The 56,571-nt window shown below is 43.1% G+C and carries 62 protein-coding genes, 1 tRNA gene and 2 pseudogenes (1 of these 65 only partly in view); 48 read left to right on the top strand and 17 right to left on the bottom strand.

Translation table 11 applies throughout. The features are described 5' to 3' along the window. Positions 1-246 (top strand): annotated as a pseudogene (locus V7K40_RS05045) (hypothetical protein); the annotation flags it as partial. Between the two features lie 57 nt (positions 247-303). Further along, positions 304-1,785, top strand: coding sequence for a GTP-binding protein (locus V7K40_RS05050; protein ID WP_334957315.1), 1,482 nt, complete (start codon positions 304-306; stop codon positions 1,783-1,785). Positions 1,786-1,929: 144 nt separating this feature from the next. On the opposite strand, the gene V7K40_RS05055 is transcribed toward V7K40_RS05050, so the two are convergent. The 4 genes from V7K40_RS05055 to V7K40_RS05070 all read right to left on the bottom strand — a co-directional run bounded on the left by V7K40_RS05055 (position 1,930) and on the right by V7K40_RS05070 (position 6,302). Further along, entirely contained in the window at positions 1,930-2,757 is an 828-nt protein-coding gene (locus V7K40_RS05055) for a DUF4351 domain-containing protein (RefSeq protein WP_334957317.1), read from the bottom strand. A 154-nt stretch (positions 2,758-2,911) separates the two neighbouring features. Continuing rightward, a complete protein-coding gene (locus tag V7K40_RS05060) occupies positions 2,912-3,943 on the bottom strand; it encodes an HNH endonuclease (RefSeq protein WP_334957319.1) in 1,032 nt (343 codons plus the stop codon). Between the two features lie 347 nt (positions 3,944-4,290). Beyond that, complete coding sequence (locus V7K40_RS05065; RefSeq protein ID WP_334957321.1) at positions 4,291-4,524, bottom strand: hypothetical protein; 234 nt, start codon at positions 4,522-4,524, stop codon at positions 4,291-4,293. A gap of 125 nt (positions 4,525-4,649) precedes the next feature. After that, complete coding sequence (locus V7K40_RS05070) at positions 4,650-6,302, bottom strand: mechanosensitive ion channel (RefSeq protein ID WP_334957323.1); 1,653 nt, start codon at positions 6,300-6,302, stop codon at positions 4,650-4,652. Positions 6,303-6,502: 200 nt separating this feature from the next. Here V7K40_RS05070 and V7K40_RS05075 point away from each other — a divergent pair, with 200 nt between their 5' ends. Beyond that, positions 6,503-6,946, top strand: coding sequence for an SRPBCC family protein (locus tag V7K40_RS05075; protein WP_334957326.1), 444 nt, complete (start codon positions 6,503-6,505; stop codon positions 6,944-6,946). Between the two features lie 684 nt (positions 6,947-7,630). On the opposite strand, the gene V7K40_RS05080 is transcribed toward V7K40_RS05075, so the two are convergent. Continuing rightward, positions 7,631-8,455 carry a SirB1 family protein gene (locus V7K40_RS05080; RefSeq protein WP_334957328.1) on the bottom strand — a complete coding sequence of 275 codons (825 nt, stop codon included), beginning with the start codon at positions 8,453-8,455 and terminating at the stop codon, positions 7,631-7,633. Positions 8,456-9,409: 954 nt separating this feature from the next. On the opposite strand from V7K40_RS05080, the pseudogene V7K40_RS05085 reads away from it, so the two are divergent. The 6 genes and pseudogenes from V7K40_RS05085 to V7K40_RS05110 all read left to right on the top strand — a co-directional run. Continuing rightward, positions 9,410-9,589: pseudogene (locus tag V7K40_RS05085) on the top strand (choice-of-anchor L domain-containing protein); the annotation flags it as partial. Further along, positions 9,578-9,715: a PEP-CTERM sorting domain-containing protein gene (locus tag V7K40_RS05090; protein ID WP_334957431.1), complete on the top strand. Its 138-nt coding sequence runs from the start codon at positions 9,578-9,580 to the stop codon at positions 9,713-9,715. The pseudogene V7K40_RS05085 and the gene V7K40_RS05090, both read left to right, overlap by 12 nt. A gap of 612 nt (positions 9,716-10,327) precedes the next feature. Continuing rightward, positions 10,328-11,776: a F0F1 ATP synthase subunit beta gene (gene atpD, locus V7K40_RS05095; RefSeq protein ID WP_334957330.1), complete on the top strand. Its 1,449-nt coding sequence runs from the start codon at positions 10,328-10,330 to the stop codon at positions 11,774-11,776. A 107-nt stretch (positions 11,777-11,883) separates the two neighbouring features. Beyond that, positions 11,884-12,297 carry an ATP synthase F1 subunit epsilon gene (gene atpC / locus V7K40_RS05100; RefSeq protein ID WP_334957332.1) on the top strand — a complete coding sequence of 138 codons (414 nt, stop codon included), beginning with the start codon at positions 11,884-11,886 and terminating at the stop codon, positions 12,295-12,297. A 152-nt stretch (positions 12,298-12,449) separates the two neighbouring features. Next, the gene (locus tag V7K40_RS05105; RefSeq protein WP_334957334.1) at positions 12,450-14,585 is read left to right on the top strand and encodes a flotillin family protein; all 2,136 of its coding nucleotides are present in this window, start codon (positions 12,450-12,452) and stop codon (positions 14,583-14,585) included. A gap of 310 nt (positions 14,586-14,895) precedes the next feature. Further along, on the top strand, positions 14,896-16,839 hold the full coding sequence (locus V7K40_RS05110) for a serine/threonine-protein kinase (RefSeq protein ID WP_334957433.1): 1,944 nt from the start codon (positions 14,896-14,898) through the stop codon (positions 16,837-16,839). A gap of 10 nt (positions 16,840-16,849) precedes the next feature. Here V7K40_RS05110 and V7K40_RS05115 read toward each other — a convergent pair whose 3' ends face one another. Further along, a complete protein-coding gene (locus V7K40_RS05115; RefSeq protein ID WP_334957336.1) occupies positions 16,850-17,149 on the bottom strand; it encodes a 30S ribosomal protein PSRP-3 in 300 nt (99 codons plus the stop codon). A gap of 438 nt (positions 17,150-17,587) precedes the next feature. On the opposite strand from V7K40_RS05115, the gene V7K40_RS05120 reads away from it, so the two are divergent. Together V7K40_RS05120 and V7K40_RS05125 are read left to right on the top strand one after the other, a co-directional pair. Then, positions 17,588-18,391 carry a TIGR01548 family HAD-type hydrolase gene (locus V7K40_RS05120; RefSeq protein WP_334957338.1) on the top strand — a complete coding sequence of 268 codons (804 nt, stop codon included), beginning with the start codon at positions 17,588-17,590 and terminating at the stop codon, positions 18,389-18,391. 86 nt (positions 18,392-18,477) lie between these two features. Then, entirely contained in the window at positions 18,478-19,872 is a 1,395-nt protein-coding gene (locus V7K40_RS05125; protein WP_334957340.1) for a cytochrome P450, read from the top strand. Positions 19,873-19,950: 78 nt separating this feature from the next. Here the strand turns inward: V7K40_RS05125 and V7K40_RS05130 are convergent, their stop codons facing one another. The 4 genes from V7K40_RS05130 to ruvB all read right to left on the bottom strand — a co-directional run bounded on the left by V7K40_RS05130 (position 19,951) and on the right by ruvB (position 24,358). Then, entirely contained in the window at positions 19,951-21,051 is a 1,101-nt protein-coding gene (locus tag V7K40_RS05130) for a glycosyltransferase family 4 protein (protein ID WP_334957342.1), read from the bottom strand. An 18-nt stretch (positions 21,052-21,069) separates the two neighbouring features. Continuing rightward, positions 21,070-22,353, bottom strand: coding sequence for a glycosyltransferase (locus V7K40_RS05135; protein WP_334957344.1), 1,284 nt, complete (start codon positions 22,351-22,353; stop codon positions 21,070-21,072). An 11-nt stretch (positions 22,354-22,364) separates the two neighbouring features. Then, positions 22,365-23,168, bottom strand: coding sequence for a tetratricopeptide repeat protein (locus V7K40_RS05140; RefSeq protein WP_334957346.1), 804 nt, complete (start codon positions 23,166-23,168; stop codon positions 22,365-22,367). Positions 23,169-23,257: 89 nt separating this feature from the next. Next, entirely contained in the window at positions 23,258-24,358 is a 1,101-nt protein-coding gene (gene ruvB / locus V7K40_RS05145) for a Holliday junction branch migration DNA helicase RuvB (protein WP_334957348.1), read from the bottom strand. A gap of 255 nt (positions 24,359-24,613) precedes the next feature. Between ruvB and hisF the strand changes: the two genes are divergently transcribed. The 3 genes from hisF to V7K40_RS05160 all read left to right on the top strand — a co-directional run bounded on the left by hisF (position 24,614) and on the right by V7K40_RS05160 (position 25,848). Next, positions 24,614-25,387: an imidazole glycerol phosphate synthase subunit HisF gene (hisF, locus tag V7K40_RS05150; protein ID WP_334957350.1), complete on the top strand. Its 774-nt coding sequence runs from the start codon at positions 24,614-24,616 to the stop codon at positions 25,385-25,387. 99 nt (positions 25,388-25,486) lie between these two features. Next, on the top strand, positions 25,487-25,681 hold the full coding sequence (locus V7K40_RS05155) for a hypothetical protein (protein WP_100901219.1): 195 nt from the start codon (positions 25,487-25,489) through the stop codon (positions 25,679-25,681). A 94-nt stretch (positions 25,682-25,775) separates the two neighbouring features. Beyond that, positions 25,776-25,848 (top strand) — tRNA-Ala (locus V7K40_RS05160). A gap of 50 nt (positions 25,849-25,898) precedes the next feature. Here V7K40_RS05160 and V7K40_RS05165 read toward each other — a convergent pair. Then, complete coding sequence (locus tag V7K40_RS05165) at positions 25,899-27,146, bottom strand: ATP-binding protein (protein WP_334957352.1); 1,248 nt, start codon at positions 27,144-27,146, stop codon at positions 25,899-25,901. Positions 27,147-27,191: 45 nt separating this feature from the next. On the opposite strand from V7K40_RS05165, the gene V7K40_RS05170 reads away from it, so the two are divergent. Next, on the top strand, positions 27,192-27,755 hold the full coding sequence (locus V7K40_RS05170; protein ID WP_334957354.1) for a Uma2 family endonuclease: 564 nt from the start codon (positions 27,192-27,194) through the stop codon (positions 27,753-27,755). Between the two features lie 2 nt (positions 27,756-27,757). Here the strand turns inward: V7K40_RS05170 and V7K40_RS05175 are convergent, their stop codons facing one another. Both V7K40_RS05175 and V7K40_RS05180 read right to left on the bottom strand, forming a co-directional pair. Next, a complete protein-coding gene (locus V7K40_RS05175; RefSeq protein WP_334957356.1) occupies positions 27,758-29,998 on the bottom strand; it encodes a WD40 repeat domain-containing protein in 2,241 nt (746 codons plus the stop codon). After that, a complete protein-coding gene (locus V7K40_RS05180) occupies positions 29,985-31,565 on the bottom strand; it encodes an AAA family ATPase (protein WP_334957358.1) in 1,581 nt (526 codons plus the stop codon). Before V7K40_RS05180 ends, V7K40_RS05175 begins: the two co-directional genes overlap by 14 nt. A 401-nt stretch (positions 31,566-31,966) precedes the next feature. Here V7K40_RS05180 and V7K40_RS05185 point away from each other — a divergent pair, with 401 nt between their 5' ends. From V7K40_RS05185 to V7K40_RS05225, 9 genes are all read left to right on the top strand, one after another. Next, on the top strand, positions 31,967-32,167 hold the full coding sequence (locus V7K40_RS05185) for a hypothetical protein (protein WP_334957360.1): 201 nt from the start codon (positions 31,967-31,969) through the stop codon (positions 32,165-32,167). Positions 32,168-32,289: 122 nt separating this feature from the next. Continuing rightward, positions 32,290-33,036, top strand: coding sequence for a GDSL-type esterase/lipase family protein (locus V7K40_RS05190; protein WP_334957362.1), 747 nt, complete (start codon positions 32,290-32,292; stop codon positions 33,034-33,036). 292 nt (positions 33,037-33,328) lie between these two features. Next, entirely contained in the window at positions 33,329-33,763 is a 435-nt protein-coding gene (locus tag V7K40_RS05195) for a hypothetical protein (RefSeq protein WP_273765861.1), read from the top strand. Between the two features lie 550 nt (positions 33,764-34,313). After that, complete coding sequence (locus tag V7K40_RS05200) at positions 34,314-35,603, top strand: cation:proton antiporter (RefSeq protein WP_334957364.1); 1,290 nt, start codon at positions 34,314-34,316, stop codon at positions 35,601-35,603. Positions 35,604-36,226: 623 nt separating this feature from the next. Next, positions 36,227-38,479 (top strand): cation:proton antiporter, encoded by a 2,253-nt coding sequence (locus V7K40_RS05205; RefSeq protein ID WP_334957366.1) that lies wholly within the window; start codon positions 36,227-36,229, stop codon positions 38,477-38,479. A 4-nt stretch (positions 38,480-38,483) separates the two neighbouring features. Next, entirely contained in the window at positions 38,484-38,984 is a 501-nt protein-coding gene (locus V7K40_RS05210) for a hypothetical protein (RefSeq protein WP_334957368.1), read from the top strand. Between the two features lie 80 nt (positions 38,985-39,064). Next, positions 39,065-39,904: an AMIN domain-containing protein gene (locus V7K40_RS05215; RefSeq protein WP_334957370.1), complete on the top strand. Its 840-nt coding sequence runs from the start codon at positions 39,065-39,067 to the stop codon at positions 39,902-39,904. 150 nt (positions 39,905-40,054) lie between these two features. After that, positions 40,055-40,243, top strand: a complete 189-nt coding sequence (locus V7K40_RS05220) for a transposase (protein WP_334957374.1) — start codon at positions 40,055-40,057, stop codon at positions 40,241-40,243. Continuing rightward, entirely contained in the window at positions 40,212-40,673 is a 462-nt protein-coding gene (locus V7K40_RS05225) for a transposase (RefSeq protein ID WP_334957376.1), read from the top strand. The genes V7K40_RS05220 and V7K40_RS05225 overlap by 32 nt, the downstream gene beginning before the upstream one ends. A 212-nt stretch (positions 40,674-40,885) precedes the next feature. Here V7K40_RS05225 and V7K40_RS05230 read toward each other — a convergent pair whose 3' ends face one another. Beyond that, positions 40,886-41,425, bottom strand: coding sequence for a DUF3172 domain-containing protein (locus V7K40_RS05230; RefSeq protein WP_334957378.1), 540 nt, complete (start codon positions 41,423-41,425; stop codon positions 40,886-40,888). Between the two features lie 363 nt (positions 41,426-41,788). After that, positions 41,789-42,319 carry a hypothetical protein gene (locus V7K40_RS05235; protein WP_334957380.1) on the bottom strand — a complete coding sequence of 177 codons (531 nt, stop codon included), beginning with the start codon at positions 42,317-42,319 and terminating at the stop codon, positions 41,789-41,791. 45 nt (positions 42,320-42,364) lie between these two features. Between V7K40_RS05235 and V7K40_RS05240 the strand changes: the two genes are divergently transcribed. Beyond that, positions 42,365-42,832, top strand: a complete 468-nt coding sequence (locus V7K40_RS05240; protein ID WP_334957382.1) for a GNAT family N-acetyltransferase — start codon at positions 42,365-42,367, stop codon at positions 42,830-42,832. A gap of 65 nt (positions 42,833-42,897) precedes the next feature. Here the strand turns inward: V7K40_RS05240 and V7K40_RS05245 are convergent, their stop codons facing one another. Together V7K40_RS05245 and V7K40_RS05250 are read right to left on the bottom strand one after the other, a co-directional pair. Next, the gene (locus tag V7K40_RS05245) at positions 42,898-43,374 is read right to left on the bottom strand and encodes an NAD(P)H-quinone oxidoreductase subunit N (protein WP_334957384.1); all 477 of its coding nucleotides are present in this window, start codon (positions 43,372-43,374) and stop codon (positions 42,898-42,900) included. Positions 43,375-43,963: 589 nt separating this feature from the next. Next, positions 43,964-44,119, bottom strand: a complete 156-nt coding sequence (locus V7K40_RS05250; RefSeq protein ID WP_273765849.1) for a hypothetical protein — start codon at positions 44,117-44,119, stop codon at positions 43,964-43,966. A 281-nt stretch (positions 44,120-44,400) separates the two neighbouring features. Between V7K40_RS05250 and rplC the strand changes: the two genes are divergently transcribed. The 23 genes from rplC to rpsM form a co-directional block, all read left to right on the top strand. Beyond that, positions 44,401-45,033, top strand: a complete 633-nt coding sequence (gene rplC, locus V7K40_RS05255) for a 50S ribosomal protein L3 (protein WP_334723664.1) — start codon at positions 44,401-44,403, stop codon at positions 45,031-45,033. Positions 45,034-45,122: 89 nt separating this feature from the next. Further along, positions 45,123-45,761 (top strand): 50S ribosomal protein L4, encoded by a 639-nt coding sequence (gene rplD / locus V7K40_RS05260; RefSeq protein ID WP_334957435.1) that lies wholly within the window; start codon positions 45,123-45,125, stop codon positions 45,759-45,761. Beyond that, complete coding sequence (locus V7K40_RS05265) at positions 45,754-46,068, top strand: 50S ribosomal protein L23 (protein ID WP_094349089.1); 315 nt, start codon at positions 45,754-45,756, stop codon at positions 46,066-46,068. The genes rplD and V7K40_RS05265 overlap by 8 nt, the downstream gene beginning before the upstream one ends. Positions 46,069-46,211: 143 nt before the next feature. Beyond that, a complete protein-coding gene (gene rplB, locus V7K40_RS05270; RefSeq protein ID WP_273765845.1) occupies positions 46,212-47,075 on the top strand; it encodes a 50S ribosomal protein L2 in 864 nt (287 codons plus the stop codon). Positions 47,076-47,218: 143 nt separating this feature from the next. Next, a complete protein-coding gene (gene rpsS, locus V7K40_RS05275; protein WP_012410721.1) occupies positions 47,219-47,497 on the top strand; it encodes a 30S ribosomal protein S19 in 279 nt (92 codons plus the stop codon). Between the two features lie 81 nt (positions 47,498-47,578). Then, entirely contained in the window at positions 47,579-47,935 is a 357-nt protein-coding gene (rplV, locus tag V7K40_RS05280) for a 50S ribosomal protein L22 (protein ID WP_069070777.1), read from the top strand. 53 nt (positions 47,936-47,988) lie between these two features. After that, positions 47,989-48,771 (top strand): 30S ribosomal protein S3, encoded by a 783-nt coding sequence (gene rpsC / locus V7K40_RS05285; RefSeq protein ID WP_334957386.1) that lies wholly within the window; start codon positions 47,989-47,991, stop codon positions 48,769-48,771. A gap of 89 nt (positions 48,772-48,860) precedes the next feature. After that, positions 48,861-49,286 (top strand): 50S ribosomal protein L16, encoded by a 426-nt coding sequence (gene rplP, locus V7K40_RS05290; RefSeq protein ID WP_273765839.1) that lies wholly within the window; start codon positions 48,861-48,863, stop codon positions 49,284-49,286. 3 nt (positions 49,287-49,289) lie between these two features. Beyond that, the gene (rpmC, locus tag V7K40_RS05295) at positions 49,290-49,517 is read left to right on the top strand and encodes a 50S ribosomal protein L29 (RefSeq protein WP_334957388.1); all 228 of its coding nucleotides are present in this window, start codon (positions 49,290-49,292) and stop codon (positions 49,515-49,517) included. A 6-nt stretch (positions 49,518-49,523) separates the two neighbouring features. Next, entirely contained in the window at positions 49,524-49,772 is a 249-nt protein-coding gene (rpsQ, locus tag V7K40_RS05300; protein WP_100901244.1) for a 30S ribosomal protein S17, read from the top strand. 46 nt (positions 49,773-49,818) lie between these two features. After that, complete coding sequence (gene rplN, locus V7K40_RS05305) at positions 49,819-50,187, top strand: 50S ribosomal protein L14 (protein ID WP_069070772.1); 369 nt, start codon at positions 49,819-49,821, stop codon at positions 50,185-50,187. Then, positions 50,187-50,540: a 50S ribosomal protein L24 gene (rplX, locus tag V7K40_RS05310; protein ID WP_334957390.1), complete on the top strand. Its 354-nt coding sequence runs from the start codon at positions 50,187-50,189 to the stop codon at positions 50,538-50,540. Before rplN ends, rplX begins: the two co-directional genes overlap by 1 nt. A 110-nt stretch (positions 50,541-50,650) precedes the next feature. Then, positions 50,651-51,199 carry a 50S ribosomal protein L5 gene (gene rplE / locus V7K40_RS05315; RefSeq protein WP_334957392.1) on the top strand — a complete coding sequence of 183 codons (549 nt, stop codon included), beginning with the start codon at positions 50,651-50,653 and terminating at the stop codon, positions 51,197-51,199. A gap of 20 nt (positions 51,200-51,219) precedes the next feature. Beyond that, a complete protein-coding gene (rpsH, locus tag V7K40_RS05320; protein ID WP_094349096.1) occupies positions 51,220-51,621 on the top strand; it encodes a 30S ribosomal protein S8 in 402 nt (133 codons plus the stop codon). Between the two features lie 85 nt (positions 51,622-51,706). Next, entirely contained in the window at positions 51,707-52,255 is a 549-nt protein-coding gene (rplF, locus tag V7K40_RS05325) for a 50S ribosomal protein L6 (RefSeq protein WP_334957394.1), read from the top strand. A 2-nt stretch (positions 52,256-52,257) separates the two neighbouring features. Further along, a complete protein-coding gene (gene rplR, locus V7K40_RS05330; protein ID WP_196518364.1) occupies positions 52,258-52,620 on the top strand; it encodes a 50S ribosomal protein L18 in 363 nt (120 codons plus the stop codon). Positions 52,621-52,783: 163 nt separating this feature from the next. Further along, positions 52,784-53,311: a 30S ribosomal protein S5 gene (rpsE, locus tag V7K40_RS05335; protein WP_323229563.1), complete on the top strand. Its 528-nt coding sequence runs from the start codon at positions 52,784-52,786 to the stop codon at positions 53,309-53,311. Between the two features lie 48 nt (positions 53,312-53,359). Continuing rightward, positions 53,360-53,803 (top strand): 50S ribosomal protein L15, encoded by a 444-nt coding sequence (gene rplO, locus V7K40_RS05340; RefSeq protein WP_298905668.1) that lies wholly within the window; start codon positions 53,360-53,362, stop codon positions 53,801-53,803. Between the two features lie 74 nt (positions 53,804-53,877). Beyond that, the gene (gene secY, locus V7K40_RS05345; protein ID WP_334957397.1) at positions 53,878-55,191 is read left to right on the top strand and encodes a preprotein translocase subunit SecY; all 1,314 of its coding nucleotides are present in this window, start codon (positions 53,878-53,880) and stop codon (positions 55,189-55,191) included. Next, positions 55,191-55,745, top strand: coding sequence for an adenylate kinase (locus V7K40_RS05350; protein ID WP_334723656.1), 555 nt, complete (start codon positions 55,191-55,193; stop codon positions 55,743-55,745). Before secY ends, V7K40_RS05350 begins: the two co-directional genes overlap by 1 nt. Positions 55,746-55,923: 178 nt before the next feature. Then, positions 55,924-56,148, top strand: a complete 225-nt coding sequence (infA, locus tag V7K40_RS05355) for a translation initiation factor IF-1 (protein ID WP_006276978.1) — start codon at positions 55,924-55,926, stop codon at positions 56,146-56,148. Positions 56,149-56,264: 116 nt separating this feature from the next. Then, positions 56,265-56,378 carry a 50S ribosomal protein L36 gene (gene rpmJ / locus V7K40_RS05360; protein ID WP_334957399.1) on the top strand — a complete coding sequence of 38 codons (114 nt, stop codon included), beginning with the start codon at positions 56,265-56,267 and terminating at the stop codon, positions 56,376-56,378. 115 nt (positions 56,379-56,493) lie between these two features. After that, positions 56,494-56,571: the 5' end (the start) of a 30S ribosomal protein S13 gene (rpsM, locus tag V7K40_RS05365; protein WP_334957400.1), read on the top strand. 303 nt of this gene lie beyond the right edge of the window; only the first 78 of its 381 coding nucleotides appear in the window; the start codon lies at positions 56,494-56,496; the stop codon falls past the right edge of the window.

Genomic DNA, 56,571 nt, shown 5'->3' on the forward strand with positions numbered 1-56,571 from the left:
AATGAGTCTTTAATACTCGCCGACGAGTCTTTGAACTCCGTTAATGAGTCTTTAATACTCGCCGACGAGTCTTTGAACTCCGTTAATGAGTCTTTGATACTCGCTGACGAGTCTTTGAACTCCGTTAATGAGTCTTTGATACTCGCTGACGAGTCTTTGAACTCCGTTAATGAGTCTTTGACTTCCACTCTTGTGTCCCACTGCTCCCCCTGCTCCCTTATCTCCACAAACCCTTGTAAAAAATAACTAGGATAAGAGACAGGGTTAATTTAAAAATCCCAAATTTCAAATCTGCAAATTGATATGACTTCGACATTGCCCGTGCCTGAACCTGATCAAAGCGATTCTGCCAACACTGACGCAAATTCTCTCAGCTGGGAGGAAGAACTGGATAGTGCTATTTTCAGTTTTGAAGATATTCAGACGGAACTGAATTATAAACAAGCACAAACGGCGCTGCGAAACTTGGTAGCCAATCTCGACCTCACCCCCCAAGAGAAAACCGGATTAGAGACGGAAATTGCTGATTTGGAAATCATGCTGGGGAAGTTAGACCGCATGGTGGTACAGATTGCGGCTTTTGGGATGGTGGGACGTGGTAAGTCTTCGCTACTCAATGCTTTAGTTGGGCAAACAGTATTTGAAACTGGGCCACTGCACGGTGTCACCCGTGCTGCACAAACAGTTCATTGGAGTATTAGTGAAGAAGCGATTGGGGAAACTGAACATGCTCTGCGAGTCACCCTCCCTGGTGTAGGTCAATCGCAGGTGGAATTAATTGACACTCCTGGGTTAGACGAAGTAGATGGTGCAACTCGGGCCGCGTTAGCTGAACAGATTGCAAAACAAGCGGATCTGATTCTGTTTGTGATATCTGGCGACATGACAAAGCTAGAATACATGGCCCTTTCTCAGTTGCGGGAAGCAGGTAAACCGATGATTCTGGTGTTCAACAAAGTAGACCAGTATCCAGAAGCAGACCGGATGGCGATTTATCACAAAATCCGGGATGAAAGGGTGCGGGAATTACTCACACCTTTAGAAATTGTCATGGCCGCGGCATCGCCATTGGTGAAGACGGCGATTCGCCGTTCTGATGGTACTAGGGGCATCCAATTGCGTACAGGTAATGCCCAAGTCGAGGAACTCAAGCTGAAAATCTTGGAGATTCTGCATCGTGAGGGCAAAGCTTTGGTTGCTCTTAATACTATGCTTTATGCCGACATTGTAAATGAGCAGTTGGTAGAGCGAAAACTGATGATTCGGGAACAGAATGCCGATCAGTTGATTTGGAAGGCTGTGATGACTAAGGCATTAGCGATCGCACTCAATCCTTTAACTGTGGTAGATATTCTCAGTAGTGTGATCATTGATATTGCTCTGATTTTGGGTTTATCTAAACTCTATGGCTTCTCGATGACCGAAGCAGGGGCTGTACAACTGCTACAAAAAATCGCCCTAAGTATGGGCGGAATTGGTGCTAGTGAACTGTTGGCCAATTTGGGCTTGAGTGGATTAAAAACTTTACTTGGTATCTCTGCAACAGCTACGGCAGGTATTGCCCTTGGCCCTTATATATCAGTGGCACTCACCCAAGCGGGAGTAGCTGGTGTTTCTTCTTACGGTATTGGACAAATTACCAAAGTTTATTTAGCTAATGGCGCGACTTGGGGGCCTGATGGCCCCAAAGCAGTGATTAATCGGATTTTGGCAAACCTGGATGAGACTTCAATTCTCAACCGCATTAAAGATGAATTACTCCACAAGGTAAAACTCCGAAAGTGATGCATAGACGTGGAGTTAATAAGGTTCGGTTAGCCATGCTCATCCCTAGAAGACCCCCCAATCCACCCACTTACTTCTCAGGTTGAGACTAGGCTGCGTGTAAGCTGGCTTTAACTAATTCGTAATTACAAATTATAAATTATTTTAGCTACTTGTATTCTGCTCAAGCCAAGCAATTAAATCAGATATATTTGAAAAGTCTAAAAATTCTTCTCCTAATTGTTCCAATTGTTCAGTAGATAAGACTCGAATTCTCTCGAATATTGAGGAATCGATTTTTCCAAATCGCCGATTTAACTGACGATTTAAGAAGCGAAAAGCTTCTTTTTGTTCTCCCTTTTGCAAAATATCCTGATAAATCACTGATTCTTGCATAATATCTTCCCGCAATAATTGACGAATAAAATCTTTCTCAAACTTCAACCCTGCTAGAATCTCCGTGTAAGCAGCAGTATCTTGTCTTGTCTCGATATCTGGAATTTTAGCAATTTCTTCGGCAACCTGCGATAATAAGGCTTGGGCTGAATCTGTTCGCGTTAACGGTGCTAAAGGTAATAACGCTAGATTGCTAAGAAATAGTGCTGAATCTTGTTCCCACATTCGGACAACTCGATAACGGTGGGTTATAACTTCGCTGACATATTCTTCAGTAAAAGCGATTTCGTTACTTGTCTCTTGCAAGAAAATCACTACCTGTGTAACAGGAACTTGATATGTCCGTGTCAATCGGACATAGTAATCTAGCATCTGCAGAGAAATTGTTTTTTGGGATTTGATTGTAGTTTGAAATTCCAGGTGTAAAATCCGATTTTCTGTTTGCAGAAATGTCACAGAATCAGCACGTATTGGTTCGATGATCAATTCGGTTTTTAAGATTTCAATTGTTTGTGGTTCTTGATTTAATAACCAACGGATAAAATCACGGGGATACTTTTCTGCGAGGATTTTACAAAGGTTATCATATTCTGCCATCTATAAAGATTGCACCTGATTTTATTGATTATTTGGGGATTTATAACAAATAAATTATCCAATCTTGTCACATGGACTGAAAAGCCGGCTTTTAACTACGAGTGGGCGAGATACCCACCCTAATTATGCAATTTATAATGTGGAACAGTTTATTTCAGAATGCAAAACCATCAAAGCCAGTCTTGTAAGCATCAGCAGTTTCTATCCCAAAACCTCCAGCTTCTAGATGACGAACTAGCGATTGAATGATTGGTGTAGCAATACTAATACTAAATAAAGCATTGAAGCCTGCGACAACCACTGGTGCTGACAAAATGACTGTAAATTCTGGAAATAAAGCTAACACAGCCACTAAGATTAAAAAAACAATTGGTGTAGCAATACCTGCTGCCTTTGCTGCTTCAAAAATTAGATTTTTATACTCTTCAACAGTAATATCGCCTCGATAAAGATCCAAAGAGTAGGAAATTGCCGTTACTACAACCTGGGTGAGAATAGCGGTTCCCGTTGCTGTAATGCCAAGTCTAGCGATTGTTCCAGAATTGCTGACAATAGAATCGACCGCATTATAAACCCGAATATAGAATTGCTCACCAACGGTCATTACTTTCGCACCTCGACGGAGATTGTCAACACCTACTTCCCAAAGGATATTATCAGCAGCATTCGATCCACCTTTGGAACGTGGATTGATGTGGCTACCGTGCTTATCTCTAAGAAATTGACGAATTGTATATTCTTTGGCTCCAAGTTTTGATGTGCCAGGAATTTTCTCAAAAAGCTTCATGACATCCGCATCAGACCGAGGTAAGTCTCCCACCCGAACACCAGCACGATATCTCAGCCTATTTGCAATCTTTGGCATTTCTAGGGCTAATTCGGCAGCTGTCTTTGGTAAATTTTGCAAAGCATCAGCCATAACCATACTAGATACGGCAATTCCAACAGCAGTTTCTTCAAATGTTTTACTAACATTTTGAACGGTTTGAAAACCTGACTGTGCTGCTATGGTTAAGAAACTTTGTAAATCATTAACTGCATGGACACTTGAAGTAGTCATATCGGCAGTAGTGTTCTTTATTCCATCAACTACCTCATCCATATTGTTTACTATATTGTTGGCTACTTCTTGAGCTTTATTTATAACCGTATCTGCCAACTTCTGTGCTTGGTTGATAAAATCCATGTTTTAGTAACCTTTCATTTCTGCTATAGAGTATTTGCTCCAGTTTCTCTTTCTAAAACTGAGAACCACCTCAGCATTAATGACGAATTTACTTCCAAAATTTTTAAATAAATAGTAATCAATTTATATCGTTTGTGTATTGTTGTTTCAAAAACTGAACTATCCGACTAGTTTTACCAGCAATTTGGGATTTTGAATTAAAAGAATTATTACCAAAGTTAAAAATTTCTGGAGGTTGCTTTGTTTCACAATTATAGTCTACTGCAAGATAAAACTTTCTTTGATGCGATCGCAGTTAACGGCATTAAAAATACCCTTTGAAAATTTATTAATTTAATTTTTTCAAGTTACAAAAATATTGTGGATACTCGATTGCGCGACTCTGAACTCGGAACTTCGACCTCTAAACTCGGAACTTGAGCTTTAGAACTCAAAACTTTGACCTCTGAACTCAAAACTTCGACCTCTGAACTTGGAACTTCGACCTCTGAACTCGGATGTTCGACCTTTGAACTTGGAAGTTCGACCTCTGAACTCGGAATTTGAGCTTTAGAACTCGAAACGTCAAGTTCTACACTCAAACTCCGAGCTTCTAAGCTCTAACTTTCAACCTTTTAGGCACAATTGCCGATAGATTTTCTTCACTATTGATACTTATGGCTGCACTTTCAGAGATTTACAGATGAAATTGCGCTTTCATCAACTTTTAGTTTCTACCTTTGAAAGAGTTTAACCATTCTTGAACTTGCTCGCGGGCAATATCGCGCCCTCCAAGACCAAAGGCTAGGGCAATAGCAACAGCGATCGCACCTAGTAAAAGTCCAAAGGCTAAATTCACAATATCACTGGCAACTCCAATCTGTTGCAGTGCCATTGCAGACACTAAGGCAATGATGGCAATCCGCGCCACTTGACCCAAAATCTGGGCTTGGCGATCGCCGGAACTGGTAATGATGTTAAAAGCCAGATTTGCCAGGAATAAGCCAATGGCAAATATTATCAATCCTGCCAAAATCCGCCCGAATATGATCACAATACCAGACACTAATGCTGTCAGGGCTGGAATATTCAAGATATTCACCGCCGCCACCGTGGCAAACAGCATGATCCCTACTAAGGCAACAATACCTGCAATTTCCGATGGCGTGCGGCTTGGAATCGGGGGAGTTGTTGATTCTGTTGAAATTACAATTCGTCTGCTGGGTGTTGTTAGACCCAAAATAGTGAAAATGTTATTAAAGCCTAAATTGGTGAGGATACTTGTAACCAGATCCGCTACAAACCGCCCCACGAAATAGGCAACAATCAAAATTGCTACAGCTGTAAAGATGGCAGGGAGGGCGTTGAGAACCTGTTGCAGCATTGCGATCGCCGGGACAGATATCGCATCAATTCGCAAGGCATTCAGCGCTGCGATCGCTACAGGAATCAAAATTAAAACATAGACAATTGTGCCGATAATACTCGATAGAGGTTGCACCCCCGCAGTCGAAGATAATCCCAACCGACTACCTAAAAGGTCGATGCCAGTTGTCACCAGCAAGTTCGTCACAATCCGCCGCACCACATTAGCAATGAACCAGCCAACTACAGCAATTAATATCGCGGCTAAAATGTTCGGCAGAATTAGCAGAACTTCTGTAATTAGAGCTTGTACTGGTTGTAGAGCCTGCTGTAGTCCGAGAGTATCTAAAACTGGGGCGAGAAACAGTAAAAATATAAACCAATACAGAGCATTGCCAATCGTCTCACTGAGAGACACCTGATTGAGGCTGGGTGCCCTGTCTTCTGGTTCTGGATTCAAACGCTCATCCAGGTTAAATGCCTGTAATGAGCGCACAGTGATAATCTTCACAATGGTCGCCAAAAACCAGGCGGTTACCAAAAGGATTCCCGCACCAACCAACTTTGGCAAAAAGCCAATAAGTTGATTGAGAAAATTATTTAAGGGTCGAGACGCTATCTCCAGATCCAATGTCTGTAAAACAGCTACCGCCGTCAACAGGATAATGCTCCAAAAGACTAAGCTGGAGATTAATTTCTCCACTTGGGGAATATCTCGACGACCCGTTATCCCTGCCGCAATGCGGTTATCTATGTTTGTGCGATTGAGAATTCCTCGCGTCAGTGCCGCTGCGATCGCCGCAATTAGCCAACCTACTAACAAAATTGCCACTGCCCCCAGCAGACGGGGTATAAACAGAATCAACTGTTGAACAATACCTTGCACATCAGCGATTCCTTGATTCACTGCTGGTTGCGCCAATTGTAGGTTGGGCGATTGTGCCAAAAATTGCTGCACCCCCGTGGACAAAGCAACTCCTATCACTTGGGTTATTCCTTGCCAAGTTGTGTTCATGGTTTTCGGGAATTAAGCTTAAGTGTTCGCCGCAAACACTGAGTCAGTGTTTTGCCTATCAATTTACCAGTAAAAACGTACATCTATGGCATTGATATCAAGAGTAATTTTTGACTTTGTTACCAAATATTTGATTTAATCTACTGGCAATGGCGAATTTTGCGTTACTCTAATTGCAGCAACAGCACCAAAGATGTGGAATGTCCCAAGTTTTGGAACAATCGATTCAAATTAATGCAACAGCTACGGTGGTGGAGCGCTGTATTAGCGATTTAGCTCTCATGCACCGCTGGCTTAACCCCGTCCTCCGTTGCGAACCCGTGGGCGAAGCTTGGAGTACCGATGTCGGCAGTCAAAGTCGTTTTATCATTCAAATTCCTCTACTAAAACCCACGTTAAATAGCGTAGTTGTGGAACGACAACCAGGTTTGGTAGTTTGGGAATTTCAGGGATTTTTTCACGGGCGCGATCGCTGGGAATGTCAACCCACAGAAAAGGGAACGCTCCTACTCAACCGCTTTGAGTACGATATCCCTAACCCCTTAATTAGTTGGGGTTTCAACACCTTTGCTGCGTCTTGGACAAAAGAAGATATGCAATCCCAGCTGCGCCGCCTCAAACGAGTCGCAGAAGAACAAAAATAATTCGATCATTAGGCATTTGGTATTGAGTTTTCCCAGTATTCGTGCCAAAAGCTGTCTGTGGCTAGACTAGTGCAAGAAGGCAGAAGGAGCTGAGAAAGCAGGGGAAGAATAACTCTTGACCGTGCCGATTTTAGATTTAGGACTTACGCAAAAAACCTCTCAAACTCTCATTCCTCCGTGTCCTCTGCGTTCTCTGTGGTTCGATTTTCCGTTGCTTGTGCGTAAGTCCTAAGATTAAAGAATTGAAGAGCGACCTTTGTTGGTAAAAAGGCTGATAATTTAACCATTTTTAATACCTTTAGTCTCGATAGCATTAAAGGATTCCAAACTTTTAATTTTACAGACTTTACAAACCTTATTTCAGCAAACTGGTTGCAAATTTATCCGTATTACCAATTTGATAATATTGTAGTTTCTGATAGTACTACAAAGAGTGTTCCCGAGCCCGCTTCTCTTATGGGTATCTTAGGCTTAGGTGCTTTCAGCATTACCTCTGTTCGCAAGCGTAAACAACAAGCCGCAGTTAAGGCATAAGCATCAATAGCCCTTAGAAAATCTGGTTTTTTAGAAGAGGGTTAACTAACGACTGCTGTGTCAATGTTGCTGACATAGCATTTTTGATTTTGATACTTAAGTTGCAATTAAAGTTATTGTATCTTTCTCACCCAGTCCCTTTTACTTAATTCAACCATCCTTACCCAATTCGGTAAGTAGCCGCCGAATTATAGATGCATCCTCAGCATCAGGAACTTTTGCTAAATAATTTTGTAAGTCGTCTATGGCTTGGGGATAGTAACCGAGTTGATAGTATATCAGACCGCGATCGCGCAATTCTAAAGTTAAACTCGGAAACAGCAACAAAATTCGTTCAACTGCTGCTAGTGTTTTTTCTAACTCTTGCTGTTTCAGGTAAATAAATTTTAAATTTGTCAACATCCGTGCCAAAAATTGCCGATGACTGACTACAGCTAAAAATTCTGGTTGCAGCGTCACGGGTTGCTGATAAAGTTGAGACAGCCGTTCCTCGCAATCTTGAGCAAATATTATTTCACCGCCATTAAAAGCATCCACAAAAATCTCTATATCTGGAACATCTGGGCGGATTAGGAAATGTCCTGGCATCCCTACACCCACCATCGGGAAATCAATCCGTCGGGCAACCTCCAGGTAAACCAGTGCTAAGGTAATGGGAATCCCCAATCGTCGCTCAATTACATCATTGAAAAAGCTGTTGCGCGGGTCGTAATAGTCAATTTTATTACCAGAAAACTTTAAATCTTCGTAGAGATACTGATTAATACTTTGAACTATCCGCAAAGGATATCGTGAATCAGGCAGGCGTTCTTGAAGCTCCCATGCCATTGTATCAAGGGCGTTGAGATATTCCTCTGGGTCTAGCTTGGGATATTCTTCTTGGGCAATATACAAAGCTGCCTTTGCTAGGTCAATCTGCTCGTCAGACTGCTGAATCTCTTGATAAAAAAATTGTCGTGCTGACGAGAAATTCATAAGCTGTTGCTCGGTGTAAGTGTGAGGATGAAGCCGCAGCTACGCCTAACCCAGGTATCGCAGCTTGGCTGAACTGAAAACGTTTTTCTGTACCTATTTTTATATTAGGGATATTTAGAAGATTTGGAAATATAGGTTGTACACAGGTTTCATGAAATGAACCTATCCAGGGCATGAAAATGGGTAATGTAGCTATTTATTGTTGACTAAAATGCATATTTATAGTATTACCTATGCTAAATACCTTAATCTGGGGCGTTAAGCTAAAGCCGTAACACACCCTAACTTTTGATTTACTTTATAAATGGTCTCTTAGTAATTATTAATTGCTTAGATTCCGAAATAGTATTGAGAATATGTGTATTAGCTATTTGAATGAAATGGTATGGCACTGCTCTTTCTGCGATCGCTAGGGAGAGCAGATTTTTTATCTAAGCTTTTCTAAGCTAATCTAGCAAGCATTAGCGTTGGCGTAGCCTCTCGTAGAGAAGCTCGCCGCAGGCATCGCTACCTTAAGTTTTTAACTACTGTGGTTTTCATCGCTAGGTATCATAACAGTGTGTTCCTACGATATTTTTAAATGTAATTCTGATTAATATACGTATAATTCCGTTGATAAGCCTATCTTAAATAAACAACTTAATTTTACAAAGTTTCAGTCAATTATTCTCTTAATACTGGGTATACAAGTCCCCTAAAATCTAGGTTTTGGCTGCTATTTAATCTAATTTAGAATGTATTTTTTATGTGAATACACGCGAATACTATCGACACTAAATAAATTTATCGGTAATTTAGATGAATAAGCAAGTGAGGAAAACACTGTTAAGAATTTTTTTAATAACTAGAAGACAAAAGCTAAGTTCAAAACTTTAGTCATTTTCACTAGTGCTTATATCTGCGATCGCAGCGAGAGGCTGAAACTTTACCTGTCGTAGCACCAATGCCCAGAATCCTCAGTTCTTTATCAATAATGATCCATCAAATGGCGGCCCATTCTTCAATCTTCAATATGATGGTTTCACTAAAGTATTTACTGCTAACGCCAAAGGGCTGAGTGCTGGAAACCACACGCTTAAACTGGCAATTGCAGATGCAAAAGATAGTAGTTATGATTCCGCTGTGTTTATTCAAGGTGGTACTTTGTCTAGTGTACCAACAAAAAGTGTTCCCGAATCTACTATATTGGGGATTTTAGCACTCGGTATCTTTGGTGCGACTTCATCCCTAAAGCGCAAACAGCAAAATAACACCGCATAATACCAGTTCTCTATAAAGATGCACAGAATAAAACACTTGAAATTCCTACCTGACAAGAGAATTATTCTATGCAGGCTCACATAGATTTGGTATAAAGCCTAAATTTATCCTTAGGTTATTGTGATATCCGCTGTGTCTGCGATCGCCAGACACAGCATTTTTTTATGTTGACACGCGTAAGGCTTGTACAGTCTTTAGGGGAAATTGCCGCTATTTAAGCGGCTTCAACCAAAGTGATCGCAGCTTAAAAATGAGATTGTGAAAGAGCATCCATCTGTTCACCTAAACAAGCTAGAAACCTATGTGAGGAATTACACAACGAAGCATTGAAAATCTCTTTTTTTATGTCTAATGACGCCAGTTGCTACCCTATGGGAACGCTAAAAGCCAACAGGTCAGGCATTACGCGCCCAACACACTGGCTCCCAATGCCCAATGCCCGATTTTGAACATAGTCACAATAAGAGTTACAGCTAAAGCAGTCAAGCTCCTTTTTAAGGAATTACTAAGGGAGTTGTGTCCCCTTGCGGTGCTACAGTGAAAGGTGACATTGCTTAATTTTATGTCTTCTCGGACCTTATCTGAAATCTAGCTTCAATCATTAGGCGCAGCATGGTCACAACCGCAGAAAAAACAAACATTGGTTACATTACCCAAATCATTGGTCCAGTTGTAGACGTTAAATTTCCCGGTGGGAAATTGCCACAAATCTTTAACGCTTTGAAAATCGTTGCCACCAACGAAGCTGGACAGGAAATCAACCTTACCGTTGAAGTACAGCAACTGCTGGGCGACAACCAGGTGCGGACTGTTGCGATGAGTTCCACCGAAGGCTTAGTGCGCGGTTTGGAAGTCACCGATACAGGCGCTCCCATCAACGTACCAGTTGGTAAAGCCACCTTGGGTCGGATTTTCAACGTCCTTGGCGAACCTGTGGACAACAGGGGCCCTGTAGAAGCTGAGGCAAGTTTACCCATCCACCGCTCTGCTCCCAAATTCACTGACCTAGAAACCAAACCTTCGGTGTTCGAGACTGGGATTAAAGTTGTTGACCTTCTGACTCCCTATCGACGCGGCGGTAAGATTGGTCTGTTCGGCGGTGCTGGTGTTGGTAAGACCGTCATCATGATGGAATTGATCAACAACATTGCTACCCAGCATGGTGGAGTATCCGTATTTGCTGGTGTGGGTGAGCGCACCCGTGAAGGCAATGACCTCTACAACGAAATGATTGAATCTGGGGTTATCAATAACGAAAACCTCAACGAATCAAAAATTGCTCTAGTTTACGGTCAAATGAACGAACCACCCGGAGCGAGAATGCGGGTTGGTCTTTCGGGATTGACAGTAGCAGAGTACTTCCGGGATGTAAACAAGCAAGATGTGCTGCTATTTATTGATAATATCTTCCGGTTTGTGCAAGCAGGTTCGGAAGTGTCCGCACTACTGGGTCGGATGCCCTCAGCGGTAGGATATCAGCCCACACTGGGAACTGACGTGGGTGAACTGCAAGAGCGGATTACCTCAACTACAGAGGGTTCGATTACCTCCATTCAGGCGGTGTACGTACCAGCGGATGACCTCACTGACCCCGCACCTGCTACCACCTTCGCCCACTTGGACGGTACAACAGTGCTGTCTCGTGGTTTGGCAGCTAAGGGAATTTATCCCGCAGTTGACCCCCTTGGTTCAACTTCCACCATGCTCCAGCCCAACATTGTCGGTGATGAACACTACAATACTGCCCGTGCGGTGCAATCAACTCTGCAACGTTATAAAGAACTCCAAGACATTATCGCCATTCTCGGTTTGGATGAATTGTCTGAAGAAGACCGTCTAATCGTGGCGCGGGCGCGGAAGGTTGAGCGCTTCTTGTCCCAGCCGTTCTTTGTGGCAGAAGTGTTTACCGGTTCTCCTGGTAAGTACGTGAAGTTGGAAGATACCATCAAAGGCTTCCAGAAGATTCTGTCTGGTGAGTTGGATGCTCTGCCAGAACAGGCTTTCTACTTGGTGGGCGATATTAACGAAGCGATCGCCAAAGCTGAAAAAGTCAAAGGTTAGTCATTAGTCAGAGACGCGATTAATCGCGTCTGTACATTAGTCATTAGTGCGATCGCTAATGACTAGTGGCAAAAGACAGAGGACAGAAGACAAAGGACAAAAGACAAATGACATTAACCGTTCGTGTAATTTCCCCAGATAAAACAGTATGGGATGCCCCAGCTGAAGAAGTTGTTTTACCTAGCACTACTGGTCAACTAGGTATCCTAACTGGACATGCACCACTTTTGACCGCCCTGGATACTGGTGTAATGCGAGTCCGTGCTGCTAAAAATGAGAATTGGCAAGCGATCGCTCTTTTGGGTGGCTTTGCCGAAGTCGAAGAAAATGAAGTGACAATTCTGGTTAACGGCGCTGAACGTGGCGACAAAATTAACCTTGAGGAAGCCCGTGCTGCTTACAACCAAGCAGAAGCGGGTTTAAGTCAAGTGTCAGCAGATGATCGCCAAGCCCAAATCCAGGCAACCCAAGCCTTGAAACGAACCCGCGCTCGGTTTCAAGCCGCTGGTGGTTTGGTCTAATTTAACTTTCTATTTCAACTTGGTAGGTTGGGCAATATCCAACCTACAGATATTTATTAAATTTTAAAAAAATTACGCCAAGTTTAAGAAATCGAGGCAAGCCTTGGTGAAGTGTTAAATTAACTAATTAGTTGCCCAAATGGGCACAAGTTATGAAAAGCTTTTCATCTTTGCTTGATACTCGTAAACAAAATAAAATAGCTCGTTTTGCAGCATCTATCGTAGCAACATTGGCGATGGTTGCGCCAACGTCTTTGACGAACGCTGGTAGTGTTCATTCTGCCAATGCTACTCCTGTAAAAACAACTACTGCAAAAGAAATAACTTCGGCGACTGTCCAGCTAAATCAGACTACACCAAATATTGCCCAGTTACCAATTAGCAGAACTCAATATCAAGCTGCTGGAATTAATCCTGTTGTACTGGTTCCCATCCTACTTGTTGGCGGTTTAGTCATATTTGTCCCCCTATTCTTTGGTGGACTGGTAGTTATTGGCGAACGTGAAGTCGGCATTGTGGTGAGGAAATTTACCCTTTCCGGGCGCGGACTTCCCGCCGGAAGTTTGATTGCCCTCAACGGGGAAGCTGGCTTGCAGGCAGATACTTTAACTCCTGGTTGGCACTGGGGCTATTGGCCTTGGCAGTATTCTGTAAAGAAAGAGCAGGTAGTTGTCGTTCCCCAAGGGGAAATCGCTTTGATTGTGGCGGCAGATGGTGCATCCAACCCACCAGAGCGGATTTTGGGTAAAATTGTCAGTTGTGACAACTTCCAAGATGCTCGAAAATTCCTCACTGAAGGTGGAGAAAAAGGGCGGCAGATGGGTTTTCTCACCGCAGGTACGTACCGGATTAATACCGCCCTGTTTAAAGTCATCATGGCAGCAAATGCCAGCACTCATGGCATGACTCCAGAACAATTGCGGGTTTACAGTCTAGCATCTGACAAAGTTGGCATTGTCACTACCTTAGATGGTGTACCAATTTCTGCCGGTGAACTCGCAGGGCCGATAATTGACGGACACGACAACTTCCAAAATGGTCAGAAATTTATTGATGGAGGTGGGCGGCGAGGCTTACAAGAGCAGACTTTACTTTCTGGTTCTTGGAACTTGAATCCTTGGTTTGTTCAAGTTGAGCAAGTGCCGATGACAGAAATTCCCATTGGGTATGTGGGTGTAGTGATTTCTTTCGTGGGTAAGGCACATCAAGATGTCAGCGGTGCAGCTTTTACCCACGGTAACTTGGTGAATCCTGGACACAAGGGTGTGTGGGTCGAACCGCTGTATCCTGGCAAGCACCCCATTAATTCTCGGATCATGAACATGGAACTGGTGCCAACGACTAACATAGTATTAAATTGGTCAGACCGCACCGAACGCCACAGCTATGATGCTCAACTAGCCTCTTTAACTGTGCGATCGCGTGATGGGTTTGCCTTTGATTTGGAAGTAGCACAAATAATCCATGTGGGTGCTTTAGATGCCCCGAAGGTAATTTCCCGCGTTGGTGCAATGCAAAATCTGGTAGACCATGTATTAGAACCGACCATCGGGAATTATTTCCGCAACTCAGCCCAAGACTATACTGTATTAGACTTTCTCACTGCTCGAAGTGAACGACAATCTGAGGCTGCTGAGTATATTAAAACAGCATTGCGGGCTTATGACGTGCAAGCGATCGATACTCTCATTGGTGATATTCAGCCACCAGCATCGTTAATGCAGACACAGACAGACCGGAAAATTGCCGAAGAAGAACGCAAGACTTATGAAGTCCAGCAGATGGCGCAAACCCAACGGCAGCAACTTGTCCGGGAAACGGCACTCGCTGATATCCAGCAAGAAATGGTGAAATCAGAGCAGAGTGTACATATTGCTGACCTAAAAGCCCAAGCTCAAATCAAAGAGGCGAACGGTGAAGCTGAGGGGACAAAACTCCGGGCAATTGCTGAGGCTGAAGGGATTCGGGCCACAGGTAACGCCAAAGCTGAAACCTACAGTGCTGGCGTGGAAGCTTTAGGGTCACAAGGTTATACAGCAATGCAACTAATGCAGATTATAGGCGATCGCAATGTCCGCTTGATTCCAGATGTCTTAGTTGGCAGTAATGGCAGCAATAACGGTTTAGTAGATGGGCTACTATCGATGATTTTATGGAATCAAACTGGTAAAGGTGAATTGACACCAACACCTTTGCATCCCCAACCAGTAGTTACCAAAGCCCAACCAACCCCAGAAAATGGTCTTCCACCTATAATTGTGAATTTCCCAGCGGATAAGTCAACTTAACATTAAAAGTGCGGTTAGAAACTGCACGCCAGTTGCTAAAAAGCGGGAACGCTAAGAGCAAACAAGTTGGGCATTGTCCGCCCAACGCACTGGCTCGTTTATACAGGCAAAACCCGCCTCTGTAGGTTTCAAACCTTCAATTTTTCCTTAGTCCGCGGAGGCGGTGAGACCAGCGCTGTAGGCGGGTTTCCCGCCGTAGGCGACTGGCGAACCCGGAGGGACTTCGTTTGTGTAGCCGCGAATTTTATTCATCCTGGCTGGCTGTAACTTTGAGGGAGAAATTTTGCTTTTACAAGAACGTTATCGTTTAATGAAGCAGATTGGTAAAGGGGGATTCTGTAAAACCTTCCTCGCAGTAGATGAGGGTCAGTTTCCTCCAGTTCCTTGCGTCGTTCAAGAATTATCACTAAAATCCGAAACATCTAAAAGTTTTCAGCAAAAGCCACAACAGCTAGAAGAATTAGGCAAGCATCCCCAAATTCCGGCTTTACTGGCTTATTTTCAGCAGAACCGGCATTTTTATTTAGTGCAGGAGTTTATTGCAGGCACTAATTTAGCTCAGGTGGTTGAGGAGGAAGGGGCTTTTAATGAAACTCAGATTTGGCAACTTTTAGAAGATGTGTTGCCAGTTTTTCAGTTTATTAGCGATCGCAACATCATTCACCGCAATATTAAACCCCACAATATCATTTGTAGATCCCCAATTACCAAGAAACGGGATTTAGTCATAGTCGATTTTAGCACTGCGAAAATCGTCACAGAAATTGATCGGCTAATATCACAAACCAGTATCGGCAGTCCAGAATATGCTGCACCAGAACAAGCCAGAGGAAAAGCGGTTTTTGCTAGTGACTTATATAGCTTGGGTATTACTTGTATTTACTTACTTACCCAGATTCCTCCCTTTGATTTATTTGATATTGCAAATGATTGCTGGGTTTGGCAACAATATCTTACTACCAAGGTTAGCGATCGCTTGGCGCAAATCCTCAACAAGCTGCTGCAAAATGCTGTTAACCGTCGTTTTCAATCAGCTGATGAAGTTATGCAAGCAATGGGTATGGAATGTAAAACTCAAAATTTTAAATTACCAAATCCTCCTTGGCAATGCTTGCATACCCTAACTGAGCATTCTGGGAGATTGAGTAGTGTCAATGCCCTTGCCATCAGTCCTGACAGTAACACTTTAGCCAGTGCTAGTGATCATAAAATCGTCAAATTGTGGGATTTAAATACCAAAAAAGTCCTAGCTAGCTTATCAGGACATTCTCAAGCTGTAAAATCAGTTGCCTTCAGTCCTGATGGGAAAATTTTGGCAACTGCTAGCGATGATAAAACTATCAAATTGTGGCAGATTGAGACATTAGAGGAAATCTGCACTCTCTTGGGACACTCACACGCTGTGAAATCAGTTGCTTTCAGTCCAGATGGCCAAATTCTTGCTAGTGGTAGCTGGGATAAGACAATCAAACTCTGGAATGTAAATACTGGCACTGAAATTTGCACGATGACTGGACATCAATTACAAGTAAATTCAGTGGCATTTAGTCCTCAAGGACAGCTTTTAGCCAGCGCTAGTTATGATAGAACAATTCGCCTGTGGCAGATACCTGCATTAGCAGGTTGCCAGAGAGAACTTGAAATAAAAGGCATGGGAGCAGGAAGCAGGGAGCAGGGGGATGTAAATATGGGGATTCAGACTCCAACTGTTGCGCCAGCTTCCCGCAGGGTACGAAAACCGCCTCATGAAACCGGGGAATTAGATCCATGTTCCGCTTTGCTCTTCATGTTGGGAACGGAGGACATTCCCCCTTTCTCCCTACCCCCTGCCCCCTTGCCTCTTATTCAAAACCGCCCATGCTATAGCTTGTTAGGCACCCTTTCGGGTCATGCATGGGCGGTTTTGACAGTCGCTTTTAGTCCTGATGGTAAAATTTTGGCGACGGGTAGTGATGATAACACTATTAAATTGTGGGAGGTAAACACTGGTCAGCTAATTTGCACACTTGTAGGCCATTCTTGGTCTGTAGTGGCTGTGGCTTTTACTGCCGATGGCGAAACGCTCCTAAGTGCAAGTTGCGACAAAACAGTTAAACTTTGGAGGGTAAGCACAGCAGAAGAGATTGTTACTCTCTCTGGTCATGTAGACTCAGTATCTGCTGTTGCTGTGAGCAAAGTTAGACAATTAATTGTAAGTGGTAGCAGGGACAAAACTATCAAACTGTGGCAGCTTGTAGAACAGCACAATCGCTAATATTGTAATATCAAGCGCTACCTGTAAAGGCAACTTCTGGAAATTTCAACTGAGCTTCTGCCATTGGACGGTTTCTACCTTCCTCTTGCCAGTAGTTAATCACTTCTGTCGCTTTATTAAGCAACTCGACACGATCCACGTCAGTAATCCAATGTTTGGCCTCTAGTTCCTTTTTTAACTCTTCCCAGGCATCATTTCTGGGCCAAAAAAAGTACTTAGTCAAAGGACTTGTGCCTTTGCCTACAATTTGATCGACTGCTAGAGCAACGTTTTCGTCTAACCACAAAATTTTCAAAATAAACTTGGTCAATCACACCTCCGGGAATTTCCAGGCATTACTTAACTAGGATAGCGATCGCTTATTTTAACGCAATACCCTATCAAATGACCAAACATTCAGGAGTGCTGGATTACCAAGAGAGCGAAACGGGGGGATTGAAGTAAGGACACAATAGAGTACTCGGTAAAAAGTATCACTTATGAATCTTCCCACTTAGCACTTACTACTCGGAACTGATTTGATGCCTAAGCCTTAATCATTTGACTTTTTATTCAGCACTGTTTTGGTGATTAGAAAATGGGCTAGCATAAGGTGTAGTCGGCGCTAACTACAGATGCTTATGACTCTCCCTTCACGCCAGAGCAAACCCTCGACTCCGATTTTTTACCTGAGGTTGAAAAATTAAACTATTGAGCATCCATAATGGGGTTAAACTTTTTATGCTCACCGCCCAAATTTACCCCTCCCATGACTGAAAAATCCTCAGCAAAAGCGATTGTTGTTTTCGATATTGATGGCGTTGTGCGCGATGTTAGCGGTTCCTATCGTCGAGCGATCGCAGATACCGTAGAATATTTTACTACCCAAGCATATCGTCCAACCCCACTAGATATTGACCAACTAAAGTCTGAAGGTGTGTGGAATAATGATTGGGAAGCATCGCAAGAATTAATTTACCGCTACTTTGAAACCCAAGGACAGACCCGCGAGCAACTGCAACTAGATTACAATGCGATCGTTGCTTTTTTTCAATCCCGTTACCGTGGCCCAGACCCCAACAATTTAACGGGGTATATCTGTAATGAACCCTTATTATTACAACCTAGCTATTTAGAGCAACTTACCCAAGCTGGGATTGCTTGGGGATTTTTTAGCGGTGCGACTCGTACTTCTGCTAACTATATCTTAGAAAAACGCCTGGGCTTACAATCTCCTGTGTTGATTGCGATGGAAGATGCGCCAGGTAAACCTGACCCCACCGGACTTTTGGCCACAGTTGGCTTACTAGAGAATGGAATTGAGCAAACATCAGCTGTAATGTATGTGGGAGATACGGTAGCAGATATGTATACTGTCGATAAAGCACAGGCTTTGGATTCTTCTCGCACTTGGATTGGTGTAGGGGTTTTACCGCCCCATGTGCAGGAAACAGCAGCCCGTGGTAATGCCTATGCTGAGACATTGCTAGCAGCAGGAGCAGTGGTAGTTTTAAGTAATGTGCAAGAATTAACTCCAAGACAAATTCAAGAATTGGTAAGTTCATTTGCTTGATCTGTGTTCTAAGATCAATCAAGCTACGCGTGCATAAATGACTAACTGATAGCAATCTTGCTCGAATAATTGGGAGATTAATAAAAATGTCTGCACTAAAACTGCCTAACGGCCCCCAAACTCACCCTTGGGTACAAACGTATCAGTGGCTTACTAATCCCTTAGAATACATGGAAGCCTGTGCTAAACGTTATGGTGATATTTTTACCGTTCAGCTCAGACAAAATGTTGCTCCTGAAGTTTTCATTAGCAATCCTCAGGCGATTCAGCAGATTTTTACTACAGATCCAAAACAGTTGGACTCTGGTGAGTCAGCAGGTGTAAAATCGCCTTTATTGGGACAACAGTCACTGCTGGCACTAGATGGGAAGCCTCATCAACGGCAAAGAAAGCTGTTGACACCGCCGTTGCATGGAGAACGAATGCTGGCTTATGGTCAGTTAATCCGCAGTATCACAGAACAAGTAACTAGTCAATGGCAGGTTGGAGAAGCATTTTCAGCTCTGTCTACCATGCAAGCAATCTCTTTCCAAGTAATTTTAAAAGCTGTATTTGGTTTAGAAGACGGGCCACGGTATGAGAAACTCAAGGAACTCCTGATTGAAATCCTCAATCCCAAAGTACCTATTGTTAGAACACTGCTGCTAATTTTTCCGGCACTGCGGCAAGATTTCGGAGCGTGGAGTCCTTGGGGAAAATACCTGCGTGTACGCCAGCAAATTAACGAACTTATCTACGCTGAAATTCGGGAACGCAAAGCACAAGCTGATTCATCTCGGACTGATATTTTATCTTTGATGATGGCTGCTCGTGATGAGGCGGGAGAGCCAATGACAGACCAGGAGTTACGTGATGAGCTGATGACTTTATTAGTGGCAGGTCACGAAACTACTGCGACTACCTTATCATGGGCGCTGTACTGGATTCACCGTCTGCCGCAGGTACATGAGAAACTTTTACAAGAACTGGATAACTTGGGCGAACAGCCTGATTTTAACGCTATTTTGCGATCGCCCTATTTAAATGCTGTCTGTTCGGAGACACTGCGTATTTATCCAGTCACGATGTCAGCTTTAAATCGAGTGGTCAAATCACCTTTACGAATCGGGGGATACGAGTTTCAACCCGGTACTCTACTGATTCCCTCTATTTATTTGACTCATCATCGAGAAGATTTATATCCTGAACCAAAGCAGTTTAAGCCAGAGCGTTTTTTAGAACGTCAATTTGCCCCCTATGAGTACTTACCCTTTGGTGGTGGAAACCGTCGCTGTATTGGCATGGCATTTGCCTTGTTTGAGATGAAACTGGTGTTGGCTACAGTGCTGTCTCACTGGCAAATGGAACTGGTTGATAGCAAACCAGTGCAGCCAGTACGTCATGGCATTCTATTTGTACCAGCAGGGGGTGTTCAGATGTTAGTGAAGGGGAAGCGCTTGCAAAATCAGCCCATCCTTCAGACTAGCTCTAGTTCAGCGTGAAGAGTGGGAGAATGGGATGGGATAGAGTGGAGGCGATGTCTACAACGGGCTACGCCTACGCACAATCCTAAATTTTATTTAAACTGAGAAAAATTCTTCATGCCACTGTTTGGCAACTTTATCCCAACCAAAGGAATCTTTTAGAGATAATGCTTCCTTTCTCAAACCTTCTTGTTTGTCAAGATTTTTCAACAAGTCAATTACAGCTTCAATAAAAGCATTATTTGTCTGTTCATCTCCAGCAGGTCCCTTAATTCTGACACCAGATTTAACAGTCTCATCTAAACCAGCGCAAGTTGTTACTACAGGAACACAACCAGCCGCTTGAGCTTTCCAAGCACTAATACAGAAAGTCTCAATGTCAGTATGGCAAGGATAAACCCAGATTCCAGATTTAAATAATTCTTCAACTAACTGCTTGTGCCCAATTCTGCCATGTTCATAGACATTTTTTTGGTCAAAAAGCTGCGAAATTTGCTTCTTTTTATCTGGTAATTGTGGAAATTTGTTAGGTGAATTAATCAACGCATCAATTACTTGCCAGCCATAGAAAATATGCAATTCAACATCAGGTACTTCTTGGATAATCTTGTCCCATTGAGTAAGTAAATGTTCAATGCCTCTTGTATAGTCACTAATTGAAATCAGTCTTTTGGGATTTCTAGAAATTCCTGTTAAATTAAAATCTTCTAGATTAATACCATTAGTTGTCAGAAAGACTTTTTCTTCAGGAATCCAGCTTGGTAGCATAGATTTATGGAAATTTGACAGCATAAACAGCTTGTCAAAACTTGCTAAAAATTCTGATTGCTGAGAATCTTCTACTGGAGGAAATAAAAATGATTTAGGGTTATCATGCATCCAAACAGCAGTTTTTTTTGACTTTACTTTCATTATCATCGGTTGTGTCCAAGCACGATGAAAGATTAAGGCATTAAAGTTGTCTTGAGGATTAAATTTATCAACAGACTGATAAACTACACCATTATATTCCCCATCCATGTCACCGCATCTATTAAACACTGTGACTTGATAACCCAATTTCACTAGTTCTTGACTTAAGTAAATGACGGCTTCTTGGCTGCCTCCAATACCATTTTTCACAGAAGGAGGTGCCCAATCTTGTACATGGAAGGGAAAATTGGAATAAATTACGATTGAGTTATTGTCCCAGTTCATTTTATTTTAATCTGTTGATTAATTGATTTTAGCCAAGACAGGCTTACCCGTAGATACTACCTGCTCAATAATATCAGCGGCTCGACTTACTCCCTCAGCATTGAGAGTAGCTGCTTGTAATCTAAGGGCATTCTGTTTATAAGATTCTTCTGTCAACACCCGCCTGATAGCATTTTGTAATCTGGGAACATTCAGTTTTTTTAGGGTGACAAGCTCACCCGCCCCTGTCCAAGCAATCCGCGCTGCTACTCCTGGCTGGTCATTGGCAACTGGAATTGCCGCCATTGGCACTCCTTTTTTTACACATTCCATTGTTGTATTCATTCCCGCATGAGTAATCATCAGGGTGGCTTTTTCCAGCACTTCTAATTGAGGTGCATACTCAACTACTAAAGGATTTCCTGGCAAGTCTGGTAGTGATTCTGGTTTAGCAGAACCTCCCAGAGAAATTACTAACTGAGCATCCAAATCTTCACAAGCTGAAGCAATAGTCTGAAAAACCCAAATCAGCCGATTTTGTAATGTTCCCATCGAAGCGTAAATTAACGGTTTACCCGTCAATTTTTCATAAGGGAAAGAAACAGGTGCTCGATTGGCTGAAGTATGGTAGCTTCCTGTGAAATGGAACCAAGGAGGTAATTCCTGCCTGGGAAATTCAAACTCAGCAGGTGCATTACTTATTTGAGCCAGCTGAGAGTAGCTATCTTTAAGACTAGAGGATAGTGGTAATTTCCACTCTCGGCGATATTCATCGACCAAATTTCTAAGTGGTTTAGCAACGCTATTAAGTAACGTGTAACCCATTTGGTTGCGTAAGCGTGCCCACCCAGATGGGCTATACTTCCAAGTTGTAAAAAAAGGAGGAACGCTAGGTTCCCGATTCAACACCACAGCACTGCACACGGTAATGAAAGGAATTTTCAGATACTCGGCAATTGTCCCTCCTTCTACTGAACTTTGGTTTACTAGCAACGCTTCTACGCCTGCTGCTTTCAGTAATGCTGGAGCCTCTTGGAGTGTCACAGATGAAACACGCTTTAACAAGTCAATAGTGTATCGAAACGCAGCCAATCCACGCAGTTGACCTAACTTAGTAAATGATTCTGCTGTTGAGCCAGGGATAAAATCTTTTTCACCAATTGCTTGAAATTCTATTCCTGCTGCTAGTGCTTTAGATTGAGTATCGGGTGTTCCGAAAAGGGTAACGCGATGCCCACGCCGTTGAAGTTCCTGCCCCAAGGGAAGCATAGTGTTAAGGGGGCCAGTTGCTGCACCAGGACAGATGATGCCAAAATGAGTCATAGTCAATACCTCTACTTGATTTTTAAGAACTTATCTAAAGCTGATACCATACTTGGGGGCCAACGGCGGATATTTGTTACCCAGTTGATGTCCTTATAACGGCTATCCAGTCCATAAGCTGCTACCCAGTTACTTTCGGCTTCCCCTTGTTCTCCATTTACCCAGTAGGCAGCTGTGAGAGCAGCACGCATATCGGCAAACTTGGGATATTTACGGACAATATTCCGCATTTCCCGGATTGCTTGGTCTATTTGACCAGTTTCATAAAGAGCGAGGGCGTAGTTAGCACGGGCAAAGGCAAAATTTGGCGCTATCTCATTAGATTTTTTGTAATCTGCGATCGCCGAATCCCATTTTCCTAAACCGGCTGTGGCATTACCGCGATTATTGTACGCCATCGCATCCTGAGGATCGAGTTCTAGGACATGATTATAATCTGCGATCGCCGAATCCCATTTTCCCAATCCTTCCAACGCCGCACCCCGATTCAAATAAGGATCGGTGACATTAGGCGCTAGTTCTATGGCTTTGTTATAATCCGCCAGCGCCTCTTGTAATTTATTCTGACTCACCCGTGAATTTCCTCGATTACTCCACGCCCCCGCATTGGTAGGAAATTGCTCAATAATCTTTGTCCAGTAAGTTTCAGCCGTGGCAAAATCACCTTGATTCGTTGCTGTAAACGCTTGATTTGCCCACTCATCGCCTTGTTTTAATTGTTCTTGAGTAATGGGCGGTTGAGATTGTGCCATGACTGGAGTACCCCAGCCAAACACAAGTAACAGACTGAGAAAAATAGCAATCAACTTAATCATCTGGATTTACCTGTGTCTATCTTAAACATGGGGAATGGGGCAGGGGAGCAGAAGAGCATAATTAATGCCCAATGCCCAATTTCCCATAATTACAATAATGACAACTGTTCATTAGGCAGCGTGAATCCCAAATGCTTATATGCTGCCTTTGTCGCCATTCTCCCTCGATGAGTCCGAGTTAAATACCCAATCTGCATCAGGTAAGGTTCATACACCTCTTCAATTGTTTGGGTATCTTCACCCGTCGCTGCTGCCATTGTTTCCAACCCCACTGGGCCACCGTTAAATTGTTCAATTATGACACTCAGCATCTGGCGGTCTGTCCAATCTAAACCGCAAGGATCTACTTGAAATAGTTGCAATGCCTCTGATGCAACGCTTTCATTAATCTCACCAGATAACTTTACCTCCGCATAATCACGTACTCGCTTAAGTAATCTATTGGCAATACGTGGCGTTCCGCGTGACCGACGGGCAATTTCTGTGGCACCATCTTCTGTAACCGGGGTTTTGAGTAATTGAGCGGTTCGCAATACAATTTTAGTCAGTTCGTCAACTTCGTAAAATCGGAGTTTTTGAATCAAACCGAAGCGATCGCGCAGTGGTGAAGTTAAAGCACCCACACGGGTTGTAGCTCCCACTAGGGTAAACTTTGACAGCGGCAAACTTCTGATCCGAGCGCTCGAACCCTTACCAATAGTAATATCCAAGCGATAATCTTCCATCGCCGGATAGAGAATTTCCTCCGTCATCCGCGAGAGGCGATGAATTTCATCCACAAATAAAATATCCCCTGGTTTCATGTTCACCAGTAGCCCGACAATATCGCGTGGACGTTCTAGGGCTGGCGCACTGGTAATTTTGTAATTTACGCCCATTTCCGATGCTAAAATCATTGCCATTGTGGTTTTGCCCAATCCCGGCGGCCCATACAGCAGCAAGTGATCTAGCACCTCACCACGAGACTTGGCTGCTTTGATGGCAATATCTAGCACATCCTTTAAATCTTTTTGCCCAATGTAATCGGCAAATCGGTGCGGTCGAATACCTTCTTCTTGCTGATCTTGTTCATCAATAGCAGCTTCAGGCTGCAAAATGTTGTCTGGAGATGGTGCTTTTGCCGACTCCCGACGCTGCTTTGGTTCTCCGTTGGGTTCTGGAGGCTGTTTTTTCGAGGAGATTATCGCCATAATTCAGCTATCTACTTTTAAGGGATTAAGGAGTGGTATGGGAGGCAGGGGAGGCAGTGCGTTGCGCGGGTTCCCCGCGTAGCAATTGCCGTGAGGCAGGGGGAGAAAGAATAACCAATGCCCAATGCTCCATGCCCAATGCCCCATTTTGCAATACGTGCTTAAAACAAGGGGTGTAAAAATTTTCGTTTGCAAATACCCGCGCCAATTTAAAATTTAAATTCGGGTCAATTACCCAGAAGTACAAAAGTTATTATGTTATCTAAAAGAATTTTACCGTGCTTAGATGTGAAGGCAGGACGGGTTGTAAAAGGAGTTAACTTTGTCAATATCCAAGATGCAGGCGATCCGGTAGAGCTGGCGAAGGTTTACAATGAAGCTGGTGCAGATGAATTAGTATTTCTGGATATTACAGCTACTCATGAAGACCGAGCTACTATTTTAGATGTGGTCTACCGGACTGCTGAACAGGTCTTTATTCCATTGACTGTGGGTGGTGGCATTCAATCCTTAGAAAATGTTAAAGCTTTATTAAGAGCAGGTGCAGATAAGGTTAGTATTAATTCTGCGGCGGTGCGTGATCCAGACTTGATTAATCGGGCAAGCGATCGCTTTGGTAATCAGTGCATAGTTGTTGCTATTGATGCCAAACGCAGAAATAACCCGGAGAATCCAGGTTGGGACGTGTATGTGCGGGGTGGCAGGGAAAATACAGGCTTAGATGCCCTATTGTGGGCACAAGAAATTGAAAAACGGGGGGCCGGAGAACTCCTAGTCACAGGTATGGATGCCGATGGAACCCTAGCTGGGTATGACATCGAGATCACACGGGCAATTGCCGATGCTGTCGAAATTCCAGTGATTGCTTCTGGTGGTGCAGGTAATTGTGAACATATCTACACTGCCCTAACTGAAGGCAAAGCTGAAGCAGCATTACTGGCATCCTTGTTACATTACGGGCATTTAAGCGTAGCAGAAATCAAAAATTATTTGCGCGATCGCAACGTGCCAGTAAGAACATTCTCTTAAATGAGTATTTAGCATTTAATGACATCTATCTTAGGTTAGACACACTTACGTGAAAGGGTGTTAATATTATTTTACAAGTATTAACAAATATTAAAAAATATGTTGCTTCCTATTTTACTTTTTGATGTCGCCTTGGTGGCGTGGTCACTGCACTTAATGGAAAGAGCCTACGAGAGTAAAGAATTTTCTCTGATGTTGGCTGGTACATTGGTTGCTCTGGCTGCTGCTGCCATGTTAGTAGTTTACTTTTTAATGGGGCACTGTATGACCTATTTGCTGCAAGTGTCGTTGTGAGTGTTGAGTGGTTGAGGAGATATTTAAAATTTAGTTTTCATAAAAAGCTTGACAAAGTACTAATAATTAAGCGATTATGTATAATGGATTTTAAGGGGTTATAGCGCAGTTGGTAGCGCACCTCAATGGCATTGAGGGGGTCAGCGGTTCGAATCCGCTTAGCTCCATTTTTAACACCCTAATCTTCTCTGTTAATAGAGAGGGTTAGGGAAATTTTTTAGAGGGTTTTAAATGCTTGTCTACCTAGCCAGTCTCGAAAATTGGAGTGATAGAGACTGTAATGGGTTTCTGAGGCGATTTGTTGTTGCTGTAAGAACTCTAGCCAATTTTCTAGGACTTCCTCAACTTCATACTCATCAGCATCAATGATTTGCGCGATTGCATCCACTGATATTGCTTTTTGCTGCTGGATTAAGACATTTAACACATCTATGCTATACTCAGTCCCTTGTTCGGGTGGAATCATTTTGTGTAAATGCTGCTGATAATATGCTTCTAAACCAGGCGGGAGTTGATTATACCAGAAAGGTTCCAGGTGGAAATTTTCTGCGTTAGCGAAGCTTACCGTTCGCGTAGCGTCTCGTAGAGAAGGTATCGCACTTATTATCTGACTGAGATACATGAAATTATTTTCGCTTAAAGTGGTGAGGCGATGCCTAACGGCAAGCTGCTTTGCATTTACGCACAATTCTTGCTCACTAATCTGGTGATTACTCAGCCAAGATTTAAGATTTGACCTGTCCCCCAATCCCTCCCCTACAAGGGGAGGGGAGTAATCTTGTTCCCCCCTTCCCTCGTAGGGAAGGGGGGTTAGGTAATTTTGAATATATGCTTGGATATCTTGCCGATTTTGTTCTGGATAATCTGCTAAATCAAGACTTTGCGACGGCGTTTCAATCAATAAACCCGATTTCTCCCGCAAGAAAGGTCTACGAGTGAGGAGAAAATAGACCTTATCTGGGAGATAACGGGGGAGATAAAACAGATTTGTACCAAGTGGTTGGCTGTTGCGGTCAATGCAATTCAACCCATCAATGGCAATTATCAGTTTTTGATTAGGTTCTAACTCATCACTGATTTGCTGGAGAAGACTAGAGAAAAACCAACTTCCCTCTGTGGCGTTATCAGGGAGGGAGGTGTAATTAAGGGAGTATTGATTAATGAGTTGCGTGCAAATATTTATGAGAAATTCGTCAGCACGATTTTTACCCTCAAGTTCGGCATTGTAATAAATAACTTGAGGATTGTTTGTCACATATTTGGCGAGGATGGCACTTTTACCGCTACCGGGTGCGCCAATGATGGTGAAGTAACCCTGGTTATAGCGGTGGAGAAAGTTGTTAATAGCCGTGAAGACAAATTCACGACCGACAAAGTTGTGGCTTTTTTCTTGAATGATTTCCTCAAACTCCGTTGGATGTCCTCTGGAATTGATTGGAGTCGGTGGTTTGGGTGGTGAATTCATGATTTTGGAGAATAATTAAAAAATGAGGCAACAGTGGAGGTGGCGATGTCTGTACAATTGCTAAGACGGAAATTCACAGTTGAGCAATATCATAAGATGGTTGAGTCGGGGATTCTCACAGAAGATGACCGAGTGGAATTGATTCGGGGAGAGATTATTGAGATGTCGCCGATTGGAACAAAACACGCTGCTTGTGTGAAACGGTTAAACAAACTCTTGTCTCAGAAGTTACGGGATAGAGTTCTCATTGCTATTCAAGACCCTGTGGAACTGAACGAGAACTCAGAACCTCAGCCAGATGTGGCATTACTTAAACCCCGTGATGATTTCTACGCCACTGCACACCCCCAACCCCAGGATATTTTTTTACTAATTGAAGTATCTGATTCGACTGTGATGTATGACCGGGAAGAGAAAATTCCTTTATATGCAGAAGCAAACATCATTGAAGTTTGGTTAGTAGATATTAACGAGCAAATTGTCGAAGTTTATCAACAGCCAACAGCCGCAGGTTATCAGCTGATGCAAAAGTTCGCTAGCGGTCAAACTTTATCAATTAAAGCTTTCCCTAATGTAAACATTACCGTCAATGAAATCTTTGGCAGATAAAATTACTTCTCCCCTGATTCCTCTCTCATCTCTTGAAGACGCAAAAAATGCACCCTACCTAATTGTTCGCCTGCCACAATTGTCATGCCGTCTGGTGCAACTGCACAGCAATTAATGGAACTATCCCCTGTAAAAGTGGCAGTGAGTTCTCCTGTTGCGATACTCCAGATTTTGAGGGTACTATCATCAGAAGTGGAAATCGCCTGCTCTCCATTGGGAGTAATGATGACTGCTTTTACTGAGAAGTTATGACCATTGAGGGTCAATAGTTCTTCTCCTGTCGCGAGACTCCAGATTTTGAGGGTTTTGTCATCGGAAGCAGAAATCACCTGTTTACCATTAGGGGCGACTGCTACTGCGCGTATCGATAAATTATGACCATTGAGAGTTAATAGTTCTTCTCCTGTTGCCAGATTCCACACTTTAAGGGTCTTGTCTGTAGAAGCAGAAATCACCTGCTGGCCGTTGGGAGTGACGGCGACGGCATTTACTGAGTCATTATGACCATTGAGAGTAAATATTTCTTCTTTTGTTACTAGATTCCAAACTTTGAGAGTCCTATCTTTGGAAGCAGAAATTACTTGTTGACCATTGGGGGTGACGGCAACTGCACGTACTGAGTCATTATGACCACTGAGAGTAAATATTTCTTCTCCTGTTGCCAGATTCCAAACTTTAAGAGTTTTATCTCTGGAAGCAGAAATCACCTGTTTACCATTAGGGGTGATGGCGACGGCATTTACTAAGTCATTATGTCCATTGAGAGTAAGTATTTCTTCTTTTGTTGCCAAATTCCAAACTTTAAGGGTATTGTCTTTAGAAGCAGAAATCACCTGTTGACTATTAGGGGTGATGGCGATGGCATTTACTGAGTCATTATGTCCATTGAGTGTGAATAGTTTTTCTTCTGCGGACAAATTCCAGATTTTAAGAGTGAAGTCATTAGAAGCGGAAATTACCTGCTGGCCATTGGGAGTGATGGTAACTGCTTTTACTGGGAGATTATGACCATTCAGGGTCAATAGTTCTTCTCCTGTTGCCAAATTCCAGATTTTCAGGGTCTTGTCATCGGAAGCGGAAATTATCTGCTGACCATCGGGGGTGATGGCGATCGCTTTTATTGGATAATTATGTCCTGTAAAAGTAAATAGTTCTTCTCCTGTTGCCAAATTCCAGATTTTGAGGGTCTTGTCATTGGAGGCGGAAATTATCTGCTGGCCATTAGGGGTGATGGCAACTGCTTTTACCGAGTCCTTATGACTATTGAGGGTCAATAGTTGTTTTCCAGATTCCAGGTTCCAGATTTTAAGGGTCTTGTCTCTAGAAGCAGAAATTATCTGCTGACCATCAGGGGTGACAACAACGGCATTTACCCAGCCCTTATGACCATTGAGGGTCAATAATTCTTCTCCTGTTATTAAATTCCAGACTTTGAGGGTCTTATCTCTGGAAGCAGAAATCACCTGCTGACCATCAGGAGTGACAGCAACTGCATTTACCCAGCCTTTATGACCATTGAAGGTCAATAGTTCTTCTCCTGTTATTAGATTCCAGACTTTGAGGGTCTTATCTTTGGAAGCAGAAATCACCTGCTGACCATCAGGGGTGACAACAACTGCATTTACTGAGTTATTGTGACCCTTGAGGGTAAATAATTCTTCTCCTGTTATTAGATTCCAGATTTTGAGGGTGGAGTCAATTGAAGCAGAAATCACCTGCTGACCATCAGAAGTAACAGCAACTGCATTTACCCCGGAAGTATGACCAGTGAGTGTACGTAGCAAACGTCCTCCTGGTGAAATTAAGCTAGGAGTCAATGGACACAACCAGGGGAAACTTGTTACTTGCTTTGCTTGTGCCAATAATGCCTGAATTTCCTCTGGCATTTTCTGGCTTGATAAACGTCCCCACAATTGACTTGCTAATTGTCTTTCATCCGTTGCTAAAATATGTGCTGATAGTTGCAGTGTTCCTTGAATAAATTTTAGTGCCTTTACTTTCTCCAGGTTGTATTTGGAGTTTTCTAATATCTCTAAATCGTCAACCAAATCATAATCTTCAATTAGCGCTTGCACTCCAAACTCAGGATGGTTAATCTTTGCGCTTAGGAAATCAAAATCAGTCAGAGTTTGGTAATACTTCTCTAAATTTCCCGAACTTACCAGATTATAAGGATATCTGCCTAGATAAGCTTTGGAGGAGTAGGATTTTTTTGCTCTTGATTTCTTGTTAGTATTTGTCATCTTCTTCCTTCTCCCGTTCCCAGTAATCAACAATACGTTGATTCACCTCTTTAATTTGCTGACGCTTTGTGTCCAAAACTGGTTTAGATTTGAGAAAGTCTAGAAAACTAGTATGGTAAATGCTGTAACAAGTGTCTCCATCTATCCTCTGCTGCTTTAAATATTCAACCCACTCATTTAAAACTTGTTCTACCTCATATTCATCTTGTTGAGCAATATCAGCAATCATCTCACAAGGAATCGGTGTACCAATTTCTACTAAAATAAACAAGATAATCACCATCATTTGATTAGATGCAGTATCCATATTCATCCGCACCCAATGAGTTTGATAATAATCCTGAAGACCATCAGGTAATTGCTTTAAACTCAGGTCATTATAGTCACCCTTAGCAATTTCTGACAAAACATAGCGCAGGTACATGAAATTATTTTCACTCTTAGTTGCTACTTGCTCCACAAAATCGTTATCAGAAATATTGCGGTTTTGAATCCATTGTCTAAGTGCATTCTTATAGTCTTGATCGCCATTCAAAAAAAACCGAATATATTCTTTAATATCTTCACAACTCAAATTAGCATACTGATTTTTCCTTAAATCTAGCTCCTCTACCGGGACATCTGGTGTAGACAAGCGTTTTTTATCTCTAGTATAGGGTCGTCTAGTTAACACAAAATATACATTTTCAGGAAGCGACGGTGGTAAATCTAAAAGATTTCCCCCTGCTTCTTGTTCTACTTCATCCAAAGCATCAACTACAATTACAAGACGATCGCCAGCAGTCAGTTGTTTGCTAACCTGTTCTAGTAAATCTGCTAAATTAGCCTTCTGGGCATTCTGCAACTGGTAACGCTTAATTAATTGTTTGCGAATACTTTCAAGAAATAGCTCCGGTCGATTGCGACCATCGGAGCGAATATTAAAATAGCATGGTGCTTTATTGTCCCAGACGTATTTAGCAGCAATGGTACTCTTCCCCATCCCTGCATCACCCACCACTGTAAAGTAACCACTGCGATTTTTGTCACAAAATTGTTTAAATGCGTCAAAAACAAACTTACGACCGCAAAACGAGCGAATTTTTTCTCTAATTAATGACTTGAATTCTGCTGGATACTCGTCTAAATTCCATTCAGGCAAAGGCTCAAATTCTTTAGATTTAGTTGTTTGGGCAACCTTAATAAATATTTTTCCAAACTCTTCTAACTGCGTTCGCAGTTCAATTTTCATCAATCGGATATCAAATTCTGAATCCTTCCCCTGCAAAAACTTTTCTACTTCCTTGTAAAAACCCAAGGGATTATTTGAAGTATAAGCACTCCAGAAAGCATTTTTAATTTCTCTTTCTCGAAAAAGATTCAGCAGTGCTTCCTGCTTACCCACACCATACTCAATTAAAGAATAAACATAAACACCATCAACATCTTTAGGTGGTTGTACTGGGTCAAAATTGAATTGTTTTAAGGTTCTAACTACAGTTTCATTGCGTTGAGCTTGATTAATAACTAAAGAAGCCGCAGGTTTAGCAATACTCTTAAGTGCATTAACTACAGGGTCAATATTCATCTTCGCTAACAGTATATATAACTTTTACACCTGTAACTTATCCTAACGAATGATGCCAAAATTAAGCAAATACACAGTTATATAATAGCGATACCTTTCCTTCTCTACGAGAGGCTGCGCCAATGGAACGCTACGCGTAGCTTGCTTAAGAGTAGGAGTATGATAAGCTGCGCTAACGCTCTCTCTTCTCTCTTCCTCAGCGTCCTCTGCGCCTCTGCGGTTCGATTCTCAAACTCATTTAGCGCAGTATGAGCGCTCACTTATACCTAAAATAAAATAAAACATGGTGCGTAGACGTAGCCCGTCGTAGACATTGCATAGACGTTTTCAGTACCAAACCCCAAATTTGAGCTTTCAAACTGCAAGTTTCAGGCTCAAAGGTGCAACTTTCAGCATAAAAGGTGCAACTTTCAAGCTCAAAGGTGCAACATTCACCCTTAGAAGCTCAACATTTACCCTCAGAGGCTCAACATTCACCTTCAGAAGCTCAACGTTCACCTTCAGAGGCTCAACGTTTACCCTCAGAAGCTCAACGTTCACCCTCAGAAGCTCAACATTCACCTTCAGAGGCTCAACATTCACCTTCAGAGGCTCAACTGTAACAATATTAACTTTGCAACTATATCAATAACTAGAAACCCGATATATGCTTGGACACTAAAGATAGCCATCTATGGTATAGAAATGTATAGAATCTTGTAAAGATATAAAATATAGTTTTTAAATGCACACATTTTTAGCATCTTCCTCAATGCAGGTGTCTGTACCACCAAATCACTTTCAGCCAATGAAGATTGTCGCACTGGGGGACAGCTTAATTTATGGATTCGGCGATCCGGAAAAAGGAGGCTGGATAGAGCAACTACGGCGATGGTGGATGTTGCCGGATAGTGCGGGTCATGTCCTTTATAATTTAGGGGTAAGAGGCGATCGCACGCAACAAGTAGCCCAAAGGCTAGAAGTTGAGTTCCGCCACCGGGGTGAACTGCGAAATCGTGTCCCCGACTTGATTATTTTATCAGTAGGCGTGAATGACTCAGCGCGGTTGGCGCGTCCCGATGGCCGAAGTTACACAGATTTTACCTTATTTGAAAAGGAAATTGCGTCTCTGCTAGATTTAGCACAGCAACTTTGCCCTGTGTTATTTGTGGGCATGGTGCCAGTGGATGAAGCCAAGATGCCATTTTTAGATTGTTTTTACTATAATCATGCCGACCAGTACCGCTATAAAGAAGCAACTCGAATTGCTTGCACCAAACGGCAGATTCCCTATTTGGATATTTTTGAGCAATGGATGGAACGTAGTGAAAGTTGGCGACTCAAACGCTTGAGTGAAGATGGTCTTCATCCCAATACACTAGGTTATCAGGCTTTGTTAGAAGATGTGATCAATTGGGATGCGATACATTCAGCGGGCTTTGCCAATGCAGCTTACCATTCTCAATTTGATTATCACTTTAAACCATCCTAATAATATAGATGTGTTGGTGCTTTGAGCAAGCCGATATTCTCATATTTGCTATCCTCGCAAAAAGCACCACAATCTTGCTGAATTTTCAATAACACCCATTTAAAAATCTATCTATAAAAACTTTAACTCCTCTGTTGTTAATTACTTTTAACTCTTAACTCCTAACAGACGCGATTAATCGCGTCTCTATTGCAAACTCCTAACAGACGCGATTAATCGCGTCTCTACTCCTAACTTTTGTACAGACGCGATTAATCGCGTCTCTACTGCAAACTCCTAATTCAGCACTCCTATGACACCAACTTTATTTGGTCGCTGGCAAACTCGATTATTATTACTTGCAACTGTCGGCGGACTTGTATCTTTGCTATTTGCAATGGGTTGGATTGGCCCTGGTGCTAACTCGGTTTATTTTTGGATACTTGGTTATGTCGCCATCTTTGGCTTAGGCTGGGATGTGCTTTATAATTATCTGCAAAAATCTCGCTGGGATAGAGATTGGCCCGCAGCTTATCAACTCTTAGCTGGTATATGGGAATTGGTGTTTGTTTTCTGTGGAGTTAAATTGTTTGGCTTTTTACCAATACCTTTACCCAAGGAAGAACTATCGCCAGGAGCTTTTTTATTACACTATAGCATCGTGTGGCTAGCAGTTTTTATTACTTCCCAAAGCCTAATGCGAATTATCTTTCCCCGTTGGCGTTTCCGGGGTGGAGAATGGTTGTAACACCTCAAATCATCGTAACTAATTTAATCAAAAATTACAGTAATTTTCCGATAATTAAACCGTATGCTGTGGACGCACAAATGTGAGTCACTACAGCAGATTGTGGTTGAAACATATGAAAAAGGTTATAAATCGCAAAATAACAAATCATAAAAAATCATACATAGCAATCCTGTTTGAGTTGTGAAAACTATCGTAGACGCACAGCGGACCGCAGTCTACCGCCTTTGCGTAGCGTCTCGTAGAGAAGAGAAGAAACAAAGAATTTTAGAAATCATTTAGGACTGCTATATGGCGGTTTTAGTTTGGATGCAATATGTTGTATTGACGTACAGTTGTGTGCGTTCCTAAGAACAACATGGCAGTTGATACAACTTTGAAAACCAAAGTAATGCACTGCCTTCTGTATCTCATCAAATTAAAAACAGCTATCTGATGTTTACAAAATTAGCACTTGTGCTGATGTAGTAGTCATATATGAGTAAAAACAGGACAAGCTTTGGAGTCTAGGGAGATTCTTTAATGCAGAGACGCAAATTAAGGAAGTGCAATGTCAAATTTTGATCTAATTATTCGGCTATTTCTACAACTCACAGTTATTTTAGCCACTTGTCGCATTGTCACGATTTTAGGACGCCGCTATCTTGGTCAAACCGATGTTGTTTGCGAAATGATTGCAGGTGTAATGCTAGGCCCATCTCTTTTAGGCTTGATTGCACCAGATTTTCAGCAATGGCTGTTTCCTAAGCTTCCCATTATTACTTCTTTAGGAGACAAGATTCCCAACCCATCGATGTCGATTTTATATGCTATCAGCCAGATTGGGTTGGTAATTTATATGTTTTTAATTGGTTTAGAGTTAAACACCAAACTCTTAAAACATCATATCAAAAGTGCAAGTTTGCTATCTGCTGCCGGGATTATCACTCCCTTTATTTTAGGAGTGATCGCTTCTTTTTGGCTTTATCACAATGGCGATTTTTTCTTACCAAAGGTAACACCTTGGTCAGCCGCTTTGTATCTAGGTGCGTCGATGACAATTACGGCTTTTCCGATGTTAGCCCGTATTCTTTACGAACGCGGTCTTGCACAAACCCGCTTCGGTACTTTGGCTTTAGGTGCAGCATCGGTAGATGATGGAGTTGCTTGGTGTTTGCTGGCGATTGTGCTTGCTAGCGTGAAAAATTCTGTAAGCATCGCCATATTAGCAATTGGTGGAGGCATTTGCTACGTGCTATTTGCGATTTTTCTCGGTCAACCTCTACTGAGAGCGTTCACACGCATGACAAAACGTGATGCAGGTGTGAAGAGACAAACCCTAACTTTAATGTTGATAATTTTGATGTTTTGTGCATGGTTTACCGATGTCACAGGCATCTATGCAATATTCGGTGCTTTTGTGTTAGGAGCAGTGACACCACGCGGAGAATTCGCCCAACAAATTCGCCACCATACAGAATTTTTAACTACTTCTTTTTTGTTACCGATGTTTTTTGTTTTCTCTGGATTGAACACTCAAATTGGATTGGTAAACACACCTACTTTGTGGGGAATTACGCTCTTAATTATTGCGATCGCAATTCTTGGTAAAGGTATTGCTTGTATGTTGGCGGCAAAATTGGCGGGAGAAAATTGGCGGGAATCTGCAATTATCGGCACTCTAATGAATGCTCGTGGTTTAATGGAGTTAATCATCCTCAATATTGGTCTTGAACAAGGTATAATTACCCCAACTTTATTCACTATCATGGTTATTATGGCAGTCATTACTACACTCATGGCATCACCACTGATTGCCTTTTTGTTGCAAGTTAGAAGCTATGATAAATCTTCCGCTTAAGCAAATTTAAATATAAAATTAATCACTTAGCAATTGGGTAAACTTTTCTGCTTTGACTCTGGATCTAACTGCTAGTTTTTTTGTAGTAGCGCTTAAACACTACTACAAACTGACTACCTATCAATACACTTGGATTAAGCATTTCTTTCTTCTCTCTGCACTCTCTGCGCCTTGGTGATTCGTTAAAAAATTGACTTTGATAACACAGTTTTAGCCTTAAACCAAGCATATTAGACTACCTATTACCTCATTTTCTTGATATCGGTAATTCGGAAGTTCTTCTAAATTGAGCTATTAAAATCATTAAAATTTATGTTTCGCAGTTGCAATTGCATCGTAACAATAATTGACATGATGACGAAGCAAAAATTACCCTTGCGTGTATAATACGCTTGGGTTAAGGCTAAAACTATTTGTAAAATTCAATTGTTTTAACGACCTGCATTCAGGTATTAGACGCACCAGAAGAACGCATAGACATGAAGTGGCTTCCCACAGGGTAGGACACAAAAAAAAATAAATACTTAATAGAACTGTATTGGAGTGTATCTAATAAACTTGACATTTTCGAGGCTTTTAAAGAATCATTTTAGAGAAACCAGATAGTTACTTTTGAGGAAACCATGCATATAGTTATTCTTGTTCTGGTTGAGGTGCTGATTGTTATTGGACTTTCACGGTTAGTAGGGCTAGGATTCCGTTTCATTAAGCAACCGCTGGTAATTGGTGAGATTGTCGCCGGAATTATGCTCGGCCCATCTTTATTTGGTTTAATTGCTCCCCATCTAGCAGTTACCTTGTTTCCACCAGAAACTATTCCTTTTCTAAATGTTTTGTCTCAGGTGGGACTAATATTTTTCATGTTTCTGATTGGGCTTGAACTAAATCCAAAATACCTCAGCGGACAATTAGAAGTAGCTGTTTTAACTTCTCATGTCAGCATTTTAGTACCGTTTTCCTTAGGAACATTGCTAGCAGTGATCCTTTATCCCCTAGTTTCCAACGCAAGTGTATCTTTCACTGCCTTTACCTTGTTTTTGGGGGCAGCAATGTCGATTACTGCCTTTCCAGTGTTGGCGCGAATCATTACTGAAAAGAATTTACAAGGAACGCGTTTAGGAACGTTGGCGTTAACTTGTGCTGCGGTGGATGATGTGACAGCTTGGTGTCTCTTGGCAGTAGCGATCGCTGTAGCAAGAACGGGCGACTTTGCTAGTGCTATACCCACAATTATCGCCAGCATAGTTTACATCGGTTTGATGTTGACGGTGGGACGTTGGTTTCTCAAAGGCCTTACCAAACATTACCTCCGTGCAGGACGCCTCAGCCAATTGCTGCTAGCTGGGATTTATATGGGCGTAGTTGCGTCTGCACTGATCACCGAACTAATTGGCATTCACTTAATTTTTGGGGCATTTTTACTGGGAGCAGCAATGCCCAAAAATGAAAATTTAGTGCGGGAATTGGCAGTAAAAACCGAAGATTTTGTATTGATATTCTTGCTGCCAATATTTTTTGCCTACAGTGGCTTAAAGACACAGATTGGCTTGCTCAACCGTCCCGAATTGTGGCTTTTGTGTGCGTTGGTTTTAGGAGTGGCGATCGCAGGCAAATATGTTGGCACTTATGTAGCGGCCCGTGTGAGTGGGATTAGTAAACGGGAAGCCTCGGCACTCGGTTGGTTAATGAATACTCGCGGCTTGACCGAACTGATAGTGCTAAACATTGGTCTAGAGTTAAGGGTAATTTCGCCCTTAATATTTACCATGCTGGTAATTATGGCATTGGTAACTACCTTCATGACCTCACCACTGCTGGAATGGACATATCCGAAGAAGCTGATCAGGTTAGATGTCATCAAGCCAGAGTTGGAAGCAGAAACAGGTATAGACACCTCTGCTGTCAGTGAAGCTTCCCCTCGTCCTTACCGAATTTTAGTGCCAGTGGCTAATCCAAGTACACAAAAAGGTTTAGTACAGTTGGCAGTAGCGTTGGCGCAGCCTGCACTTCGGCATGGTTCGACTCCGCTCACCAGCCGCTCAGTGACCACCGACATCGCTCTCAATCACCGATATCCTGCCATTGTTAACCCCCTGAGCCTGATTGAATTTCAAGAAGACTATGCCTTTGAAAGTACCCCAGTTGAAGCAGACCGATTAATCGCCCAGCGCCGCCATCAATTAGAAGAATTGATTAATACTCTTGAACCGCCAGAAACTCGTTCTTGTGTGCATCCTATCGTTCGCATATCCAGCAATGTTGCCCGCGAAACAGCACAGATTGCCACATTAGAGCAAGCTGATTTAATTCTCGTAGGCTGGCATCGACCAGCTTTTAGTAGTAATCGTTTAGGTGGACGAGTCGGACAAATGCTTACCACTGCACCAGTGGATGTAGCAGTGTTTATAGATAAAGGCAAAGAGCGATTAGAAAGTTTATTGGTACCTTATTCTGCCAATATCCATGATGATTTAGCACTAATACTAGCTCTGAGATTGCTAATCAATCGTGAGACTTGTATGTTGCAGATATTACAAATAGTATCAAATAATACTAGAGAAGAATTGAGTTACGAACTGCACACGATGATGGAGCAATTGCCCACCAGTGTACGCGATCGCATTGAAATCAAAATTATCGAAGCCGCAGAACCAATCCAAGCCGTAATTCAAGCCTCAGAAGGTATTGACCTAACTATTGCTGGCACCAGCCGCGCTTGGGGTATCGAGCGTCAAACCTTGGGAAGATATACAGACCAACTAGCCATCCAATGTCGTTCCTCCCTGCTAATTACCCGCCGCTACAGTCAAGTCACCGCTCACCTTGCCTCTATGCTTCCTGAGGTTAGTAGTCAAGAGCCAACATTGAGGAGTTGAAATTATGAATCATTTCAAGTTCAAATCTTTGGCTTTTTACGGAGTAGCAATAATTTCAGTACTACTGTTGTTTAAAACTGTAACCGTTTATGGAGAAAACAATCTCAAGGCTCCTCCTCCAGTTAACGGGCGCTATCGTCTAACCCTAGCTGAGAATTTGCCGAACTGTGAAAAATCGGATACTCTGACGTTAAACATTGAGCAGTCGGGTATTTACTTAAATGCCTCTGTATTACCGGCAAACGTTAACGCCGATACTGACGAAAAGCACTCTCTGGCAGGCATCTTCAGAAATCAACAATTAAATTTATCTGGAAAAGTTGGCAGATCAATCCTTTGTAATATTTTTCCCCCCCAAAATGATCCTCTGAACTCAGTCACAATTAAAATGCAACTTGTGGATAAAGGTAATATGACAGGTCAATTAACCGTAAATGGTATTCCACAAACCCTGAGATTTACTGCTGTGCCCGAAAAAGCTGAGGAAAAATCTCAGAAATCATGAATTGGGGAGTGGGGATTTAAAGCGCGAAGTAGACAGGAATGTGAGCGCATTGTATGGGTTTTATGGAGCAGATAAAAAGAATGGATCAGGGACTAAAGATTAGGCAATTTTGCCAATGGCGCAAGCAGCTATTTAGCATCAGTCTATTCGGCTTTTGTGCAGCGATCGCCCTCGAAACTTGCACTACTGCTGCTACACCAGTGGTAAAGCTAGATAATTGGCGTTTTTCCCCCAAGACACAGCAACTCGAAATCACTCTCTCAGCAGGCACAACCCCCCGTTATTTCTACTTAGCCCAACCCTCTCGCCTGGTTGTAGATTTACCGAATACTAAGTTGGGCAAAGTTACCACGCAACAAAATTATTCTGGAGCAATCAAAAGTATTCGCGTTTCTCAACTGAACGCTAAGGACACACGCATTGTCTTAGATTTAGCACCAGGGACTGTTTTAAATCCCAAACGGGTACAACTGCAACCCGTTTCCCGAAAAAACTCCACTCGCTGGGTATTACGTCCGGTTATTTCTGGTAAAACTACTGCCGTGAAACCAGCAAATTCCCCACCTTCACCCAAGAAACTACCTCAAACCCCCCAAAAGCCGCCTAGTAACTTACCTGTAACTACTACTAACCAACAACCACCCTTACTCACAGTTCCACCTCCATCCAATCAACTGCCTCCAACAATTACTATTAACTCAGGACAGCCTCTTGTAACCGTACCTCCTCTAAGCCCTAATACATCCTCTCAACAACCTGCTTTGATTCTTCCCCCTCCGTCTTTCCCAAATCAACCCGATAATTTGAATAACATTCCTCCTTCTGGGATGTCGGGATTTCCAGTTCCAACAATCCCCAATGTTCCCAATCCCCAGATCATTGAGTTTGGTCAACCTTTACCCAAAACCCAATTCAAATAGAGCATTAGGCATAGCAGATGAGGCATGGAAAATCGAACCAATGCCCCATCTACATAATTAGCAACTATTATCTTTCTCGAACTAACTCCTTCACCTTGTTGATAATTTTCCTGACGTAACCCTCACCCTTATGCCCCAACATCGACAGCGTTGACACCGCTCCCCTCACCTGTTCTGGCTGAACTGTGTACGGATATTGGTTTTATCGATTCAACGAGCTTAAAAGTCTGCCATAATCGTCGAATTTCCCGCCATCGGGTGTTTAAAGATTTAGCTGCTCGTGGCAAGACTTCTGTGGATTGGTTTTTTGGATTCAAGCAACATAAAAGTCGTCAATGAGTTTGGTCAACTCTTAAATGTGATTTTGACTCCTGGTAATATTGATGACCGTAAACCCATTCCCGATTTACTGAGTGGTCTTTTTGGAAAAATCTTTGGCGTTAGCGAAGCTTACCGAAGGTATCGCGGCTATGTTTCTGAAAAACTTGCTTCTCAACTTTTGCAAGAGTTCAAAATCCAATTTTTTGCCAAACCCCGTCGCAACATGAAAAATAAGCTGATGCTTCTTCATGACAAGCTTTTGTCACGTAAACGTTCAATTATTGAGACAATTAACGACCAACTCAAGAACATTTCTCAGATTGAGCATTTTAGACACCGAAGTCCCGTTAATTTCTGCGTTAATGTTCTGTGCGGATTAATCGCTTATTGCCATCAACCTAAAAAGCCCAGCCTTCAGATGGAGTGGCTTTTTTCTCAAAGAGCTTAACCCGAACTCAGGTTACCTAGTAACTGCACCTACAGTATCTAATAATATCCTGAGTGCCTACAAAGCTTTAGGTTTGACCATTATCCGTGATGAGTATGCATGATCTGATGAAGGCAGATGCGATCGCTGGGGATTGGAGAGAAAAGGAGGACAAGGGAGACAAGGAAAGAATTTCTCCAATACTCAATGTCCTGTTTGTCGTATTCCCAAATCTAAAATCTGTCTGTTTCCTGAGGTGATCCAACCGCTCCTGGTTGAGCCGTGAAGAAGTTTTGAGCAGCTTCATTCTGATATATGCACCTAATATCAGGTTTGTCACTGTCCAAGTTACCTGTGAAGCCAAAGGTATTCAGGCGATTCTTGCACTCATTTACCTGATCAGATGTCACCAGCTTGCGGTTCTCTAATAGCGCCCAGTTATTTTGTCGGATCACACATCCAGGACGCATACTCGGCTGGGAAACATAAACATTAAAGGGGTTGAGAGTGACGAACAGTCTAGCGTCCATCACCATCGCGCTAGCTCCGTACTGCACACAAATTTCAGGGTTTGGTGCTTTGGTATCAATGAATTCACGGGAAGCCACATTTGATGGGGCCAACGTGGTTGTAGAACTAAAAGCAATGCCAATCCCAATTCCCAAAATCAACACCCCTCCCATAATTGCGATGGTGAAGAGGTTAAACATTGGGGATTGGAAAATAGAGGGTTTAGAAGTAGTAGCCGATTTACCAGTGGGTTTACGTCTCATTGTTGCTTAATCACCTTCACGCCGATTTGGCAGGGAGTGGTCTAAAGTTTTCTCCCTCTTTCAGTATGCCTATTCTTGACTGTAATTGCCTGTGGCTTTCTGTACGATATTCTTGTTAAATGAGAAAAATAGGAACTTATCTTAATAAGTAAGTCGGCGTAAATAATTAAAGGTTGATAGTAAGCGGCTCTAGGTTAGATAAATTAAGCTTTTTTGGCGATTTTTGTCTAAGTCCGATTAATTTTAAATTTTTATTATTAGATATTTTTGTTACCCCTACTAATTGTGGGATTGAGTAGGCGATCGCTCTTTCTCTGTGGGGTGGTTAGTGCGATTCGCTCACCAACAGGATTAAAGCTTTCATTACAACCTCTGCTTTAAATGTTGAATTTTCTGTAAAACTTTTTCTCGATGTTGCGTAAGCTTGATCCATCGGGGTAGACGACTGGCAAGACTGCCATTGTGCGAGCCTAAGAGGTCATCTGGCAAGCGTTCTCGCAACCTTGATTGAACATAGCTTTCCAGAAAGTTCAAATGTGCTTCATTATATGCCCAAAGCACCTGACCGCAACAAGAGGTTTGCAGCCACAGGGACAAGCCAAAAAAATGGTCTAATATTCCATAGCTAGAATTTCTTTGAGCCATGTAATTGTTTGGCCACAATAGCAATGCGGCTTTTCCCTTCCCATCCTTTGACTGTTGCTTTGTATAACTACAATGGCGACAGGTAATTCTTTTGATTGAACTAAGACTTAATTGCTCAGAATTTATAGTTAATATCTTGGCAGTGCGTAGGCGCAGCCTGCCGTAGGCATCCCATTGTGGACAACAAACTAAAATTTCTTCCTCAAAATCAGAAAGCCGTTTGCCATAGTCTCTAAATCTTATAACCATTCCAGACATCCACTTATACCGTTTCTGCAACAAATTCCAGAACTTATGCTAATCCGCCCCGCCACAACAGCTGACGTACCCGCAATTTTACCAATGGTTGCCAAAATTTGTGCTTTGCATGAGTCTTGGGATTCTGCCAAATATGGTTTTCTACCAAATCCAGAACAGCGTTATGAACAATGGTTGACACGTTTGGCAAATAACGATCGCAGCGTCTTTCTAGTATCTGAAGATGAAGCGCAACTTGTAGCTTTTCTGGTGGCGACAATTGAGCGAGAAATACCAATTTATCGGTTACAGGAATTTGCTTTTATTCATGATATCTGGGTTGAGCCGGAATATCGTCAAAACGGAATTGCGCGGCAGATGGTGATGCTAAGTATTGAACGCTTTCATCAGATGGGCGTCAAGCAAATTCGTCTAGATACAGCAGTTGTTAACGAGACTGCACGGCGGTTATTTGCATCTTGTGGTTTTCGACTCAGCATTATTGAAATGCTGAGAGAGTTATGAGTAGAGACGCGATTAATCGCGTCTGTTAGGAGTTTTAAATTTTTAACTCCTAACTTTTGTAAGTGTTAGCTAGCTAACAGAGTTTTTTCTAGAGAAGTCCAACGGAAAGCGCGATCGCCACCTCTCTCAATGATTACTCTTACTCGTGGTTCTAGCTGAGGCAAATTCGTTAAATACTCAAGTTCCTCATTGGAAAGAATATGCCCTTCAATAATCCACAACACCAGCCCCTTTGACTTTGGTGGTAGCTGTTCTAAATGAGAATTGAGAATTGGTGGCAAATAGTACACTTGACCTACTGCTGCACCGTTACCAGTGCTTTTTTTACCAAGATGAGGAGGTCTGACTCCATGAATTCTTGTGAGATACGCAGCTACGTCCCCTAGTCCTTTAGCAGTAATGTGGAGGGTGGTATAGCCAGCTGCGCGTAGTCGGCGCTGATATCGACCTTCATAACCCCCTTCCAGAGGTACATACACTCCAAGAGCGCCAAATTTTTCCAGATCGCGGATTAAACCGTTGCCAGTAGTAATTAGTGCCATAGATTTTCGTCTTATCCCACTTAGATATCTCTATTATTTACCCTGAACTGATAGATTAAGTTAAAGCATTTTCTTTGGGCATTGGGCACTTGTACTGAGCGAACGCAAGAGCGTCTCTAAGAGTTGCCGTAAAGCCTGCGGCATAGCTACGCTTAGGGCGCAGCCTCTCCAAGAGTTGTGTTGGGCATTGGGGAAAACTCTTCTCCCCTGCTCCCTACTCTCCAAAAATAACTCTATAAATTACTGGACAAACATAAATAAATAATTTATATTATTAGATTGTGACCAAACACGCAAATTGGATTGCCTTTTTACTGTCATTCTGAGGTAGTGTTAGCATCAAAAGCTGATGATTCAATCCAAACAGGATAAAACTAACTCAGATTGATCAATAGACTGGTAAACTAAGAAAGCTTTCAGGTCAACATTGGAGCTTATGGACGAAGAACCAAAGCCAATCCTAAGCTCCAGGGTAAATTTACTCCTATGCCTGTGAATAAGCAGGCAAAATCTTAAGCAATAGTTTAAGGTGTTTAGGGAAGTAAAACTGAGCAGCGATGTTGGTTTGATGGCATTATGTTAGTCTCAGTTAACGGATACTGGGCGGTAAAAACCGCTTAAGTCCAACTGCAACACGGCAGTAGCCAAACTCCGGGAAGCCGCCCTTTGGGCGTGTATAAATCGGAAAACCCGCCGACAGCGCTGCCTCCAGAAAGTGCCAGAGCAATTGCTTGGACGAAAGCATTGCTGCACACAGCTTAAAGCTGTAGCGCCTTGCATTGATTTCCAGAAGTTACTCCTTCCCAACAGGAAGGGAATTGTGACTGTTCTGGTGATCTATTGAGTGAAGCTAAACAGATTCACCAAGCAGTACGGACACGGTTTGTAGTGTCCCAAAGCATTTGGAGCGGTTTATTTAAGCCATTCTAAATTTCGCAGGCTAACTCAGCCTAAACTGATGCGTACAAAGCGTGTCCTCTAAAGTCCAATTCCAAGGTCAGCAACTAGAAAGGAGAACCAGTTACTGTGTCTGTAGGTATTCTCGGCACCAAGCTGGGCATGACCCAAATATTTGACGAAGCAGGAGTAGCTATTCCTGTGACTATCATTCAAGCAGGGCCATGCACCGTTACACAAGTTAAAACGAAACAAACCGACGGTTACTTTGCCATTCAAGTTGGTTATGGCGAAGTTAAACCAAAGGCACTAAACAGACCACTACTGGGTCATTTGGCTAAATCATCTGCCCCAGCATTGCGTCACCTAAATGAATATCACACTGATAGTTCTAGTGATTATGCTTTAGGTCAACAGATTAAAGCAGATATTTTTAGTGCGGGTCAAATTGTCGATGTAGCCGGCACAAGCATTGGTCGCGGCTTTGCGGGTAACCAGAAGCGCAACAACTTTGGTCGAGGACCCATGTCACACGGTTCCAAAAACCATAGAGCGCCTGGTTCTATTGGTGCTGGTACAACACCAGGTCGTGTCTATCCAGGTAAGCGGATGGCAGGGCGTTTAGGTGGCAAACGCATCACAATCCGCAAGCTGACCATAGTGCGAGTTGATGCAGAACGCAACTTATTGCTAATTAAGGGAGCCATTCCTGGTAAACCGGGCGCTCTAGTAAGTATTGTGCCTGCAAAAATAGTGGGATAGTCAAAAGTCATTAGTCAGTAGTCATTGGCTAAGGACAAATGGCAAATGACAGATGACAGATGACAGATGACAAAGGACAAATAACAAACATGGTTGAAAGCGTAGTTAAAAATTGGCAAGGAGAACAGGTCGGCGAGACGACCTTCGAGTTGCGTACTGCTAAGGAAGAAACAGCGTCTCATATCGTGCACCGCGCTTTAGTACGGCAATTGACCAATGCTCGTCAAGGAAATGCCAGTACAAAAACTCGTTCGGAAGTCAGAGGCGGCGGTCGTAAACCTTGGCGACAAAAAGGTACTGGTCGCGCTCGTGCAGGGTCTATTCGTTCACCACTGTGGCGTGGTGGTGGTGTGATATTTGGACCTAAGCCCAGAGACTTTGACCTCAAGTTGAACCGTAAAGAGCGACGTTTAGCACTACGGACAGCATTTGTAAGTCGCAATGACGACTTGATAGTAGTAGAAGAATTTAGCACCGAGTTCTCTCGCCCCAAAACTAAAGAGTTAGTGGCAGCGCTTGCCCGTTGGGGAGTGTCATTAGAAAACAAGGCCTTGTTAATTTTGTCTGAGATTGCGGATACAGATAACGTTTATTTGTCAGCCCGCAACATTGAAAATTTAAAACTAATTGCAGCCGACCAGCTAAATGTTTTTGATTTACTGCACGCTGACAAGATTGTAGTTACGGCATCAGCCCTAGAAAAAATTCAGGAGGTCTACAGTGCCTAGCTTTGACCCCCGTGACCTTGCCGACTTAGTGCGTCGCCCAATTGTCACCGAGAAAGCGACCATCCTAATGGAGCAGAATAAGTACACCTTTGAAGTAATTCCAAAGGCATCTAAGCCAGAAATCAAAGCTGCGATCGAAGACTTGTTTCAGGTCAAGGTTGTAAAAGTCAACACCATCTTACCACCCCGTAAAAAGCGGCGCGTTGGTAAATTTATTGGTTATAAGCCCCAATATAAGCGAGCCATTGTTACCGTTGCACCTGGGGATGAAGACAAGATTAGACAAGTCCTATTCCCAGAAGTCTAGGAGTTTTAAATTTTAGACTTTAGATTTTAGATTGAGGAGTTTACTCAATAATTACGATGCTCGCAATTAGTTAAACACTCATTAAATCAAAAATCCGAAATCCAAAATTAAGTAAATCTAAAATCCAAAATTCAAAATAGATTATGGGTACTCGTTCTTACCGCCCTTATACCCCCAGCACTCGCCAAGTTACAATCTCTGACTTTGCGGAAATTACAAAAACTGAGCCAGAGAAATCCCTAACTACCTCGAAGCATCGCGCCAAAGGTCGGAATAATCACGGGCGAATTACTAGTCGTCGCCGGGGTGGCGGACACAAACAACTTTACCGGATCATCGATTTTAAAAGGGATAAACATAATATTCCTGCCAAAGTCGCAGCGATTGAATACGATCCTAACCGCAATGCCCGAATTGCCCTTTTGTATTACCAAGACGGCGAAAAACGCTACATCCTTCACCCCAACGGGTTGAAAGTTGGAACAATAATTATTGCTGGACCTGAGGCTCCCTTTGAAGATGGTAATGCTTTACCGCTCTCAAAGATTCCCTTGGGTACTGGTGTTCATAATGTAGAACTGACTCCTGGTAAAGGTGGTCAAATCGTGCGTGCTGCTGGTGCGATCGCTCAAGTTGTGGCAAAAGAAGGTAATTATGTAACTCTCAAGTTGCCTTCAGGAGAAGTCCGCTTGATTCGACGCGAGTGCTATGCCACCATTGGGCAAGTAGGCAACACTGATGCTAGAAACCTGAGTGCAGGTAAAGCAGGGCGAAATCGCTGGAAAGGTCGCCGTCCTAAGGTTAGAGGTAGCGTCATGAACCCCGTAGATCACCCACACGGCGGTGGTGAAGGTAGGGCGCCCATCGGTAGATCGGGACCTGTTACACCTTGGGGTAAACCCACATTGGGCGCGAAGACACGCAATCGCAAGAAACTTAGCAGCAAATTGATTGTGCGCCGTCGCCGTAAGTCTTCCAAACGTGGTCGCGGTGGTCGTGAATCATAGAATTTTAGATTTTGGATTTTAGATTTTAGATTGGGGTCTACTTAATTAAAATTCTCAAATTTTCTACCCCAGTGAGATACCTAATCATCCAAAATCCGAAATTCTAAATCCAAAATCCAAAATCCAAAATCCAAAATTAAATTATGGGTCGTTCTCTAAAAAAAGGTCCTTTCGTTGCGGATCATCTCCTAAAGAAAATTGAAAAGCTCAACGACAACAACAGAAAAGAAGTTATTAAAACTTGGTCACGAGCTTCAACAATTTTGCCCCTAATGGTAGGTCATACCATAGCTGTTCACAACGGACGCCAACACGTTCCAGTTTTTGTAAATGAACAGATGGTGGGACACAAGTTGGGGGAATTTGCCCCGACACGCACCTACAGAGGTCATGGGAAAAGCGACAAAAAAGCAGGTAGGTAGTCATTAGTCATTAGTCATTAGTCATGATCTGAAAGACAAATGACAGATGACAAATGAAAAAAGACAAAATTGGAGAAAATTATGGCTACTAATACTACTGAAGTGAAGGCGATCGCTCGTTTTATCCGCATCTCGGCCTACAAAGTGCGTCGGGTACTCGATCAAATCCGGGGGCGATCGTACCGCGAAGCGTTAATCATCCTGGAATTCATGCCCTATCGCGCCACTGAACCCATATTAAAGGTTCTTAGAAGCGCTGCTGCCAATGCCGAACACAACGCTGGTTTAGATCGGACTCAACTAGTAATTACTCAGGCATACGCTGATCAAGGTCCACCGCTAAAGCGGTTCCAACCAAGGGCGCAAGGTCGAGCTTACCAAATTCGCAAGCCGACGTGTCATATCACTGTGGCTGTTGCAGCCGCCCCAGAAAAATAAGCACGCTTACACGAATAAATTGCGTAAAGTAAGAAATCTTAGAGGAAGCATTCGTGGGACAGAAGATTCATCCAGTTGGTTTTCGCCTGGGTATTACACATGAACATCAATCCCGTTGGTTTGCTGTTCCTGATCGCTATCCAGAACTTTTAGAAGAAGACCACAAACTCCGTCAATACATAGAACAAAAGCTGGGTAGACTTGCTCAAAATAACGCCGGTATTTCTGAGGTACGAATTGAGCGCAAAGCCGACCAAATCGACTTAGAAGTACGCACAGCTAGACCAGGCGTAGTAGTGGGCCGTGGTGGGCAAGGCATCGAATCCTTACGTACCGGACTCCAAGGACTGTTGGGTAGTAATCGCCAAATTCGTATTAACGTAGTTGAAGTCCAACGAGTTGATGCTGATGCCTACCTAATTGCTGAATACATTGCCCAACAATTAGAACGCCGGGTTTCCTTTCGTCGAGTAGTACGGCAATCGATTCAGCGGGCCCAACGCGCTGGCGTGCAAGGGATTAAAATCCAAGTCAGTGGTCGGCTCAACGGTGCGGAAATTGCCCGGACAGAGTGGACTCGTGAAGGTAGAGTCCCTTTACATACCTTACGGGCTGACATTGACTACTCTTATTGCACGGCAAAAACTGTTTACGGCATTTTGGGTATCAAAGTATGGGTGTTTAAGGGAGAAATTATTCCTGGACAGGAAGAAACTCCATTACCACCTGCAAGCCGCGATCGTGAACGCGATCCCCGCGATCGCGAGCGTGAACCCCGTCGTCGTCAACAACAACGTCGTCGTCAGCAATTTGAAGACCGCTCAAATGAAGGATAAAAAGGCAATAGGACATGGCGCATAAGGCATAGAAAACTGACAATGCCCAATGCCCTGTTTGCCCAATGCCCAGTACCTAGTAGCCAATCATGTTAAGCCCTAGAAGAACTAAATTCCGCAAACAACAGCGCGGACGGATGGAGGGACTAGCCACCCGTGGTAGCACCCTCAACTTCGGTGATTTTGCACTCCAAGCGCAAGAGCCTGCTTGGATTACCTCCCGGCAAATCGAGGCTTCTCGTCGAGCAATGACCCGTTATATTCGTCGGGGCGGACAAATCTGGATTCGGATTTTCCCTGATAAACCTGTAACCATGCGTCCTGCTGAAACCCGGATGGGTTCCGGTAAAGGTTCGCCAGAGTTTTGGGTAGCTGTAGTCAAGCCAGGGCGAATTTTGTTTGAAATTGGTGGGGTTTCTGAAGAAATCGCCCGTGAAGCTATGCGTTTGGCTTCATTTAAACTACCCATAAAAACTAAGTTTATTGTGCGCTCTCAACCACAGGAGCAGGAGTAGCTTATGCCTCTTCCCAAGATTTCAGAAGCTAGAGAATTAAGTGACGAGAAACTCTCTGAGGAAATTGTCGCGATCAAAAGACAACTATTTCAGTTGCGCTTGCAAAAAGCTACCAGACAATTAGAAAAACCTCACCAGTTCAGACAGGCTCGACATCGCCTAGCCCAATTGTTGACGCTAGAGACAGAACGCAAACGGGCAGCAAGTCAATCGGCTAGAGAAGAAAAGTAGGAGATTATGGCAGTTAAAGAACGAGTTGGCTTGGTAGTGAGCGATAAAATGCAAAAAACTGTGGTAGTTGCCATAGAAAACCGCGCTCCTCACCCCAAGTACGGCAAGATTGTGGTTAATACCCAACGATATAAAGTTCACGACGAAGAAAATAAGTGTAAAGTAGGCGATCGCGTTCGCATTCAGGAAACTAGACCCCTGAGTAAAACCAAGCGCTGGAAAATCACAGAAGTCCTGAACGTCAAACCTACTTAAACCTCATCGTTGTTAGAAACTAACAACATTACAAGGGAGAATAATTGTGATTCAACCCCAGACTTACCTGAATGTCGCAGATAATAGCGGTGCCCGTAAACTAATGTGCATCCGCATCTTAGGTGGAGGCAACCGCCGTTATGGTTTCATTGGTGATAAAATTATCGCCGTTGTCAAAGATGCTACACCAAACATGGCTGTAAAAAAGTCTGATGTCGTGGAAGCAGTAATTGTCCGTACTCGTAAAGCCGTAAGTCGTGACAGCGGCATGAGTATTCGCTTTGATGATAACGCTGCTGTGATCATCAACAAAGACGGAAACCCAAGAGGCACACGAGTCTTTGGCCCGGTTGCCCGGGAACTACGCGATAAAAACTTTACCAAAATTGTTTCTCTGGCTCCGGAGGTGCTTTAATGGCAACCAAACAAGGTACGCCTAAAGTATTCCACAAAATGCACGTCAAAACTGGCGACACCGTACAAGTGATTGCTGGCAAAGACAAAGGAAAAGTTGGTGAAATTATCCAGGCACTTCCCCAACTGAGTAAAGTTGTCGTCAAAGGTGTCAACATTAAAACCAAGCACGTCAAACCCCAGCAAGAAGGAGAATCAGGGCGGATTGTCACCCAGGAATTCCCGATTCATAGCTCCAACGTAATGCTTTATTCTACTAAGCAAAACGTTGCCAGTCGTGTTTGTTATAGCTTTACCTCAGAAGGCAAAAAAGTCAGAAAACTCAAGAAAACTGGCGAAATTCTGGATAAATAAGAATTAGCCAACTTTAAATTTTAGATTTTAAATTTAATCCAAAATCCAAAATCTAAAATCCAAAATCAAAGGTTCCCTGACCAAGCCCAGGGATATCAGGACAAAAAACTATGGCGACAACAAGACTCAAAAGCTTATATCAAGAGACAATCGTCCCCAAACTGATCAATCAGTTTCAATATACCAACGTTCATCAAGTACCGAAGTTGGTAAAGGTTACTGTTAACCGAGGTTTGGGTGAGGCAGCTCAAAATGCGAAGTCGCTGGAAGCATCCATAAACGAAATTTCAGTGATCACTGGTCAAAAACCAGTGGTGACGCGGGCGAAAAAGGCGATCGCTGGCTTTAAAATTCGTCAAGGAATGCCTGTGGGTATAATGGTAACCCTCAGATCCGAACGGATGTATGCCTTTTTTGACCGACTCGTTAGCCTGTCATTACCCAGAATTCGAGACTTTCGCGGCGTTAGCCCTAAAAGCTTTGACGGACGTGGTAACTACACTCTGGGTGTGAGAGAACAGCTAATTTTTCCAGAAGTCGAATACGACAGCATCGATCAAGTGCGTGGTCTGGATATTTCTATCATCACCACAGCAAAAAACGACGAAGAGGGCCGCGCCTTACTTAAAGAATTAGGAATGCCCTTTCGCGATCAATAAGTTCATCTATAGAGGGAACGATGGCGGCTAACGACACAATTGCAGATATGCTGACGCGCATCCGCAATGCCAACCTGGCGCGGCATCAAACTACACAAGTGCCAGCGACAAAACTGACCCGGAGCATTGCCAAAGTGCTACGGGAGGAAGGCTTTATTGCTGAAATCGAAGAAGCAGAAGAAGGGGTAAAACGCAATCTGGTGATTTCCTTGAAATACAAAGGTAAGAATCGTCAGCCTTTAATCACCGCCTTAAAGCGAGTGAGTAAGCCTGGCTTGCGTGTTTACTCCAATAGAAAAGAATTACCAAGGGTACTAGGTGGCATTGGCATTGCCATTATTTCTACATCCAGTGGCATTATGACTGACCGCGAAGCGCGGCGTCAGAACTTGGGTGGCGAAGTGCTTTGTTACGTTTGGTAATCACCAGAAGTGAGGAGTTAGGAGTGAGAAGTTAGTTATAAAAACTCATAACTCATAACTCATAACAGGATAAAGGACAAAAGTTATGTCTCGTATTGGTAAACGTCCAATTACTATTCCCGCCAAAGTCCAAGTGGCGATTGATGGTACAAATATTGTGGTGAAAGGCCCAAAAGGAGAACTTTCTCGCACTCTCACAGCTAATGTCTCAGTCTCCCAAGAAGGAGAAATATTACAGGTAAATCGTCGGGATGAAACTCGTACCTCAAAGCAGCTGCACGGCTTGAGCCGTACTTTAGTTGCGAATATGGTCGAGGGAGTTTCCCAAGGTTTTCAGCGCCGTTTGGAAATTCAAGGTGTTGGTTACCGAGCACAAGTTCAAGGGCGTAACCTAGTTTTGAATATGGGTTACAGCCATCAAGTGCAAATTGAACCACCAGAAGGAATTCAGTTTGCCGTAGAAGGTACCACTAATGTCATTGTCAGCGGCTATGACAAAGAAATAGTAGGTAACACAGCCGCCAAAATTCGTGCCGTTCGTCCACCAGAACCTTACAAAGGTAAAGGCATTCGCTATGCCGGTGAAGTGGTCAGACGCAAAGCTGGTAAGACTGGTAAGGGTGGTAAGAAGTAGAAATGAAACTCACTCGTAGAGAATCAAAAAACCGTCGTCATCGACGTGTTCGTGGCAAAGTTATTGGCTCCCCAGAACGTCCGCGTTTAGCGGTATTTCGTTCAAATGAGCATATTTATGCCCAGGTAATTGATGATACCCAGCATCAAACCATAGTGGCAGCATCGACTGTAGAACCAGAGTTGAAATCTAGTTTAGCGTCATGTGCAAACCGTGACGCATCGGTGCAGGTTGGAAAGTTGATCGCAGTGCGATCGCTAGAAAAAGGCATCACCAAAGTAGTCTTTGATCGCGGTGGTAACTTATATCATGGTCGTGTCAAAGCATTAGCTGATGCAGCACGCGAAGCTGGTTTAGATTTCTAGAGTCATTAATCATTGGTCATTAGTCATTAGACAAAGGACAAATGACAACTGACTCTTCGGGTGACGCTACGCACAGTCGCTATCGCTTCGCTGCCAGTTAACTCATAGGGGAAACCCCTCTGAGCGAGTGGCTCACAAATGACGTTCACCAAAGCACTAAATTATGGCAACAGAGCGTAAAAGTAGAACAAAGCGTGCCAAAAAAGAAGAAACCACCTGGCAAGAACGGGTGATCCAAATCCGACGCGTGAGTAAGGTGGTCAAAGGTGGTAAAAAACTCAGCTTCCGAGCGATCGTTGTCGTCGGAAACGAACGCGGTCAAGTTGGTGTAGGAGTAGGCAAAGCCTCAGATGTAATTGGTGCCGTCAAAAAAGGCGTAGCCGATGGTAAAAAACACCTCATTGATATCCCAATCACCAAATCTAACTCCATCCCCCATCCCATTGATGGTGTCGGTGGCGGTGCAAAAGTGATTATGCGTCCAGCCGCACCTGGTACTGGGGTAATTGCTGGTGGTGCTGTGCGGACTGTATTGGAATTGGCAGGAGTTCGTAACGTCTTAGCCAAGCAACTTGGCTCCAATAATCCGCTCAATAATGCTAGAGCCGCAGTCAACGCCTTATCTACACTGCGGACTCTTTCTGAAGTCGCCGAAGATCGCGGTATTCCTATTGAAAGTCTCTACATTTAGTAGAGTCGCACTTACAGAGCTTTTGTGTAAACAAGTACTAATTACATCATGAGACTCAACGATGTTAAGCCGCAAAAAGGCTCAAAGAAACGCAAGCGGCGTGTAGCCAGAGGTATTTCTGCTGGTCAAGGTGCCAGTGCTGGTCTAGGTATGCGAGGTCAAAAATCTCGCTCTGGTAGTGGTACTCGACCAGGTTTTGAAGGTGGTCAACAGCCATTGTACCGCCGCTTACCGAAACTGAAGGGCTTTCCGATTGTGAATCGGAAAATTTACACTACGATTAATGTAGAGAAGCTAGCCTCCCTTCCCGCTAATACGGAAGTAACTTTGACCTCCTTGAAAGCAGCAGGTATACTTACTGCTGTCAAGGGACCATTGAAAATTTTAGGTAACGGGGAATTGAGCACTCCGCTCAAGGTACAAGCGGCAGCTTTCACAGGTACAGCTCGTAGCAAAATTGAGGCAGCTGGTGGGAGTTGTGAAGTCTTATGAGTGAGCCGGAACAGCGCACTTAAATGCAAGCCAACTCGCTGTCAGCGCCTGGTTCACTATAAAGGTAGCACTCTATGATCAGTCGAGATAAAGCCCCAACGGCTCAAGAAACTTTTATGCAGATGGCACAAGCAGCTGGCCTCAGAGGTAGGCTGCTTGTCACCGTCGGTATTTTAATTTTAGTTCGCCTGGGCATCTTCTTGCCCGTACCAGGGATTGATAGACCTAGATTTGCTGAAGCCATATCGGGCAATAATTCCATATTCGGTTTATTGGATATATTTTCCGGGCGAGGACTTTCGACTTTGGGCGTCTTTGCTTTAGGGATTTTACCCTTCATTAATGCGTCCATTATCATCCAATTGCTCACCGCTGCAATTCCATCTTTAGAAAATTTACAGAAAAATGAAGGCGAAGCGGGTCGGCGGAAAATATCGCAAATTACCCGCTATGTAACTGTATGTTGGGCGATTCTTCAAAGTGTGGCTTTTTCAGCATTATTCCTCCAGCAATTTGCCTTAAATCCAGGGCCAATCTTTGTAGCTGAAACTGCGATCGCTCTGACGGCTGGTTCCATGTTCGTAATGTGGACATCAGAACTAATTACAGAACGTGGTATTGGAAATGGTGCATCATTGTTGATTTTTGTCAACATTGTCGCGTCATTACCAAAAGCTTTAGGCGATACTATCGATTTGGTGCAAGTCGGCGGTCGGGAAACAGTGGGTCGCGTGATAGTACTGATCTTAGTTTTCCTGGCAACCATTGTTGGTATTGTGGTTGTGCAGGAAGGAATGCGCCGCATCCCAATTATTTCCGCTCGTCGCCAAGTAGGTCGTCGAGTTTTGGCAGAACAACGTAGCTTTTTACCCTTGCGGCTAAATCAAGGCGGCGTAATGCCAATTATTTTTGCCGCGGCCATCCTCAGTTTGCCACTGCTAATTGCTAATTTCGCTAAGAATGCCGAATTGGCAAATATAATTAACACTTATCTCAGTCCAAGCGGTTCTGGCTCTTGGGTCTATGCCTTGGTCTACATGATTTCTATCATTTTCTTCAGCTACTTCTATTCTTCGTTGATTCTCAACCCAGTAGATGTGGCGCAGAACTTGAAAAAAATGGGTTCTAGTATTCCTGGCATTCGTCCAGGTAAGGCAACTAGTGAGTATATCGAGCGCGTGTCAAACCGACTCACTTTTTTAGGGGCGATCTTTTTGGGACTCGTTGCTATTATCCCTACAGGTGTGGAAAGAGCTTTAGGAGTACCCACATTTAAAGGATTGGGTGCTACCTCTTTGTTAATTTTAGTTGGTGTAGCGATTGATACGGCAAGACAAATCCAAACTTACGTGATTTCTCAGCGCTATGAAGGAATGGTGAAACAATAGTGACGCGACTAATCTTCTTGGGACCGCCTGGAGCTGGTAAAGGAACACAAGCTCAAACTTTGGCTGAACACTTGAATATTCCCCATGTTTCTACGGGTGAAATATTAAGACAAGCCATGAAAGAGCAGACTCATTTGGGCATCAAGGCTCAAAACTATGTAAATAGCGGCGAGTTAGTCCCTGACCAGCTAGTGCAGGACTTGGTACAGGAGCGCCTCAGCCAACCAGATGCAAAAAATGGTTGGATTCTTGATGGTTTTCCCCGCAAAGTGACGCAAGCGGCTTTTCTAGAAGAATTGCTGGAAACAATACATCAGAGTGGCGAAAGGGTAGTCAATCTAGATGCACCAGATGAAGTTGTAATTGCACGTTTGCTAGCTAGAGGACGAAAAGATGATACCGAAGAGGTGATTCGTCGTCGGTTAGAAGTGTACCGCACTGAAACTGCACCTTTAATTGATTATTACCGCGATCGCCAAAAACTTTTAACAGTTAATGGCAATCAGTCCCAAGAAGATGTCACTGGTGAACTGCAACAGGTAATAACTTCCTAACTTGAGAAAAAGGAGTAGAGGATTCACCACTCACTACTCCCCACTCCCCCTACTAAGAAGCAGATCCATTTTAGCTAAGATATATTAAGAAACTGTTGATATATTTCTTAAAGTGTGTTCTCTTGCAGATGAAGTACTGCAACTGAACACGAGATTGTTGAGTTGAGGAAAAAACAAATTGTCTAAGCAAGATTTAATTGAAATGGAAGGCACGGTTACAGAGTCCTTGCCCAATGCGATGTTTCGCGTTGACTTGGACAATGGATTTAACGTGCTAGCTCACATTTCCGGCAAGATTCGCCGCAATTATATCAAGATTTTACCCGGCGATCGCGTCAAGGTAGAGTTAACTCCTTACGACTTGACTAAAGGCAGAATTACCTATCGACTACGAAAGAAGTAAGTATATGTAGAAATTTTACCATAAAACCATTTTTTGGACTGTTTACTAGTCTATTAAGTGGATTAATTTCCCTATAAATGCTATAATTTAATATTTGGAGTCAAAGAATAAAAGGCATGAAAGTTAGAGCTTCAGTCAAGAAAATCTGTGAAAAGTGTAACGTGATCAAACGTCGTGGTCGCGTCATGGTGATTTGCGTGACCCCCAAGCACAAGCAACGTCAAGGATAGTCCTCTTACCAATTGAGTGAGTTGTAACACGCATATGATCATTAAAACGAAAAGACGCGATTAATCACGTTTTTCCAACCAACAGTAATTGCGAGAACAATAGGGAGAATTCATTGTGGCACGTATTGCCGGAGTAGACCTTCCACGCGATAAGCGCGTCGAGATCGGTCTGACTTACATCTACGGAATTGGG

Origin of the sequence: Nostoc sp. (assembly GCF_036917195.1) — a bacterium.
GTDB lineage: Bacteria > Cyanobacteriota > Cyanobacteriia > Cyanobacteriales > Nostocaceae > Nostoc.

What these genes read in the sequence shown, in the direction of transcription:
- V7K40_RS05135 (WP_334957344.1), bottom strand. Translation starts at nt 22,353, where the DNA reads ATGACTCATTTTGGCATCATCTGTCCTGGTGCAGCAACTGGCCCCCTT.
- V7K40_RS05195 (WP_273765861.1), top strand. Translation starts at nt 33,329, where the DNA reads ATGACACCAACTTTATTTGGTCGCTGGCAAACTCGATTATTATTACTT.
- rplD (WP_334957435.1), top strand. Translation starts at nt 45,123, where the DNA reads ATGGTTGAAAGCGTAGTTAAAAATTGGCAAGGAGAACAGGTCGGCGAG.
- rplP (WP_273765839.1), top strand. Translation starts at nt 48,861, where the DNA reads ATGTTAAGCCCTAGAAGAACTAAATTCCGCAAACAACAGCGCGGACGG.
- V7K40_RS05155 (WP_100901219.1), top strand. Translation starts at nt 25,487, where the DNA reads ATGTTGCTTCCTATTTTACTTTTTGATGTCGCCTTGGTGGCGTGGTCA.
- atpD (WP_334957330.1), top strand. Translation starts at nt 10,328, where the DNA reads ATGGTCACAACCGCAGAAAAAACAAACATTGGTTACATTACCCAAATC.
- V7K40_RS05170 (WP_334957354.1), top strand. Translation starts at nt 27,192, where the DNA reads ATGTCTGTACAATTGCTAAGACGGAAATTCACAGTTGAGCAATATCAT.
- V7K40_RS05205 (WP_334957366.1), top strand. Translation starts at nt 36,227, where the DNA reads ATGCATATAGTTATTCTTGTTCTGGTTGAGGTGCTGATTGTTATTGGA.
- hisF (WP_334957350.1), top strand. Translation starts at nt 24,614, where the DNA reads ATGTTATCTAAAAGAATTTTACCGTGCTTAGATGTGAAGGCAGGACGG.
- V7K40_RS05190 (WP_334957362.1), top strand. Translation starts at nt 32,290, where the DNA reads ATGCACACATTTTTAGCATCTTCCTCAATGCAGGTGTCTGTACCACCA.
- V7K40_RS05180 (WP_334957358.1), bottom strand. Translation starts at nt 31,565, where the DNA reads ATGAATATTGACCCTGTAGTTAATGCACTTAAGAGTATTGCTAAACCT.
- rplF (WP_334957394.1), top strand. Translation starts at nt 51,707, where the DNA reads ATGTCTCGTATTGGTAAACGTCCAATTACTATTCCCGCCAAAGTCCAA.
- V7K40_RS05125 (WP_334957340.1), top strand. Translation starts at nt 18,478, where the DNA reads ATGTCTGCACTAAAACTGCCTAACGGCCCCCAAACTCACCCTTGGGTA.
- V7K40_RS05075 (WP_334957326.1), top strand. Translation starts at nt 6,503, where the DNA reads ATGTCCCAAGTTTTGGAACAATCGATTCAAATTAATGCAACAGCTACG.
- V7K40_RS05165 (WP_334957352.1), bottom strand. Translation starts at nt 27,146, where the DNA reads ATGAATTCACCACCCAAACCACCGACTCCAATCAATTCCAGAGGACAT.
- rplX (WP_334957390.1), top strand. Translation starts at nt 50,187, where the DNA reads ATGGCAACCAAACAAGGTACGCCTAAAGTATTCCACAAAATGCACGTC.
- V7K40_RS05240 (WP_334957382.1), top strand. Translation starts at nt 42,365, where the DNA reads ATGCTAATCCGCCCCGCCACAACAGCTGACGTACCCGCAATTTTACCA.
- V7K40_RS05200 (WP_334957364.1), top strand. Translation starts at nt 34,314, where the DNA reads ATGTCAAATTTTGATCTAATTATTCGGCTATTTCTACAACTCACAGTT.
- secY (WP_334957397.1), top strand. Translation starts at nt 53,878, where the DNA reads ATGATCAGTCGAGATAAAGCCCCAACGGCTCAAGAAACTTTTATGCAG.
- rpmJ (WP_334957399.1), top strand. Translation starts at nt 56,265, where the DNA reads ATGAAAGTTAGAGCTTCAGTCAAGAAAATCTGTGAAAAGTGTAACGTG.
- V7K40_RS05245 (WP_334957384.1), bottom strand. Translation starts at nt 43,374, where the DNA reads ATGGCACTAATTACTACTGGCAACGGTTTAATCCGCGATCTGGAAAAA.
- rplE (WP_334957392.1), top strand. Translation starts at nt 50,651, where the DNA reads ATGGCGACAACAAGACTCAAAAGCTTATATCAAGAGACAATCGTCCCC.
- V7K40_RS05130 (WP_334957342.1), bottom strand. Translation starts at nt 21,051, where the DNA reads ATGAACTGGGACAATAACTCAATCGTAATTTATTCCAATTTTCCCTTC.
- V7K40_RS05105 (WP_334957334.1), top strand. Translation starts at nt 12,450, where the DNA reads ATGAAAAGCTTTTCATCTTTGCTTGATACTCGTAAACAAAATAAAATA.
- V7K40_RS05250 (WP_273765849.1), bottom strand. Translation starts at nt 44,119, where the DNA reads ATGCTTTCGTCCAAGCAATTGCTCTGGCACTTTCTGGAGGCAGCGCTG.
- rpsE (WP_323229563.1), top strand. Translation starts at nt 52,784, where the DNA reads ATGGCAACAGAGCGTAAAAGTAGAACAAAGCGTGCCAAAAAAGAAGAA.
- atpC (WP_334957332.1), top strand. Translation starts at nt 11,884, where the DNA reads ATGACATTAACCGTTCGTGTAATTTCCCCAGATAAAACAGTATGGGAT.
- V7K40_RS05060 (WP_334957319.1), bottom strand. Translation starts at nt 3,943, where the DNA reads ATGGATTTTATCAACCAAGCACAGAAGTTGGCAGATACGGTTATAAAT.
- rpmC (WP_334957388.1), top strand. Translation starts at nt 49,290, where the DNA reads ATGCCTCTTCCCAAGATTTCAGAAGCTAGAGAATTAAGTGACGAGAAA.
- rplV (WP_069070777.1), top strand. Translation starts at nt 47,579, where the DNA reads ATGGCTACTAATACTACTGAAGTGAAGGCGATCGCTCGTTTTATCCGC.
- rplB (WP_273765845.1), top strand. Translation starts at nt 46,212, where the DNA reads ATGGGTACTCGTTCTTACCGCCCTTATACCCCCAGCACTCGCCAAGTT.
- V7K40_RS05175 (WP_334957356.1), bottom strand. Translation starts at nt 29,998, where the DNA reads ATGACAAATACTAACAAGAAATCAAGAGCAAAAAAATCCTACTCCTCC.
- V7K40_RS05055 (WP_334957317.1), bottom strand. Translation starts at nt 2,757, where the DNA reads ATGGCAGAATATGATAACCTTTGTAAAATCCTCGCAGAAAAGTATCCC.
- rpsS (WP_012410721.1), top strand. Translation starts at nt 47,219, where the DNA reads ATGGGTCGTTCTCTAAAAAAAGGTCCTTTCGTTGCGGATCATCTCCTA.
- V7K40_RS05050 (WP_334957315.1), top strand. Translation starts at nt 304, where the DNA reads ATGACTTCGACATTGCCCGTGCCTGAACCTGATCAAAGCGATTCTGCC.
- V7K40_RS05140 (WP_334957346.1), bottom strand. Translation starts at nt 23,168, where the DNA reads ATGATTAAGTTGATTGCTATTTTTCTCAGTCTGTTACTTGTGTTTGGC.
- V7K40_RS05210 (WP_334957368.1), top strand. Translation starts at nt 38,484, where the DNA reads ATGAATCATTTCAAGTTCAAATCTTTGGCTTTTTACGGAGTAGCAATA.
- V7K40_RS05235 (WP_334957380.1), bottom strand. Translation starts at nt 42,319, where the DNA reads ATGGTTATAAGATTTAGAGACTATGGCAAACGGCTTTCTGATTTTGAG.
- V7K40_RS05080 (WP_334957328.1), bottom strand. Translation starts at nt 8,455, where the DNA reads ATGAATTTCTCGTCAGCACGACAATTTTTTTATCAAGAGATTCAGCAG.
- ruvB (WP_334957348.1), bottom strand. Translation starts at nt 24,358, where the DNA reads ATGGCGATAATCTCCTCGAAAAAACAGCCTCCAGAACCCAACGGAGAA.
- rpsH (WP_094349096.1), top strand. Translation starts at nt 51,220, where the DNA reads ATGGCGGCTAACGACACAATTGCAGATATGCTGACGCGCATCCGCAAT.
- rpsQ (WP_100901244.1), top strand. Translation starts at nt 49,524, where the DNA reads ATGGCAGTTAAAGAACGAGTTGGCTTGGTAGTGAGCGATAAAATGCAA.
- V7K40_RS05110 (WP_334957433.1), top strand. Translation starts at nt 14,896, where the DNA reads ATGAAGCAGATTGGTAAAGGGGGATTCTGTAAAACCTTCCTCGCAGTA.
- rplO (WP_298905668.1), top strand. Translation starts at nt 53,360, where the DNA reads ATGAGACTCAACGATGTTAAGCCGCAAAAAGGCTCAAAGAAACGCAAG.
- V7K40_RS05070 (WP_334957323.1), bottom strand. Translation starts at nt 6,302, where the DNA reads ATGAACACAACTTGGCAAGGAATAACCCAAGTGATAGGAGTTGCTTTG.
- V7K40_RS05230 (WP_334957378.1), bottom strand. Translation starts at nt 41,425, where the DNA reads ATGAGACGTAAACCCACTGGTAAATCGGCTACTACTTCTAAACCCTCT.
- V7K40_RS05120 (WP_334957338.1), top strand. Translation starts at nt 17,588, where the DNA reads ATGACTGAAAAATCCTCAGCAAAAGCGATTGTTGTTTTCGATATTGAT.
- rplR (WP_196518364.1), top strand. Translation starts at nt 52,258, where the DNA reads ATGAAACTCACTCGTAGAGAATCAAAAAACCGTCGTCATCGACGTGTT.
- V7K40_RS05215 (WP_334957370.1), top strand. Translation starts at nt 39,065, where the DNA reads ATGGATCAGGGACTAAAGATTAGGCAATTTTGCCAATGGCGCAAGCAG.